We start from the raw sequence: 55,049 nt of genomic DNA on the forward strand, positions 1-55,049 counted from the left end.
CTGGCCGAACTGTTCATCGAGCTGGTCGACTCGGAACCCGTACTGCAGGGCGGCGCGAACCCGATCTTCACGTTCAACGCCTTCGCCTACAGCGAGGTGGACGATCCGGATCCCCTCGGCATCTCGGACCGGATCATCATGGGTGACGGCATCATGCAGGGCATGACCGAGGTGGGTCTGGGCGATGTCGCGCCTCGGGCCATCGTGGGCCACGAGTTCGGTCACCACGTGCAGTACCAGAACAACCTCTTCGAGAGCGACCTGGCGGGCCCGGAGGCCACCCGCCGTACCGAGCTCATGGCCGACGCGTTCGGCACGTACTACCTGACCCACGCGCGCGGCGAGGCGCTGAACGCCGCCCGCCTCCTCAAGTCCGAGAAGTCGTTCTACCAGGTCGGCGACTGCAGCTTCACCAGCTCGGGCCACCACGGCACGCCGAACCAGCGGCTCGCCTCCTCCAGTTGGGCGGCGGGCGTGGCCAACGACGCGCCGAACCAGGGGCACATCCTGCCCTCGCTCAAGCTGGACGAGCTGTTCGAGGCCAAGCTCCCCGACCTGGTCAAGCCGGACGCCGGCTGACGACTGCGGTCCCACGGAGCGGCGTTGACCGCCTGAGCGGCTGAAGCCCCGCGCGGGGCGGGCAGGATCGGACACCGGCCCGCCCCGCGCGCCACGTGCACGGCTCCGACAGGGGGCGTGGTTCACAGCCAGCCGCGGCGGCTGGCCTGGACACCGAGCTGGAACCGGGTCTTGGCGCCGAGCATCTCCTGGAGGCGGGCGATGCGCCGGGCGACGGTCCGCTCACTCACCCCCAGCTCACGGGCGATCGACTCGTCGGTCAGCCCGGCACTGAGGTAACTCAGGAGCTGGCGGCTCTCGTTCATCGGACTGGCCTCGCTCCCGACGACCTCACCGGCCGGCGGGAGTGGAACGGCTATCCGCCAGTACGACTCGAAGACGCCGGTCAACCCGTCCAGCAGACCCGACGGCTGGACGACGACGCTGTGGTGTCCGGTGCGGTCCGGCGCGGTGACGGACACCACGGCGAAGCGGTCGTCGCAGACCAGGAGGTTCAGTGCGACGTCGGGGAAGACCCGTGCCTGCTCCCCGTGGTCGACACATGTGTGCGCCACCTCCATTGCCTTGGGGTCCTGGAGGATGTTGGCGCTGTACACCACCCGGTAGGCGATCCCGCGGTCCAGTGCGTCCAACGTTCCGGGTCCGACCTCGGGCACCCGATCGCCTCCGCCCACCGGCCCTATCGACAGGGCGCGCACCTCCGCCAACGCCTCGCTGTGAACCCGCTGTTGAACCGCCTCGGGTCTGCCGGAGGTGTCGACGACCTCGACATAGCTCGAACCCGCGGTGTGGTCGAGCCAGAACCGCGACAGCACCGTCGCGCTGTCGTAGGCGATCCGGGCCTCGCGGGCGCGTCGCTCGGCGACGGCCTCCAGCATCGCGCGAGGCGGCTGGGCGGTCAGCCTGTCGCGCGTGCGCGAGACCAGACCGATGTCGCCGAGTTCGGCCACCGCGTACTGGAGGCTTTCGAGAGGCGACCCGACCAGCGGCGGCCGCTCGGTGAGCTCGATCAAGTTCTGCGGACCCTGTTCCACGAGCACGAGATAGACGGCCTCCGCCGTCGCGGAGAGCCCCAGAGCCTGCAACGGACGCAGTTCGCGCATGTGTCCCCCAACCCCGGCGGCGCTGAACGCACCGCCCACTGACTCCATTCGTACGGTGACTGTCCGATTACAGAAGATCGCCAGACTAGCAGCACGTGATCATGCGGATACCGGTCGTCCTGTCCGTCGTTTCCGGCCCGGCCGGCTCACCCCTGGAGCGTCGCGGAGACACCGCCGACCGGCGACGACCCGCTCGACGCGCTGATCGTCCGGCCGGCCGCCGCGTACGAGGAGCCGTGGCCGCTGAAGTTCCACCTCGACCAGGGACGCGTCGCTGGTCGGCGCCGGACGGCGGGCTCCGAGCGACGCGGAGAAGCCCGAACCGGGCCAACTGGCCGCGGGACTGACGCTCGTCCTCGGGTGGCGGCATGGGATTACCGGCGAGGGGGATCGTCTGTATGGTCGGGGCCATGGCCGCCGATGACGACGCTCTTCTCGCCGAACAGATGGCCTATTACAGGGCCGGTGCGGCCCAGTACGACAGGCCCTACGTGGAACGCGAGGAACTGCGGGAGTTGCTGTCCGCCGCCGATGGGCTTCCGGTTGCCGGAGACGTGCTGGAACTGGCGTGCGGAACGGGCCAGTGGACCTCGGTGCTCGCAGCACGGGCGCGGTCGGTGACGGCTGTCGACGCGGCGGCCGAGGTACTGGCCGTCGCCCGGACGCGAGCCGCGTCCGACAACATCCGGTTCGTTCGGGCCGATCTGTTCGAATGGCGGCCGCTGCGACGCTACGACACGGTGTTCTTCGCCTTCTGGTTGTCCCATGTCCCGCCGACGCGGTTGCCCGACTTCTGGAACTTCGTCGCGGCCGCGCTCGCGCCGGGCGGCAGAGCGATCTTCATCGACGACGGCCCGGCTGGGGCTGCCGAGGAGGAGGTCCTCACGGATCACTCGGTCCCCGCGGCGACGCGCCGGCTCGACGACGGCAGCAGGTACCGCGTCGTGAAGGTGTTCCACGACGCCCGAACCCTCGAGAACGACCTCATCGCGCTGGGCTGGTCGGTTCGCATCCGGACCGTCGCCGCGAATTTCATCGGGATCGCGGAACCGCCGGCCGTCAAGCCGTCGTAACCAAACGGTCCCACGCGGGGCTTTCGTGACGTGCTCGGCCAACTGGCCCTGCGAGAAGGGACCTTCAGCCCAACTGTCGTGGCCTTTCGGCATCCGGCGGTGCGCGGCGTCCGCGACAAGAGTGAGGAGCGTAAGGACAAGGACCGGACACTCGCGAAGGGATCACCACCATGGCCGTGGACGAGCAGTCGCACCGGAGCCCGGGCATCCATCTGCCGGCCTTCCGCCGCAACCGGACCGCCTCCGCGTCCGCCGCGTCGGCACAGCTCGACACGCATACCGCCGCTCAGGCGTACACCCTCGCATCCCTGCGCATCCTGACCGGTTTCGTCTTCCTGTGGGCGTTCCTCGACAAGGTCTTCGGCCTCGGTTACGCGACCGCGTCCGGCAAGGGCTGGATCGACGGCGGATCGCCGACGAAGGGGTTCCTCAGCTCCGTCGCCGTCGGGCCGATGGAGTCGACGTTCCACTCGTGGGCCGGCCAGACGTGGGCGGACTGGCTGTTCATGCTGGGCCTGCTCGCCATCGGCGTGGCCGTCATGACCGGTGTGGCGCTGCGGCCGGCTGCCGTGGCGGGCACGGCGATGATGGCGCTGATGTGGATCGCCGAGTGGCCACCGGCGAGGCATCTGTCGAACGGAGCCCCGAGCATGTCGACGAACCCGTTCGCCGACTACCACCTGATCTACGCCGTCGCCCTGGTCGCCGTGGCGGCAGCGGGCGCGGGCGCGACCTGGGGCCTGGGCCGTCTGTGGGCGCGGCTGCTGATCGTCCGCGATCACACCTGGCTGCGCTGAAATACCCACGGCGCGACCGCACCACAACGCGACCACCCCACACCGCGACGGTCCCGCAACGCGGGGGCCGTCGCGCCAGGCCCCGCACGGATCTGAGGCTCCGCTGAAGGACCGCGGCCCCCTGCCTCGCAGAACTCCCTGAACACGACACTGGAAGGTGGAGATCATGCCCCGCACCATCACCGTGGGTCTCGACGGCTCGCCCGAGAGCCGCGCCGCCGCCGAGTGGGCGGCCCGTGAGGCGCGACTGCGCGGACTGCCGGTGAAGCTCCTCCAGGTCTGGGAGCCGGTGCCGGAGCCCATGGCCCTGGCGCAACTGCTGGGCGCCGACACCCACCGGCACTGGACCGAGAGGGTGCTGCGCGAGGCCGCCGAAGAACTCCGGTCGCGCCATCCCGGCGTCGAGGTGACCACGGCACACGTCACAGGAAAGCCCGCCGAGGCACTCGCCCGCGCGGCGCGGGACGCCGAACTGCTCGTCCTCGGCTCGCGCGGCCTGGGCGGGGTCCGCGGCTTCCTGGTCGGCTCGGTCGGGCTCGCCGCGGTGGCGTCCACCGAGCGGCCCGTCGTCCTGGTCCGCGCCGGCGAGCGGACCACTACCGAGCCCGACTCGGACGAGGCAGGCAAGCCGTCCACCGCGGCCGCCGCCCGCCCCGTCGTCCTCGGGCTCGACGCCGCCGGCCCCGACGAGGCGCTGCTCGCGTTCGCCTTCGACGCCGCCGCGCGCCGGAACGTGCCGCTGCGCGTCGTGCACGGCTGGAACCCGCCGCCCTACTACGCCTACGGCATGGGCCTGGAACCCGCGGTCGAGCGGGAGATGGCGAAGGCCGACGCCGCCGCCGTGACCGAGGTGCTGCGCCCCTGGCGGCAGAAGTTCCCCGGTGTGGAGGTCGTCGAGCAGCCCCACTTCGGCAGCCCGTCGCTCCTCCTGATCGAGGCCTCCCACGAGGCATCCCTGGTCGTCGTCGGCCGGCGCATCCGCCGGGCCACCTTCGGCACCCGCCTCGGCCCCGTGACTCACGCGGTCCTGCACCACGCCGCCGCCCCCGTCGCCGTGGTCGCCCACGACTGACGCCCACCCTCGTCGGCGTGGTCAGACGCTTCCGGGTGCCTGCGGCATGCGAAGCACGCCCCGGGCGGCAATGGCCGCCCGGAGGCGCGCGGCCGTTTCGGCCGCCTCCTGCGGGGACACGGGCAGGACCCCGTTCTCGGTCATCAGGGCGTGGAACTGCTGCCGCTCGTAGGGGACACCGGCCGGCAGGGCGGCGATGTGCCAGTGGAGGTGGGCGTTGCCCTTCTGACTGCCGAGGGAGTACAGGTACGTCCGCTCGGACCGGAAGACGCCCTCGACGGCCAGGGCGACCTCGCGGACGACCCGCATGAGCCGAAGGTAGGCCGCCTCGTCCAGGTCGCGGACGACGTGCTCGATGTGCGCCTTCGGCGCGACGAGCACCTTCCCCGGCACGGTGGGCCACCGGTCGAGGAACGCCACGTGGTCCCGGTCCTCGAAGACCGTCTCGTGCCCGTAGCCCGGATCCCCGGCCAGGAACGAGCAGACGAAGCACGGCCCGCTTCGCGCGCGGGTCGTGTAGGCCTCAAGGTTCATGGACTGACGGTCAGTTGACACCTGAACTCCTCTGTGTCGCGATATTCGTTCGCGGTGCATTGCGCTCATGACTAGCGTCTCGTGCGTGGACGCCACAGATCCCAAGGACATCGTCCGGCGCGGGTACGACGTTGTGTCTTTGCGTTACGACGAGGCGTACGGCGCCGAGACGAAGTACCACTCACTGCTCGTTGACCTCTGCGGACGGGTGCCGACCGGTGGAACGGTGCTGGACGTGGGCTGCGGAAGCGGGGTGCCGGTCGCACGCACACTGGCTGCCGCCGGCTACCGGGTTACCGGAATCGACATCAGCGAGGTGCAGATCCGGCGGGCCCGGGAGCAGGTACCCCAGGCGGAGTTCATCCGTGCCGATGCCACGACTGCGTCCTTTGACGCCGCGTCCTTCGACGCCGTCGTCTCCTTCTTCGCCCTGATCCACGTTCCGCTGACCGAGCAGCCACCCCTGCTTCGGAAGATCGCTGAGTGGCTGCGCCCGGGAGGTTGCTTCGTGGCCACCATGGGACACGGCGAATGGACCGGAACCGAGGAGAACTGGCTCGGGGGTGGTGCTCCGATGTGGTGGAGCCACGTGGATGCTGCCACCAACCGTGAGTGGATCACGCAGGCCGGTCTGGTGGTCGAACACGAGGAGTTCATCCCGGAGGGCGATGGGGGGCACGCGTTGTTCCGGGCATACCGTCCCTGGCAGTCAAAGGTGACCTAGCCACGGCCTGTCTGCGCCGCTGCCGATCACCTTCAGGCCGCTGAGGTGACAGCGTCTTCCCGTGTTGGACGTATCGGTAGTCTGCGTCGTCATGACGCGCGCGTGGATTCTGCCGATGTTGTCCTTGCTCTGCGGCTCAGTCGTTGCGACTGAGCTGACCCTCCAGGGGCGTCCTGGCGCAGCCGCAGCACTCCTGTTGGTGTTTGTGCTGCTCGCAGGGGTGAACTCGCCTCTGATCTTCCCACGGTCGATCGGTGCTCTGGAGGCACAGCAGCGCAGCGCGGTCGACGGTCGGCCGATCGTCTTCTGGCGGTCGGGTTGCACGTACTGTCTGCGCCTGCGCCTTCGGTTGGGCCGCAGCGCCCACCAGTTGTACTGGGTCGACATCTGGCGTGACCCGGCCGGAGCGGCAGCGGTGAGAGCGGCCAACGACGGCAATGAGACCGTGCCGACTGTCGTCGTGGCGGGCCGGCCGCACACCAATCCCGATCCTGAATGGGTGCGCCAACAGCTCTCCGCTTCCGCGTGACCGGGCGCGACGATCTCACGGCACGACGGCGACCGGGCACAGGCTCTCGCACAGCAGGGCCTGTACGGCGTCCGGGCTCATACCGGCGCCGCGTCCCACGACGACCAGCGCGGCGCCCTCAGTGATGGGCCAAGGCCTCGGTGGGGCTGAGCGGCAGGACGTCCTCGAGCACCGGTACCCGGGGGTACTTCAGCCGCCATGGCCGCAGCGTGTGGGCCAGGAGTCGTACTCGTGGTCCTCCCAGATGGCGCGGTCCTCCTCGGGAACGGTGAAGGGCAACTCGGCGGCACAGGCGGGCAGTTCCCAGGCATGCACGGCGTGCAGCCGCACATCCCGTAGCCGGGCGGCGTCGAAGGCGAAGCCGACGGCCCGCTCCACCGGGTGACGGGCGTTCAGCCCAAGGGCGACGTGGGAGGGGTGGTGCACCGGAACCGCGAGGGGGTGCGATCGTCCGGAACCAGCACCACCGGGCAGGCGGAGGTCGCCACAAGCGCGATCTGTGCCGGGCCGGCGGTGTCGTCCTGCTCCGTGGACAGGCCCAGCACGAGCACCGCCGCGGCGCTCAGGCCGTCGGGCGGTGAGCCGTACACCACCTCGAGCGGCAGACCGCGCAGCGACGCCTCGCGCGTCGCCCAGCCGACGGCCGCACGACCGCGGCCCGTCCCGTTCGCGCGGGCGACGATGACACGGTTCATGGCGATCCGCCTCTCGGGGGCAGGAGCAACCCGGCCTCACGCCACCCATCATGGCGCCCCCTTCAGGTCCGGCTCAGGGGCCGAATGGGCCTGCGGGAGTCCTTGCAGCCCATATCCACCGAGTGATCGTGGGAAGACACTGACAGTAACGAGCAGACCGAGCAGACCGAGTTCAGGAGGTGCGCACCATGCTGTCGCCCGTCATCGTCGGAGTGGACGGATCTGCCGAGAGTCTGGCCGCCGTCGAGTGGGCCGCCCGTGAGGCGGTGCGTCGCGACCGACCGCTGCGAATGGTGCATGCCAGGAACTGGACCCGTAGGCAGACGGAGAGCGAACCCGCGAACGCCGCGCAGCGGCAACTGGCGCGTCGCACCTTGCGGCAGGCCGAGGAGCACATCCGTGGCTCCGTACCCGACGTGCGCCTCACCGACGAGCAGGTCGAAGGCCCGGCGACCGCGGCCTTGCTGAAGGCCACCGAGCAGGCCGAACTGCTGGTGCTGGGCTCACGAGGCCTCAGCGGCTTCACGGGAGTCCTCGTCGGCTCGGTCGCCCAGGGGGTGGTCGCCATGGCCCCGCGCCCCGTGGTGCTCGTACGGGCGGGGGAGGAGGCCGAGGACGAGCACTTCCCGGCCGACGACGGCAGCCCGTCCACCGGCACCGGCTTCCGCGACGTGGTGCTCGGCATCGACCTCGCCGATGCCTGCGACGAGGTGATCGAGTTCGCGTTCGAGGCGGCCCGCCTCCGGCACGCCCGGCTGCGTGTCGTGTACGCCTGGCAGCCGCCTTCCGCGATCAGCCTCGGCCCTGGGGACATCGGTCTGATCAACGATCCCGCGCAGGCCGAGGAATGGCGGGACTTCCTGTCCGCGCTGCTGAGGGTGTGGCGTGACAAGTACCGCGACACCGAGGTCCTGGAGACCGTTGTGGAGGGCAAGGCCTCCACGGTGCTGGTGCGGGCCGCCTCCGCGGCCAGCCTCCTCGTCGTCGGCCGCCGCCTGTCCGAGCGGCCGACGGTTCCGCGCATCGGCCCCGTCACCCACGCCGCCGTCCATCACGTCCGTTGCCCGCTGGCCGTCGTACCCCACGAGTGAGAACTGCCGCTGCCGGCGGTGGCCGATCACCTTCGCCGGGCGTGTGCCGCCCGGCGGCGGCGCGGGAGGCGCAGCCCGCCGGGGTGAAGATCGCCGCAGGTGTCGCAGTCCTCGGCAGGCTCGGCGCGCTGATCGCCGTCGCCGTCATCAAGTGACTCTGACCGGCCGACGGGCCAGGCCCCGCGGGCGACGCTCCCGACCGGCCGGCTAGCAAGACGCTCCCGACCAGCCGGGCGGTCCGCCCCGGGCCCTGCCCCGCTTCCTCGACACCCGCGACCGGCGCCGTCACGACGTCGACGCGCTCCGTGACCACCGGTGGCCCCCAGCAGCCTTGCCGCCCTTTCGTCGTCTACAGTGCGGTAGACCGTCTACGAGGTTGTAGTCGGCCGTGGCGCGTGCCAGGCCGACCACGAGGAAAAGGGCACCGGAGAACGGAGGAGCATGCGCCGCAAGATCCTGGTCGTCGAAGACGACCACGCCCTGCGCGACGTCCTGCGCCGCAGCCTGTCCGACGAGGACTTCGACCCCGTCTGCGCCGCCGACGGCGCCACCGCCCTGCGCCTGGTCTCGGAGGATGTCTGCGCCGCCGTCCTCGACATCGGGCTGCCCGACGCGGACGGCCGGGACGTGTGCCAGGCGATGCGCGCCAACGGGTTCCGCGCCCCGATCGTCTTCCTCACCGCCCGCCACCAGCTCACCGACCGGCTGGCCGGGTTCTCCGCCGGAGGCGACGACTACCTGCCCAAACCGTTCCACCTCGCCGAGCTGGTCGCCCGCCTGCGCGCGGCCCTCAAACGCGCCGGGCCGCCGCCTCCCGCCACGGCCGGAGAGCTGGTCCTGGACGCGGTCGAGCACAGCGTGACCGTGCGCGGCGCCGACGTCGCCATGTCCCCGACCGAGTTCCGCCTGCTGGCCGCCCTGGTCGCCGCGGGCGGAAGCATCGTCCGCCGTCGTGACCTGGTCCGGGCGGCCTGGCCGGCGGGCGCACAGGTCAGCGACAACACCCTGGACCAGTACCTGACCCGGTTGCGGCGCAAGCTGCGGACGGCCGGCAGCGGCCTGACCATCGGTACGGCCCGCGGGATCGGACACCGGCTGTCATGAAACGGCTGCTGGGCCGTCTGGCTCCGCGCACGCTGCGCGGCCGGCTCTCGCTCGTGGCCCTGACCACCGCCGCGCTCCTGATGACCGTCTTGACCGTGGCCTTCAACGCCGCGACGAGCCGGCACCTCCAGCACCAGGCGGACGACGAGCTGCGGACCCGGGCCGCCGCAGTCGCCACGACCGTCGACACCAGTGGCCCCCGGGTACGCGTCGTGGAAACCGCCAACGACCAGCTGCTCGACACGAACGTGTGGATCTACGCCGGGACACGGCTGCTCGAACAGCCGCCCGCCACCACGGCCCACAGCACCCTGACCAGAGCCGCCGTACACCTCGCGGCCGTGGGAAGGCGCGCCTGCGCGACCGTCCCCGCCGAGAACGTCCGGCTGTGCTCCCAGCCCGTACCCGGCCGCCACGCCGCCGCCATTGTGGTCACCGCACTGAACCTCGCCCCCTACCGAAGTTCGGCCGACACCCTGCTACTGGCGTCACTGACCCTGGACGCCGTCATGCTCGCGTGCACCTACGCGCTGACGCGCCTGGCCGTCGGCAGAGCGCTGCGTCCGGTGCGTACGATGACCGACCAGGCCACCCAGTGGAGCGCCGTGGCCTCCGACGACCGCTTCGGCGTCGTGGAGCGGCCCGCCGAACTCGCCCGGCTCGGTGCCTCGCTGGACGCGCTGCTGGACCGCATACGGGCGGTGCTGCGCCACGAGCGACAGCTCACCGCAGAGCTGTCCCACGAACTGCGCACCCCGCTCAGCCGCATCATCATCGAGCTCGACTGGTGGCGGTCCCGGCCGCGCTCGGCCGCCGAGACCCGAGCCACCCATGAGGTGATGGACGAGGCTGCGCAGTCCATGCGCACCATCTGCGACACCCTGCTGAACGAGGCCCGCGAAAACGCCATGGATCCCTCGGAGGTCCCCGGCACCGTGGACGTCGTGTCCGTTCTGCGCGGCCTGATCCAGCAGCTCGGAACGCCGGCGGGCGTGAGGGCCACCGTCGAGTCGGCCGATCCGGACCCGACGGCGGGGATCGCACCCGCCCTGCTGGAGCGGATCGTCAGTCCGCTGCTGGCCAATGCCGCTCGGTACGCGCACTCCAGCGTGACCGTCGTCGTGCGTCGCGGACCCGCGGCCGTACGCATCGACGTCATCGACGACGGCGCCGGCGTACCCGCCGCCTTCGTGGCCGAGCTCTTCCAGCCCGGACGGCGCGCCGACCGTGCCGACGGGCACGACGGCGCGGGACTGGGACTGCCGCTGGCCCGGCGCCTCGCGCGTGCCGTCGGCGGCGAGGTGTCCCACGACCCCGAACACGTGCCCGGGGCGCGGTTCACGGTCAGCGTGCCGACCGGCTGACCGTTTCCGCCCCGGTCGCCGAGGCGGTGGTCCTGCGCTCGCGCACCTGGGCGCAGGCCATCAGGCCGAACAGGATCGCCAGCAGCACCGCCGACGAACCCGCCGTGCCCAGGTCCAGACCGCCCTTGGCGACCGGCTTGGTGAGGAAGTCCCCCGCGGTGGCGCCCAGCGGGCGGGTGAGGACGAACGCGATCCAGAACAGAAGCACGTTCGGCACCGCGGGCACCTTCATCAGCGCCACCAGGACGGCCAGGGCGCCGGTGACGAGCAGCGCGCCACCGGCGTAGCCGAGCCCGGAGCTGTCCGAGAGGAAGTCGCCCATCGAGGTGCCGAGCGTGTTGGAGACGAGGATCGCCGACCAGAACAACGCCTCACCCCGAAAGGTGACGATGTCGCGGATCTGGAACGTCATTCCGGACAGCTTCCAGACGGCGAAGATGACCAGCAGGAGGGAGATGAGGATCGCCGCGCCCGCCGGGTATCCGAGTCCGAGGCCCTGCGGCCCCCAGCCGAGCGACGTGGCACCGCCCGAAAGGTACTTCGCGCTGGCGTCGCGGTTCATGAAGTCGGACATCGTGGTGCCGGCCATGCTGGTCGACAGGATCACGGTCCAGTAGAAGAACGGGTTGTAGCGGCGTGATCCCAGCTGGACGACCAGGGTCACCACGAAGACCAGGAACAGGGCGATCGTGGTGAGGAAGTAGCCCAGCTTCAGGGTCTGCGCGAAGAGGTCCCCGGCCGTCTCCCCCAGGGTGGTCGCCGCGATCTTCATGATCCAGAACGCGAGGGTGACCTCGGGCAGTTTCTTCATCACCGACTTCGCCGTACCGGCCGCCGGGCGGTGCGTGCCCGCGACGTCGAGGTCGGTGAGGACTTCGGGTCGCTCCATCGTCCGTGCTCCTGTCCGTCCCACAGCGGGGCGCCCGTGCCGGAGGGACGAGCGCCTTGTCAGGGTGAGCCGGCCGCGAGGAAACGGCCGGCTCACCCACGATGGCAGGAACATCATGAAAACAACCTGAACGCCCCGCTCTGCCGCTTTCAGGACGTCATCTGTCGCGCATTCCGCTCCGGATCGATCACGTCCCTGCGCGTCGCCGACAGGTAGACCACCAGACCGAGGATCACCATCAGGAAGAGCGCGCTGGTCACGACGGTGCCCAGCCCGAGACCGCCGTCCGCGCTCGGCTGGGAGAGATAGTCGCCGATCGAGGCACCCAGCGGACGGGTCAGGATGTAGGCGATCCAGAAACTCCACACGGCGTTCAGGCCGAGCGCGAAGTGAGCCACGGCAACCGCGGCGATCGCGAGGGCGAACAGCGCGGCGGAGAGCCAGTAGCCGAGGTTCATCCGCTCCGAGACGAGGTCGCCGGCGGCGGTGCCGAGGGCGAAGGTGAAGAGCACGGCCAGCCAGTAGAAGGACTCACGGCTCATGGTGTCGACGTGGTGGATGGACAGCGTCCGCTCACGTCGGTACCAGACGGCGAACACGACCGCGAGGGCGACGGCGAACACCGTGGTGCTCGTCGCCAGCGGCACTCCCATGTTGTCGGTGAGGTTGTCGCTGATCAACGTGCCGACGACGCTGATCAGGGCCACGGCGAGCCAGTACACGCCCGCGCGGTAGGCGCGGGTGCGGAACTGCGCCACGAGCACCACGGCCAGCAGGGCGCTCATCAGAACCGACACTCCGGTGAGACCGAGGCCGGCCTTCTCGTTCAGCAGGTCCGCCGCGGTCTCACCGACCGTCGTGCACAGCACCTTGATGATCCAGAAGTAGACGGTGACTTCGGGCACCTTGTTCCAGCGTATCCGGTGGCCGAGGCCGACCGCCGGTGCCGCAGTGGTTTCGGAGGCTTCGTAGGTCATGTGGCCAGACCGTGCCACCGATTCCCTGAACGCTTCCTTTACGCGTCGCCCGGGGCTTTCGGGCGTGGCCTGTTTCACCGCCGACCACGCGCGATCTCGTTACCGAGCGCCCTGGTCCCCCGACCCGTTACCGGGCGCCTCGTCCCCCGACCCCAACGATCCTGCCGTGTGGCCGAATTGGCGCAGGCACCGGACCGCGAGGTCGGCGGGGGAGCCGGGTCCCTCGACTCCGGCCTCCGTGCCCGCCCATGTCTCCAGGGCGATCCGGATCGCGTCGGTGGCGGCGGCCGCGGTGAGCCGTACCTCCAAGTCCTCGGCGTGCCCGCCCGAGAGCCGCGCGATCACCGGGACGAGCCGCTCCTCGGATTCCTGGTTGACCCGGTACCAGACCGCTCGCAGCGCGGGGTCCTCGGCCGCGGCCCGCAGGAGCCCGCGTGTGCGCAGCAGTGCCTGGGTGGCCTCCTCGTCCGGCGGGAGCAGCGCCTGCTCGACGGCGGACCTCAGCGCACGGGGGAGTGGCGTCCCCGGCTCCGTGGCCTCGAGGAGCGCCCGCCAGCGGTCGCCTCCGTTCGCGAGCAGCGGGCTCACGGCGTCTTCCTTGGAGCGGAAATACCGGTAGAAGGTCCGCAGCGCGATCCCCGCGCGCCGAGCGATCTCCTCGGCCGTCGTGCCCTGCGGGCCTCGCGTGGCGAACAGCTCCATCGCCGCGTGCGCGATCTCGAGCTGCGTGGCGGCCTTGCGGCGCTCGGTCAAGGAGGGGGAGGCATGAGTGCTCACCGCACAAGGATACGGTCCGCGGCATGTTTTTGGCATGCATTGACGTAGTGGCAAAACGTGCCACCTAGGCGTAACGTGTAAGGCGATCGAGGACGCCGAAGGCGAGCAGGAGCCGGCGTCACAGGGCCCCGGCCGGACACCCGCGGGGCCGGTTTGGAGAACAGATGAACCGCTACGAAGGCCGTCGAGTCCTGATCACCGGTGGTGGCTCGGGCATCGGTCAGGCCACCGTGCTGCGCATCCTCGCGGAGGGCGGCGCCGTCGTGGCCGCGGACGTCAGCGAGCGAGGTCTGAACGACACCGTCGAGAAGGCCGGCGCCCACGCGGACCGCCTCACGACGCTCGTCATCGACATATCCGACGAGGCCTCGGTACGTGCCGGGGTCGCCGCCGCCGTCACCGCGCTCGGCGGTCTGGACGTGCTGGTCAACGCGGCCGGGATCCTGCGCTCCTCGCACACCCACGAGACGAGCCTGGAGGACTTCACCCGCATCCTCCAGGTCAACCTCGTCGGCACCTTCCTCATGATCCGCGAGTCCATCCCGGCGCTGCTGGAGGGCCGGGGCGCGGCGGTCGTCAACTTCAGTTCGACCTCCGCCATGTTCGCGCACCCCTACATGGCCGCGTATGCGGCGAGCAAGGGTGGCATCCAGTCCATGACGCACGCGCTGGCCAGCGAGTACGCGAAGCAGGGCATCCGCTTCACCGCCGTCCAGCCCGGTTCCATCTCCTCCGGTATGACCGACGGCAGCGGCGCCAGCAAGCAGAGCACGGGTCCGGGGCTGCCCGAGGATGCCGACATGAGCCTGTTCATGAAGCTCTCCCCGGCGCTCGGCCAGGGTTTCGCCGGTCCGGAGACGGTGGCGTCCGTGGTCGCGATGCTCGGCTCCGACGACGGCAGCTTCATCACCGGCACCGAGGTCCGCATCGACGGCGGCACCCACTTCTGAGGACGGCCCGGCGGCGGCTCGGGGCCGCGACCAAGGACGTACGGCTGCGGGCCGGGGCCGCGACCGAGGACGTACGGCTGCGGCACCCGAGGACGGCGCCGTCCGCCGCCGATCCCGGGTGCCGCGGCCCCTTCCGCCGCGGCCCCTTTCACCGACGCCCACACCGCACGGATGACAACAACGAAGGAGCGCACCATGAACGACCTGGCCGGCAAGAGCGTGATCATCACCGGCGGAGCCCGCGGCCTCGGGGCCGAAGCGGCCCGTCAGGCGATCGCGGCCGGAGCCAATGTGGTGATCACCGATGTGCTGGACGACGAAGGCAGGGCCACCGCCGCCGAACTCGGTGCCAACGCCCGCTTCCTGCACCACGACGTCACCTCCGAGGAGGGCTGGCAGCAGGTCGCCGACTTCACGGTCGCCGAGTTCGGCGGGATCCACGGCCTCGTCAACAACGCCGGAATCTCGACCGGACAGCTCCTCGAGGCCGAGTCCGTGGAGCACTTCCGCAAGGTGCTCGACATCAACCTCACCGGTGTCTTCATCGGCATGAAGACCGTGATCCCCGCGATGAAGGAGAACGGCGGCGGTTCGATCGTCAACATCTCCTCCGCCGCGGGTCTCATGGGCCTCGCGCTGACGGCCGGCTACGGCGCCTCCAAGTGGGGGGTGCGGGGACTGACGAAGATCGGCGCGGTGGAACTGGGCACGGCCCGCATCCGGGTGAACTCGGTGCACCCCGGCATGACCTACACCCCGATGACCGCATCCGTCGGCATCGAGCCGGGTGAGGGCAAGTACCCGAACACGCCCATGGGCCGGGTCGGCGAGCCGTCCGAGATCGCGGGCGCCGTGGTGTTCCTGCTCTCGGACGCCGCGTCCTACGTCACGGGCGCGGAGCTGGCGGTGGACGGCGGCTGGACCACCGGACCGACCGTCAAGTACGTCATGGGGCAGTGAGGACCACTGCCGGCGAGGCGTAACACTCCATGGTGCGGCCGCCGCCCGTGGTACGGGAGATCCGTCACGCGGGTTCGACGGGCAGCCACAGCTCGCAGGTCGCGGTGCTGAAGTCGTCCGCGCGCTCGAGGACCGTGACGATCGAGGGACCTGGCCGCAGACGCCACGGGTTGGAGGGAAACCACTCGGTCGCGGTCGCGGCCCAGGTCGTCTGGAGCGTCCGCGGATACGGTCCGGAGCTGCGGAAGATCGCCCACCTGCCGGCCGGTACCTCGATGGCGTCGAGGTCGTCGGGGGCCGGCGTGTCCCGGGAGACGGCGACCCCGTGCAGGTAGGTCAGTTCGCTGCCCTCCGCGCCGTCGGGGGCCATATCGTCGCAGACTTGGAGCAGGCCCTCCGGTTCGGTCCCGCTGAGGGCCTTCAGCCGGAGATGCTCCTGCGGCGGCAGTGCGGTGATGTGCTGCTGGATGTGCGGGTTGACGCCCCGGTGGATGAGCGGGACCCGGGCGGCGTGTCCGACCAGCCGGAACGCGGGGCGGTCGACGAGGCGGGTGTCCATGGGGATGTTCCCTTCGACGGTCAGGCGGAACCTGAGTTGCGGTTGAGCGCGCAGGGGGCCTCCTTCGCGGCGCACGTCACGGGGGGTGGCGCCGTGGACCGCCCGGAACGCGCGTCCGAACGCCTCGGTCGATCCGTATCCGTGCCGGACGGCGATGCTCAGCAGATCGTCCTCGCCCCGGACGACGTCGGCGGCGGCGACGGTCATACGGCGCCGGCGCACGTACTCCGACAGCGGCATGCCGGCCAACGACGAGAACATCCGGCGCAGGTGGTACTCGGTCGTGCCGAGTGTCCTGGCCAGTCCGTGGACGTCGAGCTCCTCGGCGAGGTGCTCCTCGACGAGATCGGCAAGCCGGTTCAGTGCTGAGATCACGGGACCTCCTTTCGACATCAACCCTGGCAGAGGCACCCCGGCCGCATCCGACCGCTGCGATCCGGTCCGATCGGGCGCCGGGACCGGAGCGAGGCTGACGCACACTCATGCCGCCGGGCGGGCACGGCCGTCCCGGGCACGTCACAGTTTCCGGTCCTCGGGCGTCACATGGGTGGGCTCCGGCCCGTCAGACATCCGAGGCACCCGTGGGGAGAGAGTGACCCGATGCACGAACACGATTGGCTGGCCGCCCGATTCGAGACCGACCGCTCCCGCCTGCGCGCGGTGGCGTACCGGATGCTCGGCTCGTCGGCCGAGGCGGACGACGCCGTCCAGGAGACCTGGCTCCGGGCCAGCCGCTCGGACGCGACCGCGGTGGAGAACATGAGCGGCTGGCTGACCACCATCGTGGCCCGCGTGTCGTTGAACATGCTCCAGTCCCGCAAGTCGCGCCGCGAGGAACTGGTGGACGCCCCCGAGACCGGCGGCTCGCCCCGCCCGGACACCCCGGTCGACCCGGAACGGGAGGCGCTGCTCGCCGAGTCGGTCGGCACCGCCATGCTCCTCATCCTCGACACGCTCACGCCCGCCGAGCGGCTGGCGTTCGTGCTGCACGACATGTTCGCGGTGCCCTTCGAGGAGATCGCGCCGATCGTGGACCGTACCCCGGCCGCCGCCCGCCAACTGGCCAGCCGTGCCCGCCGCCGCATCCAGCGGCAGGGCGTCGACCCGGGCACAACGGGCACAGGCCCGAAGGCCGGGCCGGCACAGGACGAGAACGCCGGCACCTACCAGTCCGGCAAGGCCGATCTCATCCGCGCCTTCCTCACCGCCTCCCGCGAGGGCGACTTCGAGGCGCTGCTGGCCATGCTCGCCCCGGACATCGTGGTCCGCTCCGACCGGACGGTCGTACGGATGGGCGCGGCCACGGGGCGGGACGCGGCAGCGGAGATCCGCGGCTCCGACGCCGTCGCCCGCGCCTTCGCCAAGCTCTCCTGGGACCCGGTGCCCGCCCTCGTCGACGGCTCCGCCGCACTGGCCTACGCCCCGGACGGCGTGCCGCGGGCCGTGTACCGCTTCGGCGTCGCCGACGACCTGATCACCGGCATCGACGTCCGGGCCGACCTCACCGGCCTCGACATCGTTCTGTGCTGAACCGCCGAGGTCCGTCACATCCGGCGGCCGCGGCCTGTCATACGGACTGAGCCTGAATTCCTCCCCATGCGAGTAGGAGACACCTCATGTCCACACCCAGCGCCGTGCCTGCGGCCGGGGACTCACGGCGGTGGATGGTCCTCGCCGTCATCTGCACCGCCTACCTCATGCTGCCCCTCGACGCCACGGTGATGAACCTGGCGCTGCCGTCGGCGCAGACCTCGCTGCACTTCTCGGACGCGGACAAGCAGTGGGTCGTGACGGCGTACGCGCTGAGCTACGGCAGTCTGCTGCTGTTCAGCGGCCGGCTGGCCGACCTCATCGGGCGCAAGGAGACGTTCGTCGCCGGCCTGGCCGGCTTCGCGGCCGCCTCCGCGGTCGGCGGCGCCGCCGGCAGTTTCGGCATGCTGGTGGCCGCCCGCGCCTGCCAGGGCGTCTTCGCCGCGTTGCTGGCGCCCACCGCCCTGTCGCTGCTGGCCACCACGTTCACCGACCCCAAGGAGCGCGGCAAGGCGTTCGGTGTCTTCAGCGCGGTCGCGGCCAGCGGCGGCGGCCTGGGCCTGCTCATCGGCGGCGCGCTGACCTCCGCCCTGAACTGGCGCTGGTGCATGTACGTCAACCTGGTCTTCGCCGCCTTCTCGCTGATCGTCGGCTCCTCGCTGCTCACCCGGCAGCCGCGCACGGGCACCCGGATGGACGTCCCCGGCGTCGTCGTGGTGTCCGGCGGCATGCTCTGCCTGGTCTACGGCTTCTCCAACGCGGCGACGCACAGCTGGCACACCCCCTCGACCTGGGGCTTCCTCGTGGCCGGCGGTGTGCTGGTGATGCTGTTCTCCTTCTGGCAGCGCCGCGCCCAGCACCCGCTGCTGCCCCCGCGGGTCGTGCTCGACCGCAACCGCGGCGGCTCCTACATCGCCGCACTGGTCATCGGAGCCGGCATGTTCGGCGTGCTGCTCTTCCTCATCTACTACATGCAGTCCGACCTGGGATACTCGGCGATCAAGTCGGGTCTCGCCCTGCTGCCGATGGTGGCCGTCACGGCCGTGGCGAGCAATGTGGGCAACATCCGGCTGATGCCGCGCTTCGGCCCGCGGCCGCTGGTCTCCACCGGCATGCTGATCAACGCCGGCGGTATGGCCTGGCTGACCCGTATCGGGCCGGACTCCCACTACGTCCCGACGCTCCTCGGGCCGACCATGGTGATCGGGCTCGCCATGGGCATGATCTTCGCCGCCGTGCTGCGCACCGGCACCTCCGGGGTGCTGCCGCAGGACGCGGGCATCGCCTCGGCCGCCATCAACACCGGCCAGCAACTCGGCGGAGCCATCGGCACCGCGCTGCTCAACACGATCGCGGCCGGCGCCACCACCGACTACCTGACCGGTCATGCCCGGGGGAAGCCGGGGCCGGCGCTGCTCCACCTGGCGACGATCCACGGCTACACCCGCGTGTTCTGGTGGTGCGCCGGCATCTTCGCCTTCGGCGCCGTCCTCAGCGGCGCGTTGCTGCGCAGCGGCCCACTGCCGGTGCCCGGACCACCCACCAGCCCCAAGCCGACCAGCGAGCCGGAGAAGGTGCGCTCCTGACGTTCCCCGACGGGCACTCCTGACGCACGCCCCGACGCGCCTTCCGGCCGCGGCGCGCCGACGGAACAACCGAGGAGGAGGGCCGGGCCGCCCGGTCCTCCTCCCACATCACCGGAGGCACGGGCGGCCGTCCGGGAGCCGGAAATAGTCCACCCATCCTGCGTTCGTCGACGAAATCGGTAGCCTGCCGCCATGGTTACGGGTGAGGGGGCCGAGCCCAGCGGTGCCGATCTTGACGACCAGGACTGGGGTGCGACGCGCGCCTGGGTGGAGAAGGGGCTGTCCGAGGCCGAACGCATCGAAGGAGTCACGCGGTTGCGTGGCGGCTGGACGTCGCGGATGCGCCGTCTCGACATCTGTGGGCCGGGTGGTCGGCGCTCGCTGGTGCTGCGGTCGTTCGTCAGGCCCTTCTTCGTTCGGCACGCGGAGGGCCTGCTGACCCGCGAGGCGGCCGTTCTGCGCCTGCTCGGCGGCACGGATGTGCCCGCGGCCAGGCCGGTGGCCGTCGACGCGACAGCGCGGTACTGCGATCACCCCTCCTTGCTGATGACCCTGTTGCCCGGGACCGTACGCCTGGCCGACGAGGGGGCCGATCGGCGTGCCGAATTGCTGGCCCGCCAGTTGCTGCGCATCCACCGGCTGCCGGTGACCGCCGAGGCACGGCCTCGCACCTATCAGGCGTGGACCGCTCCCGAGAGAGTGAGCCCGCCCGAAGGCACCGATCGGCCTGAACTCTGGCAACGGGCCGTGGACGTGATCCGCCGAGAGCCCCCGGCGTACCGGGCCTGCTTCCTGCACCGGGACTTCCACCCCGGCAACGTCCTCTTCACGGGCGACGGCGACGGTCTGCGGATCAGTGGCGTCGTCGACTGGGTGGAGACCTCCTGGGGGCCGGCCGACCTGGACGTGGCCCACTGCTCGACGGCCCTCGCTCTGCTGCACGGGGTGGCCGCGGGCATGGACTTCGCCGACCGCTACCTTGCGGCGGGCGGGACACCGGCCGAAGACCGCGCCGCCCATCTCTACTGGCGGATGCTGGACGCCCTGGCCTTCGCCCCGGACGCCGAGAAGGTCGCCGTCCCCTGGCGGGAGACGGGCCGTGCCGATCTGACGCCCGCCCTGCTGACCAGGCGGCTGGAGGAATATCTCCAGGCCCTTTTCGACCGCTATACGTGAAGCCGGAAGACGTCTCCCAGGAGACTTCACACTCCTGGCGCAGGCCGTACGGCGATCCCGTTCCGCTCCAGCAGCGCCGCCGTGACCCCGTCTCCAGGCATCAACTCCCCGGTGAACGAACCGTCGTAGACCACACCGCGTCCGCACGAGGGACTGCGCGGCATCAACAGAGCCTCGGTGCAGCCGGCGCTGCGCGCCGCCGCCAGGGCGCGTCGTGCTCCGTGCACGAATTCCGCCGTCACGTCACGCCCGGTGTCGTCGACGACCCGAGCCGTCCCGTCGAGCACGTCGTACCCGTCGCCGCCCACCAGTTCCGCTGGCCGCCGCGGGGTCACGAGCCCGCCCGCGACCTCCGGGCAGAAGGAGACGACCTCGCGCCCGGTCACTGCCGCCTCGACCTCCGAGGACCCCTTGTGACGCCCGTCGAACCGGCACGGCACCCCACGCAGGCACGCGCTGACCAGGATTGCTTCCACGCGGCCAGGCTAACCGCGAGCGGCCCCCGAAGCCCGAGCGCTGGGCCACTCGGAGGGCTTCGATCGCTCCGATTCGGCAAGGAGGGCGGCGAGGCCCGCGGCAGTGAGGCAGGCGCCGGTCAGGGCGATGCTGTGGAGGCCGGGGGCGGCCTCCAGGAGGTGTCCTCCGAGGAGGGCGCCGCCGGCGATGCCGGCGTTGATGGTGGCGGAGCCCGCCGCGGAAGCGACCTCGACACTGCGGGGAGCCATACGCAGGATGCGGCTCTGCAGGGCGGTGAGCAGGGCTGCCAGAGCCAGGCCGAGCACGGCGACCGCCGTCACCGCGGCCCACGGACGGCTGCCCGCGCCCGCGAGGACCGTCAGGGCCGCGGCCAGGAGCACGACCGTGCCGGTCATCGTGGCCCTGGCGTTGCGGTCGGACAGCGCACCCGACACGCAGGTTCCGGCCAGGCCCGCCAGACCGTTCAGCAGGAGCACCACGCTGATGGTGCCCGGGGACAGGCCGGTGGCCCGGGTGAGGAAGACGGCGACGTACGTGTAGAAGGTGAAGACGCCCGCGACGACCAGCCCGGTGGCCGCCATCAGCAGGACGAAGCGCGAGCGGCTGCGCCGTGGGGCGATGGACACCGGGTCCTGCCCGGCCGGGGCCGAGGGCAGCAGGAGCGCGACAGCCACCCCGGCCACCAGGCCGAGGGCGCTCATGACCAGGAACGGGACCCGCCATTCGGTCCGCTGTCCCAGCCAGGTCCCCGCCGGGACACCGACCGCGCTCGCCAGCGGGATTCCGCTGAACAGTGCCCCGACCACCTTGGCGCGCACCGCTTCGCGGAACATGCTCGTGGCGGTCGGCGCGAGCACCGACAAGAACACCGCATGGGTCAGCGCGATCAGGATCTGCGCCGCCAGCAGGACGCCGTAGCCGGGTGCCAGGGCGGACAGCGAGGTGGCCGCGGCGAAGAGGATCAGCAGGGCGGTGAGCAGGCGGCGACGCGGGAGGCGCCGGGTCGCCCCGGTCAGGGGTACGGCGGTGACGGTGACCACCAGCCCGTAGCCGGTCACCAGCAGTCCGACCGACGATTCCGGCACGTTCAGCCCGGAGGCGATCTGCGGCAGCAGTCCGATCGGCAGGCTCTGCACGCTGCTGTATACGAACAGCGCCAACGTGAGCGCCACCACCGCGGTCACCGCTCGGCGGCGGCCGACCGGCCCGGTCGTCTCGGAGGGGATCACATGGGGACGGTCCTGCATGGGGACACGCCTTTCCAGCATGCCCACCCACCCGGAAGCCGAACTCCCCACGATCCACCGTCACTTGGACGGCGGCTGACGTGCCGAACTGTACGGCCCCCGCCAGGGCAACTCAACGGACCCGCACTGCGGAGGAGAGGCGGAGGCGAACGATGCGACATCCGGCCGTCGCGCCGCATCGGTATCCGCCGCGCGGCGGTCAGTGCTCCTGGGCCGTCGGGCGCACCATGATCTCGTTGACCGCGGCGTGCGCGGGCTGAGTGATCATGAACGTGATGGCGCGGGCGACGTCCTCGGCACGCAGCCAGGATTCCTCCGGCAGGTCACGCGCGGCGAGGCGCCCGCCGCCGGTCGCCATCTCGGTCACGGTCAAACCCGGTTCGATCAGCCCTACCCGCACACCCCTTCCGGTCACTTCCTGGCGCATGGCCTCGCTGAACGCGCACACCGCGTGCTTCGTCGCCGAGTACACGGCGTTGTTCCTTCGCGCCACCCTGCCCGCGACCGAGCTGACGTTCACGAGATCGGCGGTCCCACGCGGCCCGTCCGCCGCCGCCCGCAGCAGATGCGGCAACGCCGACCGTGACATCTGCAGGACGGCGTTGAGGTTGAGGTCGACCATCCGCTCCCACTCCGCCGGGTCACCCTCCTCGACGGGACCCATGGCCACGTAACCGGCGTTGTTCACCAGCACGTCCAACCGCGCGAAGCGGCCGACGGCGTCCTCGACGGCCTGACGTGCCTGCCCCGGATCGCCCAGGTCGGCGGTGAGAACGGCGCACGAGCCGCCCTGGTCACGGATGCTCGTGGCCAGTTCCTCCAGCCGCCCGGTGCGTCGGGCGACGACCGCCACGGCCGCGCCCTGCCGGGCCAGTTGCCAGGCGGTCGCCGCACCGATGCCGCTGGACGCACCGGTCACCAGAGCCGCGCATCCCGACAACGGGGCTTCGGCGTCGGCGCCCGGCAACGTGTCGCTCCGATCCGGAGCCCTCATCGGCCCGCTCTTCGGATCCCTCACGCTCATCACCGCCCTTCAGGGATCGCATCCACCGCCGCGTCCCACCGTGCCCGGCGAGGTGCTGCCTCCTCTCGCAGCTTGCACCAGGCGGTCCGAGACCGCCTCCCGCCGCAGCCGGCCGCGCGTGGGCGATCGGCCTCCCGGCTCCGACTGCGGTCGGCTGTGGCGAAGCGATCACTGACCGTGGTCTCCGGGCCCCTCGGACAGTGCCGCGTCGCGCAGGTGTTCGGTGAGCGCCGCGGTGGCCGCCGACGAGGCGCGGCCCTTGACGCCCCAGGCCAGCAGAAGCTGGCGGCGGGCCCAGGGATCCTGCAGTTCGCACACGGTGAGCGGCCGGCCGGGGTCGATGGCGCGGCGCGGTACGACGGCGAGCCCGACGCCTGCGGCGGCGAGGGCGACGAGGACGCCGAGGTCGGCGACGGTGGTGCGGTAGCGCGCCACCGGAGCGTGCGGCCCGAGGTGCTTCTCGATCCAGCGGCGCAGCGAGGAGCCGGCGTCGAGCCCGACGAGCGGGTGCTCGGCGACCTCGCTGTAGGTCAGCGAGGTCCGGCCGGCAATGATGCCTCCGGCCTGGCCGATCACCACGAGGGAGTCGTCACCGAGGGGCTCCATGCGCAGGCCGCAGTCACGGGCCTCGTCGTCGACGACGACCCCCAGGTCCGCCTCGCCGTCGGCGAGCAGCCGCACCGTTTGCGGCGTGCGGCTCTCGCACACCGTGACGTCGACGTCCGGGTGCGCGCGGAGGAACGAGACCAGGGCCTGGGGAACGAGCCGGTGCATCGCGGATCCGCCCGCCAACAGGGTCAGGGGAGCGGCCGGTGACCGGGTGTAGCTGGCGACGGCGCTTTCGAGCCGCGCGGTCTGGTCCAGCACGTCGCGTGCATGGCGTGCCAGCGTCGTCCCCGCCGGAGTGGGCCGTACGCCTCGTCGCCCGCGGATCAGCAAGGCCACGCCGGCGTGGTGCTCCAGCGAGCGCACCCTGGCGCTGGCCGAAGGAAGGCTCAGGTGCATCCGTTCGGCTCCCGCCGTGATCGACCCCTCGGTCACGATGTGAAGAAAGAGCCGCAGATCGTCCAGGTCATAGCGCACTGCCCCAGCCTAAAGCTCAGCCTTAGGCTCAGCCTAAGGCCCAGGCTTAGGCCGGCTGTGCCGATTACGCATTGTGCACGCACCGGTCGCGCGGCGATGCTCGGCGGGTGTCGGAGTTGTTTCCTGTCCTGCTCGCCGGTGCCGCCGCGGGAGTGCTGAACGCCATGGGTGGTGGGGGCACGTTCGTGGCGCTGCCCGCTCTGGTGGCGCTGGGCCTGCCGCCGGTGACGGCGAACGCGTTGTCGCGGGTCGCCCTCGTACCGGGTGCCGTGGTCAGTGCATGGGTCTACCAGGGCGAACTCACCCCGATCGGGGCGACGTCGACCAAGGCGCTGACAGTGGTCAGCGCGGCCGGCGGCGCAGTCGGTGCCGGTCTGCTGCTGGCGCTGCCTGCCTCGTCGTTCGACGCCGCGGTGCCGTGGCTGCTCGCCCTGGCCACGGTCGTCCTCGCCTTTGGACGCCGCATCTCCCGGGTGGTGAGCACAGTGCGGGGAAGCTCGGCCGGCATGAGTGCCCGGGCCGTCCTGATCGGACAGTTCTTCCTCTCCGTGTACGGCGGATACTTCGGCGGTGCCGTAGGCATCATGATGCTGGCCCTGTGGAGCATCGGCCTCGGTCTCGACGCCGCGGACAGCAACCCGATGCGGATCGTGCAGCTCGCGGCCGTCTGTCTCGGCGCGGCGGCGCTGTTCCTCGTGGCCTCGGACGCACTGAGCGCTCCGCTTGTCCTCACCGTCACCGTGGTCGGGACGGTGATCGGCGGCTTCGCCGGCGCCCACTTGGCACGCCGTCTGTCCGCCCGGCTGCTGCGCGGTGTCATCCTCACCACCGCCGTCGTCATGACCGTTCTGTACTTCCTGCGCGATGTCCTGCGCGGCTGATCACGTGGGGGAGCCTGCGATGACCGTCCCCGATCGGTGGGAGCCGAGGGCGACCGACATGAGCGAGGGCGGCATGGGAGGCGCCGCGCCGTACACGGATGCGGCGCGAGCGAGGCTGGTGATGGCCTACGACGCCTGCGTACTGGCCGACCTCGCACGGGCGGCGGTTCCCATCGGCGAGCACGAGCTGAACACCGACGGGACCACCCGCTCGCCGGGTGCCGTACTGGCCGACGCCGCCCGGGTGCTCGCGGCGGCGCGGCGGTTCTTCGAGACCGCCGCGGTGTTCGAGCGCGTGGCCGGCGCCGACTGGCAGCTCGTCGGCGACGTCCTGGGTGTGCCTCCGCAAGCCGCCCGGGCGCGCTTCGCCGTGGCCGAGACCGGCTTCCGGGAGGAACTCCTCCCCGGGGGAACCGGACCCACCGAAGCCGGCGAGACGAGCCGCCTGCGCGCCCACATGGTCGGAGAACCGCTGGAAACGGCCCTCGATCTCGACGACTGGGTCCTGCGCCATCAGGACGGTGACGACGCTCTCGGCCCCACACCGGTCTCCGGCGGCTTGACCCGGACCGATCCTCCACGCCACGCCGAGAAGCACCCCTGACCAGACGCTCCGGGGGCCGTTGGCGGGAACGGCCCCCAGGGCGTCTCCGGGTCTCAGGCGCCGATGTCTCGGCCGTCGGTGCGCCACACCGAGACCACGGCCGGGCGGACGATCTTGCCGGGGCCGTCGGGCCAGGTGCTGGCCGGCTTCTCCACGGACGCGCCGTCGATCTCGCCCGGGTGCTGCACGGCCACCACCACGCGCCGGTCCTGGACGATCGGCCCGCAGGTCTCGGCGCCGGCGGGCACCGTCAGGAACTGCTTGAGCTCACCGCGCCGGTCGCCGCGCGTGGCGACGCCGAAGAGGCCGTCGTGGGAGCCGAGTTGGGCGCCGTCGGTGGCGATCCACAGGTTGCCGTGCGGGTCGAAGGCCACGTTGTCCGGGCAGGAGATGGGGCTGACCTTGTCCTTGGGGAACCCGGCGAAGTAGGTGGACGGGTCGGCGGGGTCGCCGGCGACGAGGAAGACCGACCAGGCGAACGTGGTGCTCTCGGGCCGGTCGCGGCCCTCGGTGAGCTCCAGGATGTGCCCGTGCTTGTTGGCGTTGCGGGGGTTGGCCTCGTCGGCGGGCGCCTCGCCGCTCTTGCCGCGGTTGGTGTTGTTGGTGAGGACGACGTAGACCTTCCCGGTGTGCGGGGAGGGCTCGATGTCCTCGGGGCGGTCCATCTTGGTGGCGCCGACCTTGTCGCCCGCCAGCCGCGTGAACACGAACACCTCTTCGGCGGTCATGCCCGCGACGTGGGAGACGCCACCGTGCGCGGTGGCGGTGGCGAGCGGAATCCAGGTGCCGGAGCCGTCGAACTCGCCGTCGCTCGGCAGCTTGCCGCTGCCGTCGATCTCGAAGGCGGGGGAGTCGCCGGTGAGCTTGGCGACATAGAGGGTGCCCTCGTCGAGCAGCGTCAGGTTGTGCTCACGCGCCCCGCGGCTGTTCCCGTGCCGCATCTGCTTGCTGCCGACGAACTTGTAGAAGTAGTCGAACCGCTCGTCGTCGCCGGAGTAGACGACGGGCCGCCCGTCCGCGGTGAGCCGCACGGTGGCGGCCTCGTGCTTGAAGCGGCCGAGGGCGGTGCGCTTGCGGGGTGTGGAGGTGGGGTCGTACGGGTCGAACTCGACGACGTAGCCGAAGCGGTGGACCTCGTTGGGTTCCTGGGCGATGTCGAACCGCTTGTCGAACCGTTCCCACTTCCGCTCGGTGGCACCGGTCCCGATGCCGTACCGCTTGTCGGTGCCCCGGCCGCCGTTGGCGAAGTACTGGTTGAAGTTCTCCTCGCCGTGGAGGGTGGTGCCCCACGGGGTGACGCCGCCGGAGCAGTTGTTGAGGGTGCCGAGGACCTTGCGGCCGCTCGGGTCCGCGGAGGTCTTCAGGAGGGCGGACCCGGCGACCGGCCCGGTGAGACGGAACTCGCTGGTGGCGGTCACACGGCGGTTGAGGGGGTGGCGGGGGACGGCGGTGAGGCGTCCGGAGCGCTTGTCGTTCTGGACCACGACGGCGGCCAGACCGTGAGCGGCCCAGGCGACCTCGACCTGCTGCCGGGTGGGGTTCGCGGGGTCGTACCCCCGGAACATGATCACCTCGTCGGTGTACTCGTGGTTGGCGACGAGGAGCTGGAGGTCGTGCTCGCCCTGGATCGGCAGCAGGGCGAGGAAGTCGTTGTTGTAACCGAACTGGCCTGCCTGGGCGGCGGCGGTCTGGTTCTCGGGGTCGAAGGCGGGCGCGCCGCGGAGGATGGGGTCGCCCCAGCGGATGACCACGTTCTGGTCGTAACCGGCCGGGACGGTGACGGCGTCGGCGGTGTTGGGCGCGACGGGGGTGAAGCGCAGGCCGCGGGCGGCGTCACCGCTGCCCCCGGCGGCTCCCTGCCCCTTCGCGGGGGAGGCCTGGGCCTCGGGCGCCGCGGCTGTGAGGGCGGCCGTGCCGGTGGCGGCGGCCACCGTCACGACGGCGGCGGCGCGCAGCGCGGAACGGCGGCTGAGGGCACCGGCGATGACGTCGCCGACGTACTCGCCCGAGCTGGTGTTGGGCACCTCGTGGAAACACGCGTCGCCGCAGCGGTAGCGGCAGGTCAGGGCGGACCGCCCGCCGGGATGCGAACCGGACGGCGTTCCGATCAGCGGCAGCAGCTTGCGCACTTTACTCTCCCTATACGAATTCTTGGTAGAGCGTGACGCTAGGAGGGCCGAGTGTGCGGCAGCCATGCCGGTGAGTGAACGGCCGGTGAACGAGATGCAGCCGTATGGGGGTTGGGTGCGGCCTGCTGGGGTGCCACGCGGGGCCCGCGGCCCTCACCGCTTCCCGGCACGCGCCATGAGCAGCGGCTGGAAGAAGCCCGTCTGCTGCGGCATCCGCCACACCGGGTCCGCGAATCCCGCGTCGGTCACGAGGGAGGTCAGCCGGTCGCGGCCGAGCGCCCAGTAGACGGCCCGGCGGACCGCGACCCGCCACTCCCCTCCTTCCGGCAGGAGTTGGAAGTGCTCCAGGTCGTAGTGCTCGCCGTCCTCGTGCCACTGCCACAGCTGGAAGCCGATGGTTGGTTCCGCGCCGTCTTGGGACCGGTGGACCTGCGGAGGTGTCGAAGTGGGGCGGGTGCGCAGCAGGTCGTCGTAGGGGCGCGTGCTGACCAGCAGCAGGCCGCCGGGACGCAGGACGCGGCGCATCTCCGCCAGGGCGGTGCGGACGTCCTGCTCCGTCAGCAGATGGGGCAGGGAGTTGTCGGCGCAGACGACGACGTCGAACCGGGCGTCGGGGAACGGGAGGTGCCGCATGTCGGCGGCGGCCGTGGGCAGCGTCAGATTCCGGTGGGCTGCCTCGCGCGCGGCGCGGGCCGCGGCGCGGGGGCTGAGGTCCGTCCCGGTGACGCGGTGCCCGAGCAGGGCCAGGCCGATGGCCTGCGTGCCGATGCCGCAGGAGCAGTCGAGCACCGCCGCTCGCTCCTCGCCCATGAGGGCGTCCAGGGCCTGGCCCTGCCGGCGCATGCCGGCGTCCCAGTCCGCGTAGATCAGGTGGTAGTCGTCGGCCAGTTCGTCGTAGAAGCGTGTCACCGAGGTCTCGGGCATGGCCCGAGGTTAGTCTCCCGGCCCCTCCGCGGACACGGGCCGTGCCGGGTCGCCCGGTCGGGTACGTCCACGCCTGGCTCAACACGACGGTGAATACGGGAAGTTGATCGCGACGTGGTCAGCCGTTGGTCTCGGGGGCGAAGGGGCCGCCGGTGCCGAACGCGAGCCGTGCGAAGTTCTCGGCGATGCGGCGGTGACCCGCGGGGTCGGGGTGGACCTCGTCGGGCAGCGGGAGTTCGGCGTAGTCCGTCTCGCCGTACAGTTCGCGGCCGTCGAGGTGGTGCAGGTTCGGGTCGTCGGCCGCCCGCTGCCCGACGATCCGGGCGAGTTCGTGGCGGATGACGTTGAGCGTCAGGCGCCCGGCGGCGCGTTCGGCGGGATCGCCCGTCGCCCTGAACCGCAGGGTCCCGTCCTGGAAGTCGGGCGCGAGGGGGCCGGGAGTGTCCTCCTGGACCGGACAGAGGATGGAGGACACGACCAGCAACGGCGTCGTCGCATGCCCCTCGCGGATGGTGTCGAGGAAGCCGTGGACGGCGGGGACGAAGGCGCGCAGACGCATCGCGTCGGTGTTGACGACATTGATGCCGATCTTGACGCTGATCAGGTCCGCGGGGGTGTCCCGCATCGCCCGGGCGGTGAACGGGTCGAGCAGCGCGCTGCCGCCGAATCCCAGGTTGACCAGGTCCACTCCGCTCCGGGCCGCGGCCAGGGCCGGCCAGATGGCGGTCGGGTGGGCGGCGTTCGAGCCGTGGCTGATGGAACTGCCGTGGTGCAGCCACACCCTGCGGCCCCAGTCCGGCGCCGGCTCGACCGGGGCGTCGGTGCGCAGCGCGATCAACTCGGTGATCTCCGTGTGAGGGAGCCAGATCTCGACGTCCTTGTCCCGCGCGGGCAGATCGGTGAACCGGGCGGTGCCGGGAGGTCCTTCGAGCAGTTCGGCGGACTGGGTGGCCATGTCGATGGTGCGGACGTTGCCACCGGTCACCGTGTCCTGGCCCGCGAGGCGTCCGTCGACCAGCAGGTCGTACACGCCGTCCGCCGGGGCCGGGAGACCGCGGTAGGCCCTCTTGGTGGGCAGGGTGACCAGTTCGATGGCGGTCGCCCTGGTGCGCAGGGCCAGCCGTACGCCGGACGGCTGGGCCTCGGCCATGGCCAGTTGCTCGTCGGGGATCTGCGGGCGCGCCCCAGCGGGCAGCCGGTGCGGCAGCAGTCCGTGCGCCGTGCGCTCCACGTCGAGGGCGCCGCGCAGGAGGTCCGCGGTGACGGGTGTGGTGATCCAGTCGTGCTCGGTGTTCATCGCCTCAGCCTGTTGATCAAGAGTTCCGGGTTGTTCACGGGTGCGGGTGCGCGTGCGGGTACGCGGCGCTGCCTACCGAGAGCACCCACGATCCGATATCTATTATGCAGCTTCCTAAAGGCTATAGGCAAAATCGAGATCGGGGCAGGCCAAGGCCGCATCCGGCGGGATGCTCAGGTGGTGGGGGCGACGAGGTCCCGGGTGCCGAGGACGGTGAGGAGGGCGAGGCGTTCGGCGTCCTCGGTGCCGGGTTCGGCCGTGTAGACCATGATCCGCAGGTCGCTGCCCGCCACGGTGAGGACGTCGCAGTCCAGCGTGACGGGCCCCACCCGCGGGTGGTCGATCGTCTTGCGGGAGGCCTCGTGGCGGCCGACGGCGCTCGCGTCCCACAGCTCGGCGAACCGCTCGCTGCCGCCGCGCAGTTCGGCGATCAGCCGTTGCAGCCTCCGGTCGGCCGGGTAGCGTTCGGCGGCCGCGCGCAGGTCGGCGACGAGCGCGGCCTCGTGATCGCGCTGCGCCTGCGGTGCGCGCCGGGTCCCGGTCCCCGGGCCGAGGAAGTGGCGCCACACGCCGTTGCGCTCGTTGCCGCGCCGGCCGGACGGGTCGCCCAACAGGGCCGCGTACGGCGCGTTGGCCATGAGCAGGGTCCAGGACGCGTCGAAGACCGCCACGGGCGTCCCCGTCAGCCGGTCCAGCAGCCGCTGGACGCTCGGGGTGATGTACGCCGGCACCGTCTCGGGGCCCGGCGGCGCGAGCCCGGCCAGCCGGAACAGGTGCGCGCGCTCCTCCTCCGACAGCCGCAGCGCCCGGGCCAGAGCCTCGACGACCTGGGACGAGGGGTTGGTGGCACGGCCCTGCTCGAGCCGGGTGACGTAGTCGGCGGAGATCCCGGCCAGCATCGCCAGCTCCTCGCGCCGCAGCCCCGCCGCGCGCCGCTGCCCGCCGGCCGGCAGCCCCGCGGCCTCGGGCCGGACCCGGTCGCGCCAGCGGCGCACCGCTTTGCCGAACTCCGCCGTCGCCATGCGGCCAAGTGTGCCCCGGCCGGCCGCGAGCCTGCCTGGTACCGCTGGTCCCAGGAAGACGGGACGCCTGGCCGCGCGGGCGGGCGGGGCGGATCGTGGAGGCATGACGACAACACTGATCACCGGAGCGAACAAGGGCCTCGGCTACGAGACCGCCCGCCGCCTGATCGCCGCGGGCCACACCGTCTACGTCGGGAGCAGGGACGCGGCCCGGGGCCGCCGCGCCGCCGAGCAACTGGGTGACGGAGCCCGGGCCGTACAGCTCGACGTCACCGACGACGCGTCCGTCGCCGCCGCGGTGAAGACGATCGAGGCCGAGGGAGGCCTCGACGTGCTGGTCAACAACGCAGGCGTCGAGGCGCGCGGCCCGAACAACGAGGTGGCCGGCGCGGCGGACGTCACCGCCGACATGATGCGGGAGGTCTTCGAGACCAATGTCTTCGGCACGGTACGCGTCACCCACGCGTTCCTGCCGTTGCTACGGCGGTCCGCGTCGCCGGTCGTGGTCAACGTCAGCAGCGGCCTTGCCTCGTTCGCGCACGTGGCCGACCCGGGCCACCCGGCCGCTGCCTACCCGGGGGTGGCGTATCCGGCTTCGAAGGCCGCAGTCAACATGATCACCGTGCAGTACGCGAAGGCGTTCCCGGCCATGCGGATCAACGCGGTGGAGCCCGGCTTCACCAAGACGGACCTGAACGGGAACACCGGGATCCAGACGGTCGAGGAGGGCGCCGAAATCATCGTCCGCATGGCAATGCCGGCCCCGGACGGCCCCACCGGCGGGTACTTCGACGTGACGGGGCCGCTGCCCTGGTGACCGGCGCCGCGGCACTCCGGTCGGGAAACGGCTGACCGGGCGGCTCGGCGTCCCGTGGCGAGGAGCCGGGACGCGTCGGTGACGCGGGTGGGTATTCCGGCCGGGGCCGGCGTGCCGCAGATCTCGAGGATCGACAGGCCCGCGTGGATCATGGAAGTCGGGCACGCGGAGCAGAGCCCACGAGCGCACGCCGCGCAGCGCTTGCAAGAGCGCCGGCAGGTCGCGGCGACCCGCCCGGCCGACATCGAGTCCGGTGATCTCCGAGCCGAACTCCTCCACGATGCCGGCCGCTTCGTGACCGCGGACCGTGGGACGCGGGTCGGGGAACTCGTCCAGTAGCAGGCCGCTGTGGCCCATCGACCCCACTGGGGGACCGGCCGAGGCCAAGCGGAGAACTCGGGCGTGCCGGAAGCCCCCGCGTGAAGGTCGGGTACGCGGGCGGCGTGGATTCGGGCGAGTGGTCGTGAGTGCGCGGGCTCGGCTGTTCATGGCCGGGAGGGCGGCTCCTCGAACAGCACTCTCAGCGCGACCTTCCGGTAGTGCTGGATGTGCCGCAGTGACAGGTCCGCGGCGCGTTCCGCGTCTCCGGCCGCGATCGCCTCGTACAGCCCTCGGTGGTCGTCCCACAGCGGGTGGGGATCGTCGATCTGCTGGAAGAGCCAGCGCAGTCGTCCTTCGAGCGAGCCGAGCGTGGTGCTGAGGAGGTCGTTGCCGGCGAGTTCCATGATCTGGTGGTGGAAGGCGGTGTTGGCGCGCGAGATGCGCTCGGGCGTGCCGGACATGGTGGCCCGCCGCGCCGCCTGCAACAGCTTGGCCAGGTGCTGAAGCTGGTCCGCCGTCGCGCGCTCGGTGGCGCGGCGCGCCGCCAGGACCTCCAGGGCCTCGCGCATGTCGAAGAGGTTCTCGACGTCCTCGCGGGTCATACCGCGCACGACGATGCGACGGGGCGAGAGCGCCTGGAGGAACCCCTCGGACAGCAGGATGCGGATCGCCTCGCGCACCGGCACGCGTGACACCCCGAACTCGTCCGCCACCTCGCGCTCCATGAGGCGGTCTCCCGGTCTCAGGCGGCCCGTGATGATGCGGTCGCGCAGGCCTTCGCAGACCTGGTCGCGCAGCCACATCGAACCGGTGGCCGAGGAGGCGCCGGACTGCTGTGCCGCCGGGGCGGCGCCGGCCGCCGCGGTCTTCTTCGGGTTCACAAGGCCTCCGGGCATGTCGAGGAAATTAAGGTATACCAAAACCTTGACGGGGGAGTTCTCGCACCTTCATTTTAGGTATACCAAGCCGACGAACGGCCTGGCTGTGACGTTGCTGCAGCTGTCCTGGTCCCACCTGGACCCCGTCCTGCCCAGGCGCCGGACCATGCCCTTCTCACCTCCTTTCCCATGCTGAAACGAGGGTTCACCATGAGTGCCTCAGCAAGACAGCCCACCTCAGGGACCGCCCCGGGGAGCGCCCGGGAGGCGGATGCCGAAACCGCGCCCGGTTCCGCCTCCCCCGCGGGCGCCCGGCCCAGCCGGGTGCGCTGGACCATGTTCGTGCTGCTCCTCGGTGTCGTCGCGCTCAACTACATCGACCGCAGCTCCGTCTCGGTGGCCCTGCCACTGATCACGAAGGACCTCGGCCTCTCCAAGGAGACCACCGGCTTCGTCCTGAGCGCGTTCTTCTGGACGTACGCGCTGATGCAACTGCCCAGCGGCTGGCTGATCGACCGCTTCGGCGCCCGGTTCATGGCGTCCGGCTCCTGTATCGGCTGGGGCGTCGTCCAAGCGCTCACCGCCGGCGCGACGAGTGCGGGCTCCCTGCTCGGACTGCGACTCGCGCTCGGCGCCGTCGAAGCCCCCGTGATGCCGGCCGGCGGCAAGCTCAACGCCCAGTGGCTGCCCGCAAGGGAGCGCGGCAGGGGCGCGGTGCTGCTGGACGGCGGCGCCCCGCTCGGCGCGGCGCTCGGCGGCGTCATCATCTCCGGTCTGATCACCTGGACCGGCAGCTGGCGCGTCAGCTTCGTCGTCGCCGGTGTGCTGACCTCCGTCGTCGGGCTCTACGCGGCCTGGTACATCCGCAACACCCCGCGCGAGCATCCCCGGGTCAACGAAGCCGAGGCCACGTACATCGAACGGGCCCACGCGGAGGAGGACGCGCAAGGGGAGAAGGGCGGCCGCGCCGGGCTGCTGCCCTACCTCAGGCACCGTTCCTTCTGGGCGATGTGCCTGGGCTGGATGGGCTTCAACGGCGTCTTCTACGGGCTGCTCACGTGGGGGCCCCTCTACCTCTCCGAGGCCAAGGGCTTCGACATCTCGACGCTCGGCTGGTCCACTCTCGCCATCTTCGGCGCCGGCTTCGTCGGGGAACTCGCCGGCGGATGGCTGTCCGACCGCTGGCAGGCCAAGGGCGCCCCGGTGAACACGGTCATGCGCACCCTGCTGGGTGCGGCCGGTGCCGTCGTCGTCGCCGGACTGCTCGGCGTCGTGCTGGTGCCGGACGCCGTCACGGCCGTCGTCCTGCTCTCCACCGTGCTGTTCTTCCTGCGCTGGGCGGGCCTGTACTGGTCGCTGCCGTCCATCCTCGCGGGCCGCGCCAACGCCGGGATCGTCGGCGGCGCCATGAACCTCTCCGGGAACATCGCCGGCATCGTCACGCCGATCGTCGTGGGCTTCATCGTCGGCGGCACGGGCTCCTACACCTGGGCCCTTCTGTACTTCGTCGGCGCGGGTGTGCTCTTCACCGCGTCGTCCCTCGCCCTCGACTGCAGCAGGAGGCTCACGACCCGATGACGACGCCCCCGACCATGACGACGACGCTCACGCGCGCGAAGCCCGACGGGCGGCCCCATCGGCTGGGCATGCTCACCCCGTCCTCCAACACCTGCCTGGAACCGGTGACATACCGGCTGCTGGGAACCACCGGCGCCGACGCCCGCGTGACGGCGCACTTCGCCCGCGTGCCCGTCACCCGCATCGCGCTGGACGACGGCTGCGACGCCCAGTTCGACACCGCGCCGATGCTCGCCGCCGCCCGGCAACTCGCCGACGCCAAGGTCGACGTGATCGCCTGGAACGGCACCTCCGGCTCCTGGCTAGGCGTCGATCGCGACCGCGCATTGTGCGCCGCGATCACCGAGGCCACCGGCGTGCCCGCCACCACCTCCACCCTCGCGCTGCTCGACGCCTGCGCCGCCTACGGCGTCACCCGGCTGGGGCTCGCCCTGCCCTACACCCGCGACGTGGCCGAGCGGATCGCGGCGACGTACGCCAAGGAGGGCGTCGTCTGCACCCTGGCCGCCGAGCCGTTCGGGATCAGCGACAACGAGGCCTTCGCCCGCGTCCCGGAGGGCGAGGTCGCCCGCCAGGTCCGCGGCGCCGCGCGCGGGGACGCCCACGCGGTCGCCGTCGTCTGCACCAACGTGCACGGCGCCGGGGTCGCCGAGCAACTCGAACAGGAGCTGAAAGTCCCGGTGTTCGACAGTGTCACCGGGACCCTGTGGAAGTCGCTGGACCTGTCCGGCGCCGCCCCCGCGCTCCCCGGCCACGGCGACCTGCTGCGCACCGGCAGCCTGCGCGCCCGCTTCCAGGAGGTGCTGGCGGACCTGCTCGCCGCGACCGGCGCCGACCGCACCACCTTCCGTGTCGACCTGCCCGAGCACGGGCTGCACGTCGACCTCACGGCGGGCGAGGCACACCGCGAGGGCGTCCGCTCCATCCGCCGTGACGCCTCGCTCGACCAGCGGCGGCTGAACACCGTCGAGTGGCTGGAGCGCAACCGGACCCCTCTCGTCCAGCCGCACTTCGAGGCGATCCCGCACCCGCCGCAGGCGCTGATCGACGTCTACGGAGTACACGCGCAGATGCTCGGCCCCGTCGAACGCGACGGAGCCCTCGCGGGCTGGCTCTCCGTGCACAGCATGGAGGAACGCGACTGGTCCGACGCCGACACCGCCGCGCTGTCCGCCGCCACGGCCCGCATCCACAGCGCCCTCGACCACCGACTCTGACCTCTTCGCACGAAAGGCAATACGCACTGTGACGCAGGAAAGCACCATCCAGGCCACGACAACCGGCCCCACGGCCACCAAGGACATCAAGATCGCCCTCGGTGTCGATGTGGACGCCGTCGCGGGCTGGCTCGGCTCCTACGGTGGCGAGGACTCCCCGAACGACATCCAGCGCGGCGTCTTCGCGGGCGAGGTCGGCACCCCGCGCCTGCTGAAGCTGTTCGAGCGGTACGGCATACGCACCAGCTGGTTCATTCCGGGCCACTCCATCGAGACCTTCCCCGAGCAGACCCGGATGGTCGTGGAGGCGGGCCATGAGATCGGCGCCCACGGCTACTCGCACGAGAACCCGATCGCGATGACCCCGCAGCAGGAGGAGGACGTCCTCGCCAAGTGCGTGGAGCTCATCGAGCAGTACACCGGACGCAAGCCGCGCGGCTATGTCGCGCCCTGGTGGGAGATGTCGCCGTACACCGCGGAACTCCTGCACAAGTACGGCTTCTCCTACGACCACTCGCAGAACTACCGCGACTTCACCCCCTTCTACGCCCGCGTGGGCGACCAATGGACCAAGATCGACTACACCGCCGAGGCCAAGGACTGGATGAAGCCCCTGATCCACGGCCACGAGGTCGATCTCGTCGAGTTCTGCGGCAACTGGTACGTCGACGACCTGCCGCCGATGATGTTCAACAAGCACGCCCACAACAGCCACGGTTACGTCAGCCCGCGGGTCCTGGAGCAGGACTGGAAGGACCAGTTCGACTGGGTCTACCGGGAGTTGGACTACGCGGTCCTGCCGATCACGCTGCACCCCGACGTGAGCGGCCGACCCCAGGTGCTGCTCATGCTGGAACGCTTCATCGACTACGTCTCCGGGCATGACGGGGTCGGCTTCTGCACGCTGGAGGACGCGGCGGACGACTTCCGCCGCCGCTTCCCCTTCGACGGGCCCGCCCGGCCGGCCGACATGCGCTGAGCCAGCCCGAGGCGGGCGGCGTAGGGGATCGCCTGGAAACCCATCGCGTACGGGTCGCCGACCTGTACGCGATGGCCCTGGCCGGTGGGGGCCACCGCGGCGTCGCTCACACGGGGGCCACCGGATGCAGTCTCGCCTGCCAGTCCCGGGCCGGGTGCGCGATTTCGGGGCGCTTGTGGCAGGCCCGGCCACACGCCCGTCCGCCCGTCCGCCCGTCCCGCCCGTCCGTCCGTCCGCGCCGGACGACGAACCGGCGATCCACTGCCGTCCGCGCAGGTCCGCGCCCCAGCCGGCGCGCCGTCGGCACGGCCGGACACAGGTCCCGCTCCGTGAGTGTTTCCGGCGCCAATGGGGGCGATTCGCTGTCCGGCGCGCGAGACGGCGGCCGCCCGAAACGGCGGCGCCGACGTCAGCAGCGCGAGATCGATGCTGCCCGCCCGCAGGGCGTGGCCCGCTGCACCGTCGACCCGGCGGGCGCACGACGCCTGTGGACGCTCTCGGAGGAGATGCTCGCGGACGCCGACTGAGAGGGAGCGGAATATCCTGTTCACGCAGAGAGCGACGGTGATCAGAAATGGCACACCAACGCCACGTTCCACGCCCACGCCTTCGTGATGCCACCCGGCTCGTACTGGTCGGCGCCCTCGCGGCGGTTCTGACGCTGGGCGCCGGTCCCGCCCGGGCGGCCTCCGGGGGCCGCGTTTCGACGATCGACGCGGCGACCCACCGGATGACCGTCACGGATCACGGCCGCACGGTGATGACCTTCACCGTCGGCTTCGGAAAGTCCGGCTTCCGGACGCCGTCCGGAACGTTCCACGTACTGGGCAAGGACGCCGTCATCAAGATGACCTCGTGCAGCGCGAACATCACCTGTGATCCGGGCAACCCCAACTACTACGTCCTCACGGTCCACTGGGCCGTGCGCCTGACCAGCTCGGGAGTGTTCGTCCACGCGGCACCGTGGGACCACGTCATCGGCCGGACCGACACCTCCCACGGCTGCATCCACCTGAGCACGGCGGACGCCCACCGCTACTACGATTTCAGCCGGACCGGCGACACGGTGATCGTCAAGAACACCGGAAGCCTCGCCGAGCACCAGAGCGGCCCGTGACTCCGGCGCCTCGACTGCTCATGTCACGGTCTGCGCGGGAGTCACGTCAGACCCGGTCCAGGGGCCGGTGCGGACCGCTGGGCAGTTCCGCTTCGATCGTGTCGCCGGGACGCGCCACGCCGCCTTCTCTCACGATGGTCATGATTCCGGCTCTGCGCACGATGTTCCCCGCCTCGTCGCGGCCGACCACCTGCTTCAGCAAGCCGTCCTGAAAGGTGTCGATCTGCCGGCAGGGGTTGCGCAGGCCGGTGACCTCCAAGACCGCGGTGTCGCCGACACGCAGCAGGGTGCCGACCGGCAGACCGAGCAGGTCGATGCCGCGTGTGGTGATGTTCTCGCCGAGTTCGCCGGGTGCCACCGTGAACCCTTCTTCGCCGACCTCGTCGAAGAGCTCTTCGTGGATGAGGTGGACCTGGCGCAGATTCGGTTGCGTGGGATCCTGCGCGACGCGCGACCGGTGCTTGACCGTCATACCGGCGTGCACGTCCCCCTCCACACCGAGCCCGGCGAGCAGTGTGATGCTGTCCCTGTTCGGCTTGGTGAACGAGTACTCCCCGTTGCTGCTGACCGCCGTCACTGTCCCGCTCATGTTCTGGACCCCCTCTGCCGTAACCATGGTCAACCATGAGCCTAGGGCCTCTCCCGACGCTCGCCGTCCGGATTACATGGCCGTCCCTCAGCGCATCCGCCCCAGTACCTCCCGCGCCCGTCGGGCGTTCCGGAGCCGCTGCTCGTACGTCGCGCCCAGCACCAGCAGCAGCAGCCCGGCGAACGCGGGAGGCAGCCAGCGGGGGAGTACGCCAGCCAACTGCACCAGGTAGGGGGCGAGTTCGTGCAGCGCGTCCAGCACGAGCACGCTCCCGCCGAGGACGAGCGGCGCCTGGAGCCGGTGGCGGGCGCCCAGCAGGCTGAGGGCGAGGGCCGCCGTGCCGAGCAGCAGGGGGCGCGGCCAGTCCGCGTCGGCCCACGCCGCGAGCAGGCTCGGTACGAGCGTCGCCGACAGCCCGGGACCGTACGCCGTCCACGACGAGGCCTCCGGGTCCCGACGGCGCCGGACGAAGCCCACGACCAGCGCCGGGACGGTCACCGGCAGGGTGTACGCCTCCGGGGCGCCCACGGCCCACGACCCGAGCCGCACCCAGGTGGCCAGCACGAACAGCGCGGCGGCGACGTACCCCACCTGACGGCGGTCGGCACGCACGGCGGTGCCCGCCGCGATCACCCCGCACAGGGCCAGTACGAGGGCCAGCACGGGCGCGTCGGTGCCGGCCAGCCCGACGGCCAGCAGCCCCGCGACGGCGCCCGTGACCTCGACCGGCACCCCGGTCCGCGGGACCCGCGCCGCGAGCAGGGCCGCTGCGGCCGGGACGACCAGGACCAGCAGCGCCGTCTGCGCGGGCGGCCGGCCCGCTGCGGCACCCATCGCGCAGGCGAGACCCGCCGCACCGGCCAGGGATGCGCTCGCGCAGACGGCGGTCAGGCGCGGGTGTGCTGCGGCCACCGCGAAGACCGCCGTCAGCGCGGCGAGCACGGCCAGGGTGGCGCCCTGGGAGGCGAGCGAGAGGAGAGCGACGCCGGCCGCGGTGAACAGGGAGAGGAGGACGGCGGTACGGGACGTCGGCGTCCGAGGCGCGTACGCCGCCACGGCCAGCGCCGTCACGACCGTCAGCCCCTGCGTGAACAGGCCGACCACATAAGGGAGTTGCAGGGCGGCCGGGAAGACGAGCGCGGTCGCCCAGACCAGGACCACGGCACCGGCCGAGGCCGGGTCGCGCCGGGTCGTGGTGACGCGGGCCGCCCCGGCCAGAACCGCCGCGACGACCGCGAGCACCAGGGGCGCGGCCGCCGCGTCCGCCGGCCAGGGCGCCCAGACCGTCACCGCGGCGCGCAGATCCGACGGCGCCCCCGACCAGATCCGTCCCGTCCAGCCGACCGGACCCCACAGCGCCTCGACGACCAGGGGCAGCGCCCACAGCACTGCCAGGGACTGGACGGCGGCCGACGCCCGGACGGCACCGCGCCGCACGGGTTCCGGGAGCGGAGCGCGGACGGCCGCCAGCAGCACGGCACCGCAGGCCAGATAGCCGGGCACCGTCCACACCCCGGGCAGCGACGCGCGCGGGATGCCGCCGAGCGCCGCGACCAGGAGCAGGCCGCCGGTCACCGCGGCGCCGACGGCAAGACCCTGCCGTGGAGCGCGCCACGCGGCGTACAGCGCGATCGCCGCGGCGAGGGCGAGGAGCGCCGCCGCACGGGCTGCGGCGCCCGGTCCCGAGGCCTCCCAGGAGAGCGCACCGGCCGCCACCACGCCCCAACCGCCCGTCCCGCACGAGCCGATGGCGGCGGAGACACGCAGGGACCTCGTTGACGTCCGGAGTGCGACGGCCGTGTCGAACGCGGCCGTCAGCAACAGCGCGGCCGTGATCGCGTACGGATCCGGGCCGGCCGCCACCGCCCACAGCAGCAGCGGAAACTGGGCGGCGGCCAGCGCCGCGGGGAAGGGGACGCGCAGGGAACCGAGTCCCTTGCCGTACCCGCACCACGCCCCGGCCAGGACCGCCGCCGCGACGGCCGCGTACCCCATGCCGTCGGTGGCCGTCAGCGCGACCTCGTGCAACGCGTACGCGTCGAGCACTGTCAGCGCCAGACCGAGGCCCGCCAGCGCCTCCGCCGTCGAGTCCAGCCCGCGCTTCAGCAGCAGCACGGGAGCGCCGAGCGCCGCCACGGTCACCGTGGCGAGCACCGCAGACCGGCCGGCGATCCCCAGATGCCCCCAGCTGACCAGGGTGAACGCGATCGCGGCGACGGTGAGCAGGACGCCGCCGAGGACGAGGAGCACGTTCTGCACCCGGGGCGCGGTGGTCTCGGGCCGCGGCGCCCCGGGCGGAGCGGGCGGGAGGGCCGGCTGGAGAAGACCGATCAGGTAGGCGCGACGGGCCAGCAACTGGGCCCGGCGGGCGTCGAGTTGCCACAACTCCGCGTCGAGGATCCGCAACTCCTCGGCCGGTGGCGGTAGGTGGGTCATGCCGAGGAGTGTGGCGCGCGCCATGCCGCGGAGCATGAGCGCGCGTACTCAGGTCCGTACTCAGACGGAGGTCGCCAGGCTGCGGCCTTTTGGGGTGTGACCCAGATACGCGTCAAAGGGGCAATGAGTTGATCTTGAAGCCTTGAGCGCCCGGCCCGTCACCCGTTCGGCGCAGCGTTGTTGGTGGTGGTGTTGACCATCATCTTGGGGCCTGGGGTGGGTTGTGACCTCGATCGAGCGGACCGCGTATCCGCGGTTCAAGCGGCTGATCACCGCGCATGAGCTGTATCTGTTCTTCTCGTTGACTCGCGATGAGCTGGAGTGGGCGGCCGGGGCTACAGACAGCGAGGAGCATCTGCTGGCCCTGTTGCTGATGCTGAAGTCGTATCAGCGTATGAGGTGTTTCCCGGCGCTGGAGGATGTGCCGGAGCAGGTGGTGGAGTTCGTGCGGCGGCAGGTGGAGCTGCCGGAGGGCACGCTGCCGGTGTACCGGGCGGCCCGGACCCCGCTGCGCGAGCAGGACCCGACCGCCGCCAGCTTCACCGCGGCCGCCTGATCCCACCCTGGGCGAGGGCGTTGTCATGCCTGCTGGAGGGGGCGCTTGGGCTGCACCCCCGCCTTGCCTGCCGCATCGACAGTCCCAGACGGCCCGGCCCAGGAGACTCCACGCCCCGGACGCACCGCGGCCCGGGTACGCGGGGTGCGTGCCCGGGCCGCGCGGTGGGTGACCCTGGAGTGTCAGGCGGAGAGGGTCTTGTGGAGGGCGTCGAGGCCGTCGGCGTAGATGCCGGTGAACAGGTCGACGACTTCCTGCTCGGTGGCGCCCTTGGGGTAGAAGCGGCCGGACCACTGGACCTCGGCGACGTCGTCACGGCCGGGGACGGTGTGGACGCGGATGGTGGAGACGTACCCGTCGTCCACCGGGAACGGGGCCTGGAGGATGGCGTAGCTGTAGTGGCGCTCGGTCTCGTTGAAGTCCACGAGGCGCTCGATGATCACTTCGCCCTCGGGGTTCTTCAGCCGGCGCACCCGGCCGCCTTCGACAGCGACGCTCTCGGGGATGTAGGGGAGCCAGTCGGGCAGGGCGTCGAAGCCGCCGATGAGGCTCCACACCTTCTCGGGCGAGGCGGGCACGATGCGGCTGACGGAAGTGGAGGCCATGGTCTTTCTCCTGGATTCTGGTGCTGGGCGGGGGGCGGGGTGGGTGGGGTCAGGCGCCGTTGGGGAGGGGGGCGGCGGGGCTGACCAGGCCCGCGGCGCGCAGGTCGTGCCAGAACGCGGCCGGGATCTTCTCGCCGAGGGCGGCGATGTCCTCGGCGATGCGGCTGGGCTTGGTGGCGCCGGGGACGACGGCGTCGGCCACCGGGTGGGCCAGGGAGAACTGCAGCGCGGCGGCCTTGATGGAGATGCCGTGCTTGGCGGTGAGCTCCTTGAGGCGGTTGACCTTCGCGATGATCTCCGGCGGGGCCTGCTGGTACTCGAAGTGGGCACCGCCGGCGAGGATGCCGGAGCTGTAGGGGCCGCCGACGACCATGCCGACGTTCTGCTCCTGGGCCATGGGCAGCAGGCGCTGAAGGGCGTGCTCGTGGTCGAGGAGGGTGTAGCGGCCGGCGAGGAGGAAGCCGTCGGGCTGCGGCTCGTCGAGCGCGAGGGTCATCTCGATCGGCTCGGTCTTGTTGACGCCCAGGCCCCACGCCCTGATGACACCCTCGTCCCGCAGGCGGGACAGGACGCGGAAGGCGCCGGTGCGGGCCTCCTCGAACTTCTGCACCCACAGGTCGCCGTGGAAGTCCTGGGCGATGTCGTGGACCCAGACGATGTCGAGCCGGTCGACGCCGAGGCGCCTGAGGCTGCTCTCGATGGAACGCTCGGTGGCCTCGGCGGTCCACTCGTGCACGACCCTGTTGGGGTTGCCGTACTCGAAGATCCCGCCCTTCTCGCCGAAGTCGGGGACCTCGGTCTCGTGCTCGTCGAGGATGACGCGGCCGACCTTGGTCGACAGGACGTACTCGTCGCGGGGCTTGGTGGAGAGGACCTGACCCAGGCGCTGCTCGGAGAGGCCGGCGCCGTAGAAGGGGGCGGTGTCGTAGTAGCGGATTCCCTGGTCCCAGGCGGCCTCGACGGTGGCGCGGGCCTCCTCGTCGGGGATCGCGCGGAACATGTTGCCGAGCGGGGCGGTGCCGAAGCCGAGACGGCCGGGAAGGATGTTCTTGAGGGTCATGATGGTGCCTTTTTCGATCGGTGTCTCCGTGCCGGGGGCGTCCCTGACACGGGAGGGGGGAGACACGGGATTGATCGGGTGCCTCTGTGGGGGCCGCCCTGCCGACGGGGCCGTGGCACCGGGATGCACGGCGGTCCTCCGTCAGGGTCGGGGCGCCGCTGCAATTAATGCGCAAGCGCCTTACATGCGTAGACAATAGTTGCAGACGCGGTGCAATGCAAGGGGGTCCAGCCAGACGATCCGGCCGATGCGAGTGCAGCGGGCACGTGGGGCCATTGAGGAGTCGCTTCCATCCCCGCTTGCGGTACGGACGGGCCCGCAAGCCGAAGGCGTCTGTGCGGTGACCGTCTCGGCCCCATGCCGGGCGCCCGCCTCAGGGGAGGATCGTGGGGACGAGGCCGCCGTCGACACCGAGCGCCCTGCCCGTGGTCGCCGAGGCCTGCTCCGACGCCACGTACGTGACCATGGCGGCCACCTCGTGGGGACGGATCAGGCGCTTGAGCAGGGAGCCGGCCGCCCGGTTCTCGGCCAGATAGCGCCGCTCCTGCTCATCGGGGTTGAGACCGGGATAGAGCTCGTCGAACATGGCCAGCACACCGTCACTCATCGTCGGCCCCGGCAGCACGCAGTTCACCGTGACCCCGGTACCGGCGACCGCCTGGGCCATGCCGCGGGACACGGCCAGCTGCGCCGTCTTGGTCATCCCGTAGTGGGTCATGTCCGTCGGCGTCTGCACACCCGCCTCACTGCTGACGAAAATCACGCGGCCCCACCCCCGCCCGGCCATCCGCGGTGCGTAGTGGCGCGCCAGCCGCACACCAGAGAGCGCATTGACCTCGAAGAGGCGCAGCCAGTCCGCGTCAGGGATCTCGAACACCGGCCTGGTCTCGAAGATGCCGGTGCTGTTGACCAGGATGTCAACATCGGGCAACTGCCGGATCAGCTCGGCCGTCCCCCCGGCCGTCCCGACATCGGCCGCGACACCGCGCCCGCCGATCCGCTCCGCCGTCTCGGCGACACGGTCGGCGTTGCGGCCGTTGACCACGACATCGGCCCCGGCGGAGGCCAGAGCCTGCGCGGCCGCCTCGCCGATACCTGCCGTCGAACCGGTGACCAGCGCGGTACGTCCACTGAGATCGATCCGCATCGGGGGAACACCTCTCCAGAAGTGGCGGCGACCCATCGGTGGCGGGCCGTGTCCGATTGGTGCCGGCGCCGCACCGGCGCCCGTCCGGACCTGGGGGCGACCAGGGCCGATCCGTGGTGAGTGGAAGTCGCCTGGAGCGGTGGAAGCGGCCATCACGAGGAACCAGGCATAAAACGATTCTTCGGCAGGTCGGCGGAGCCCGCACCTCGCCGGTACCCCACTCGGCTCCGGTCCCCTATGTTTGCGTACGCCGAATAACGGCCCTAGCTGATATTTTCGAGAAGGACATATCCTGGACTTCGGCCGCATCTGGAAGGAGACCCGGGCCCATGACCACCACAGACCCCGCACTGACCGCCCTCGCCAACGGATGGGCGGCCCTCTACCTCCTGTACGGCAGGATCGAGGCGCACATCGAGCGCGCCCTGCAGGCCGGGCACGGCCTGAGCGTGCGGGAGTACTCGCTGCTCGACGTGCTCAGCCGCCAGCACGACGGCGAGGGCGGGCACCTGCAGATGAAGCAGGTCGCCGACACGGTCGTCCTCAGCCAGAGCGCCACCACCCGCCTCGTCGCCCGCCTGGAGGACCGCGGCCTGCTCTCCCGCTACCTGTGCCCGACCGACCGCCGCGGCATCTACACCGACGTCAGCGACGCCGGCCTGAAGCTCCTGCAAGAGGCCCGGCCGACCAACGACACCGCCCTCAGGGAGGCGCTCGACGAAGCCGCGAGGAACCCCGAACTGGCCCCCCTGGTCACGGCAGTCGAGGCGAACCCAGCGCCTCGGCACCCCGCCCCCCTTCCGGCACGGTGAGAAGAAGCGTTTGCCCTGCCTTCTCGGAGGAGGAAGAAGGAGATGCGGGCCGCCGGCCCGGTGATGCAGCCCCTCGCCCCCTTCGCATTCCGTGAAGCGCCATGCGGCCGAGGCTGACGGCGCTTGCGGTGGGCCACTCGCAGAAATGAGTAGTTCTGAGAGGACATGAATGCCCTCTGAGAGACCGGAGCCCACCGCCGGAACGTGTCCGCTTTGCCCCCTGATCCTCGTTCTCACAACCTCTCGCAAAACGGCTTTCGCACAATGCCCCTCGCGATAGGTTCTGCGACATGCCGGAGCCCACCGAACCGGCAGCCGCCGTCGAACAGTTCGACTGTCCGACCTGTGCGGTGCCTGCCGGAAGCGCCTGCCGCACCCGCGGCGGCAAGGTCGCCCCGAAGTACCACACCCCACGCTTCATGCTCGTCCGCCAGCTCCGCGCCGAGCTCGAAGTCCGCAGCCCCGCCGACCGCGGGCCCGGCCACGCGTGGGAGATGGGCACGGCCATCGAGGCCGCCGTCCCGGAAGCCGCGACGCAGCGCACGAGGGTGGGGTATGCCCGTTGCAGCACCGCCCAGCAAGAGCTCCAGAGCCAGCTCGACGCGCTGGCGGAAGCCGGGTGTGATCCGGTGTTCCCGGAGAAGATCAGCACCCGGGTCAAGGTCAGGCCGGAGTTCGTCAAGGCGATGGACTTCGCCCGCACCATCAAGAAGGCCGTCCCCCACCAGCGGGTCATCCTCACCGTGCACGAGATGAAGCGCCTCGGACGCGGCGCCGCCGAACTCCTGGCCATCGCCGAGGACCTGCGCCATCACGACATCGAACTCGAACTCCTCACCGGCCCCCTCCAAGGCGTCCTACGACCCGTCCGGACACGGCGCCGCCCTGTTCGCGTTCTTCGCCGGCATGGCCGAGCCCGAGCGCGAATACATCCGGGAGAAGTCCCTCGAAGGTCAGGCATCCGCCCGCGAACGTGGCCGACACGGCGGCAGGCCCAAGGTCGTCGACGACGACATGGCCGCCTACGCCCGGTCCTTGCGGACCAACGGCGTCCCCGTCCCGCAGATCGCGCAGAAGCTCGTCATCGCCTCGGGCAGGAACAAGGGCGAACACCCGTCGGTCGCCACCGTCTACCGCATCCTCACCGAGGACGCCAACAGCACCGAGTGAGCCCGCTTTTCGCTCGCACAGCCTGGCGACCGGATCGAAGGTCACGCCCGGCGGGCGGTCGCGCTCCTGGTGGTCAGGATGCGATGGACCAGCCGGGCGCCGGCCCGCGCCGTGCGGTGGTCGGCGTCGAGGTCCGGATTCAGCTCGGCGACGTCGCAGACGGCCAGCTTCCCGCTCGCCGCCACCGCGGCGCAGACGTGCTCGACGACCTCCATCCGCACCCCGTAGGCGGCGGGGGCGCTCACACCCGGAGCCGTACCGGCGGGGAGCACGTCGAGGTCGATGCTCAGGTGCACGACGTCGCAGGTCGCGAGGAACTCATCGATGAACGCGTCGACGCGCTGGAGGTCGGGCAGGCCGCACTCGGTGTCGAGCAGGTACCGCACCCCGAGCCTGTCCGCGGTGCGGAAGAGACGGGTGGTGTTGCTCGGCTGGCTCACTCCGAGCACCCAGTAGTTCAGCCGCTGTCCGCGCTGCTCCTCCCCGTGTGCCATCTGGAGGAACGGTGTGCCGGAGCTGGGCCGGACGTCGTCGCGCAGGTCGAAGTGCGCGTCGAGGTTCAGCACCCCGAGACGAGCGCCCTCGTGCAGGGCGCGGGTGCCGGCCAGCCCCAGGTAGCTGCCGTAGGCGACTTCGTGGCCGCCGCCGAGCACCACCACGGGGTGGCCGCGGTCGACGAGCGAGGTGAGTACCCGGCCCAGGCGGCGCTGCCCGTTCTCCAGGTCGCCGTCGGCCACCTCGATGTCGCCGGCGTCCAGCGCCCGCACCGGCGCCGGCAGCGCCATGGACGCGAGGGCGCCGCGCAGCGCGCGCGGGCCGTCCGCCGCACCCTGACGGCCCTTGTTCCGCCGGACTCCCTCGTCGCTGCGGAAGCCGACGAACGCGACGTCCCCCGGTTCGGCGTCATGGGGTTCGAGGCCGACCACGTGGTGCCAGCGCAGGTTGTCGGCCCCGGGCCCGTCGTCCCGGCCCGTCCAGGGCGTCGGCGCCACATCCGCCGTCACCGTCGCGGTGACGGCGGGCATCGCGGTGTGGTCGGTGCTCATTCCGTGCCGCTCTCGGCCATCGGGACGCGCACGCCGCGCTGCTGGGCCACCGAGGTGGCGTGCTCGTAGCCGGCGTCCACGTGGCGGATGACGCCCATGCCGGGGTCGTTGGTCAGCACGCGGGAGAGCTTCTGGGCCGCGAGGTCGGTGCCGTCGGCGATGCAGACCTGGCCGGCGTGGATGGAGCGGCCCATGCCGACGCCTCCGCCGTGGTGGATGGATACCCAGGAGGCGCCGGAGGAGGTGTTCACCAGGGCGTTGAGCAGCGGCCAGTCGGCGATGGCGTCGGATCCGTCGAGCATCGACTCGGTCTCGCGGTACGGCGAGGCGACGGAGCCGGAGTCCAGGTGGTCACGGCCGATGGCGATCGGGGCGGACAGTTCGCCGGAGGCGACCATCTCGTTGAACTTCAGGCCGGCGCGGTGGCGCTCGCCGTAGCCGAGCCAGCAGATGCGGGCGGGCAGGCCCTCGAAGGCCACGCGCTCACCGGCCATCTTGATCCAGCGGTGCAGGTGCTCGTTCTCCGGGAACAGCTCCATGATGGCCTTGTCCGTGGCCTCGATGTCCTTGGGGTCGCCGGACAGGGCGGCCCAGCGGAACGGGCCGAGGCCCTCCTCGAACAGCGGGCGGATGTGCGCCGGGACGAAGCCGGGGAAGTCGAACGCGCGCTGGTAGCCGGCCTTGCGGGCCTCGTCGCGGATGGAGTTGCCGTAGTCGAAGACCTCGGCACCCTTGTCGAGGAAGCCGACCATCGCCTCGACGTGCTGGGCCATGGACTTGCGGGAGCGCTCGGTGAAGTCGGCCGGGTCCTTGCGGGCCTGCTCGTGCCACTCCTCGACGCTCACGCCGACGGGGAGGTAGGACAGCGGGTCGTGCGCCGAGGTCTGGTCGGTCACGATGTCGATGGGCGCGCCCATCTCCAGCAGCTTCGGGAAGATCTCCGCGGCGTTGCCGGTGAGGCCGATGGACAGCGGCTTGCGGGCGTCCCGGGCCTCGATGGCGAGCTGGAGCGCGTGGTCCAGGCTGTCCGCCGCGACGTCGAGGTAGCGGTGGGCGATGCGGCGCTCGATGCGGGTGCGGTCGACGTCGACGCAGATGGCAACGCCGTCGTTCATCGTCACGGCGAGCGGCTGGGCGCCACCCATGCCGCCGACGCCGGCGGTGAGCGTGATGGTGCCGGCGAGCGTGCCGTTGAACTTCTTCCGGGCGACGGCGCCGAAGGTCTCGTAGGTGCCCTGGAGGATGCCCTGGCTGCCGATGTAGATCCAGGAACCGGCCGTCATCTGGCCGTACATGGTCAGGCCCTGCGCCTCCAGGGACCGGAACTCCTCCCAGTTGGCCCAGTCGCCGACCAGGTTGGAGTTGGCGAGGAGCACCCGCGGTGCCCACTCGTGGGTGCGCATGACACCGACCGGCTTGCCGGACTGCACGAGCAGGGTCTCGTCGCTCTTCAGCGTCTTGAGGGTGCGGACGATGGCGTCGTAGGCGGCCCAGTTGCGGGCGGCCTTGCCGGTGCCGCCGTAGACGACCAGCTCCTCCGGGTGCTCGGCGACCTCGGGGTCGAGATTGTTCATGAGCATCCGCAGGGCGCCTTCCTGCTGCCAGCCGAGGCAGTTCAGTTCGGAGCCGCGGGGGGCGCGGATGCTGCGGGCCTCTGGGGAATCGGCGGCCATGCTGTCTCCTGGGTGTGATGTCGAACCTTGTTCCGTGCCCCCATGACACGTGAGGGGCACACCGGCGGCCAGGCGTGTCGCCCGGATTTCTCGGATCCGAGAAGCCGGCTCGGCGGACGGGGACGGATCGGCTCGGCGGACGGGGCGGATCGGCTCGGCGTGCGGGGACGGATCGGCTCGGCGCACGGGGACGGATCGGCTCGGCGTGCGGGGCGGATCGGCTCGGCGGGCAGGCGCGGGTCAACTCGACGGTTGGGGACGAAGACGCTTCCCCTAGAATTTTTCCGACAGCCCGCCGGCCGGGCGTCAGGGGGGACCAAGGGTGACGAGGATGGTGAACGGCGTGGCCGTGGAGGGTGCGGACCTCGCCCGTCTGTACGGGGAACAGGCGCCGGGCTCGGCTCCCGCGTACCAGCGGGTGAAGGACCTCGTGACCGAGCAGATCACCAGCGGTCGCTGGCGCGAGGGCGACGCCTTGCCGTCGGAGAGCCAGTTCGTCGAGTCACTCGGCCTGTCCCGTATGACGATCAACCGCGCGCTGCGCGAGCTGACCGCGCAGGGCCTGCTCCGGCGGGTCATGGGGGTGGGTACCTTCGTGGCACTGAACAAGGGCAGTTCCGCCCTGGTCGAGGTGCACAACATCGCCGACGAGGTCCGCCGCCGCGGCCACCGCTACCACGCCCGGGTGCTGTCCTTGCGCGAGGAGGAAGCAGGGAAGATCAGCGCTCAGTTCGGCCTCGGCGAGCGGCACACGGTCTTCCGGTCGCGAGTGGTGCACTTCGAGGGCGACGTGGCCATCCAGCTGGAGGACCGCTACGTCAACCCGGACTTCGCCCCCGGCTACCTGGAGCAGGACTTCACCCGGCGTACGCCGTTCACGTTCCTCTCCGAGGTCGCGCCGCTGGGCAAGGGGGAACACATCGTGGAGGCGGTCCTGCCGTCCGCGGAGGAGTGCGCGATCCTGGGCGTCGAGGAGTCGGAGCCGTGCTTGCTGATTCAGCGCCGCACCTGGTCGCAGGGCGCGCTCGTCAGCGTCGCGCGGCTGCTGCATCCCGGTTCCCGGTATCGCCTCGAGGGCACGTTCGACACGCACTGACCGCCGAGCCGCGCACCGGTCATGCCGCGTCCGCGGAGCGCCGCTGCCCCGGGGACGGATCCTGCGCCCCGCCGCCGGTCGCCGGCCCCGAGGGAGCACGGCCGGACACCGCGGCCGTCAGCCGTGCCGCCCCCTGTTGCAGGACGTGCCGCACATGGTCCGCGTCATGACGGCTGTAGTGCCGGCTCCATGTGCTGCTGAGGGCCGCCACGGGCCGCTCGTTGTGGTCGAACGCCGCCACCCCCACCGAGCGGAGCCCCTCGGAGACCAGCTCGATCTCCTCCGACCAGCCGCGCTCACGGTCGCGCGCCAGCAGGCTCCGCAGCTCGGACAGTGAGCGCGGGCCCTTGCCGGTGCGGGTGACGAGGCTCCCCGGTCGCGGGAAGAGGGCGCGCAGCTGCGCCTCGCCGCAGTGGGCGAGGATCGACCGGCCGTTGGCCGTCAGGTGCGCAGGGAGCCGGACACCGATGTCGGTGACGAGGGCGACGTCGACGTCGCCGCCCTGCCCCGCGGGCGGCCGCTCCTTGAGCAGGTAGACCGACTCCGCGCCGTAGAGGATGCCCAGGTGCACGGTCTGGCCCAGGCGATGGGCCAGGCTGCGCAGGATCGGGCGCGCGAGGCGCTCCAGTGGTTCGTGCCGCAGATAGGCGGAGCCGATCTCGAAGGACGCGACGCCCAGACCGTAGGCCTGCTCCTTCGGGACGTAGGTGACGAATCCGCGATCGACCAGCACCGAGAGGATGTGGTAGACGGACGAGCGCGGGATGCCCAGGTCCCGGGCCAGCGCGCCGGCCTGCGCGGGGCCCGAGCGGCTGGCGAGGTGCAGCAGGATGTCCAGCGCCCGCCCGACCGCGGGCGAGGTGCTGCTCGATTTCGTCTCGATGATCTCGTGTCCGCTCACTGGTTCACCTATTGACGCGCCTGTCTATACAGGAATATACAAGGCCTTCGTTCGTTCTGTGGGCGCGGCGGCAGTCGCCGCCGGGGGCACTCCCTACCCACTTCTCACCCATCCGGGACCTCCCGTCCCCAAGGAGCACTACGTTGACCAAGGACACGGCGACGACCTTGACCAGGGGACTCAAGTCCCGCCACATCCGCTTCCTTGCGCTGGGCTCAGCGATCGGGACGGGGCTCTTCTACGGATCATCCGAATCCATCAAGGCTGCCGGTCCCGCGGTCCTCCTGGCCTATCTGATCGGCGGAGCAGCCGTCTTCCTGGTCCTGCGGTCCCTCGGCGAGATGGCGGTGAGCGACCCGTGCGCGGGATCGTTCGGTGAGTACGCCACCAAGTATCTCGGCCCGCTGGCCGGGTTCGCGACCGGATGGACCTACGCCTTCGAGTTGGTCATCGTCTGTCTGGCCGATGTCACCGCGTTCGGCGTGTACATGGGCTTCTGGTTCCCCGGCGTACCGCGCTGGATCTGGGTGCTGGCGGTCGTCGGCGTCGTCGGCGTGATGAACCTGTTCAGCGTCAAGGTCTTCGGTGAGCTGGAGTTCTGGCTCTCCCTTGTAAAGATCGTCGCCATCATCGCGATGATCATCGCCGGTGTGGCGATCCTCGTCTTCGGCATCCACACCGGCAGCGCCCACGTAGGGGTGTCGAACCTCTGGAACAACGGCGGGTTCTTCGCGCACGGAGTCCACGGCGTCATCATGTCCCTGGCCGTGGTGATGTTCGCCTTCGGCGGCACCGAGATCATCGGCGTCACCGCCGGAGAGGCCCAGGACCCGGAGAGGACGATCCCGAGCGCGGTCAACACGATCCCCCTGCGCATCGTGCTGTTCTACGTGCTGACCATCGCGGTGATCATGTCGCTCAACCCCTGGCAGAACGTCGACTCCTCGGGCAGCCCGTTCGTCCAGATCTTCGTCGGCCTCGGCATCAAGTCCGCAGCGACCGTGCTGAACCTGGTGGTCATCACCGCGGCCCTGTCCGCGATCAACAGCGACATCTTCGCCGCCGGCCGCATCATGTACGGCATGGCCGAGCGCGGGCAGGCTCCCACGGTCCTGCGCCGGGTCTCCCGCAACGGGGCGCCGTGGCTGACCGTGGTCATCATGATGGGCGCGCTGCTGCTCGGCGTCCTGCTGAACTACCTGATGCCCGAGAACGTCTTCGTCGTCATCGCCTCGATCGCGACGTTCGCCACCGTCTGGGTCTGGCTGATGATCCTGGTGGCGCAGGTCGCCGCCCGCCGCAGGATGTCTCCGCAGGAGCAGGCCGCACTCAAGTACCCGGCACCGTTCTGGCCCTACGGCCAGATCATCACGATCGCCTTCATGATCGGCGTGCTCGGGCTCCTCGCCTTCTCCGACAGCACCCGTGTCGCGCTGATCGTCGGCGCCGTCTGGCTGGCACTCCTGTCGGGCGTGTACTTCCTGTGGGCCCGTCCGCGCGGTGCCCGCGCAGACCTCTCCGAGGCTTCCGAGCAGGCGGCGGAGGAACCCGTCTCCGCAGCTCAGGGTTAGTTGCAGGGGTAACCGCACACCACCCTCGAACGCCGATGGGGTCCGTCCGGCCGGACGGACCCCATCGGCGTTCTCGCACCGCCCGGAGCACAATGTCTGGGATCCCGGACAATGAGTGCCGTCAGCGCCTCGCGAAGCTGCTCTGACATGGGACTTCATAGGTTTATGACTGTTGTTGTGAATGTCGGCCCCCTTTCCGCCGACGACGTTGTTTCCGTCGCCCGCCACGGTGCGCCCGTGGTCCTCGCGGAGGAGGCCCTCAAGGAGATCGCTCGCAGTCGCGAAGTGATCGAGGGTCTGGCCGACGACGTGGTGCCGCACTACGGCGTCTCCACCGGCTTCGGCGCCCTGGCCACGCGCCACATCCCCACCGAACTGCGCACCCAGCTCCAGCGCAGCCTGGTGCGCTCCCACGCCGCGGGCTCCGGCCCCGAGGTCGAGCGTGAGGTCGTCCGCGCTCTCATGCTGCTGCGTCTGTCGACCCTCGCCACCGGACGTACCGGCGTTCGCAGGGAGACCGCCGAGGCCTACGCCGCGCTGCTCAACGCCGGGATCACCCCGGTGGTGCGCGAGTACGGTTCCCTCGGTTGCTCCGGCGACCTCGCCCCCCTCGCCCACTGCGCACTGGCGATCATGGGCGAGGGCGAGGTCCGGGACGCCCAGGGGGTGCTCAAGCCGGCCGCCGAGGCGCTCGCCGCCGCCTGTATCACCCCGGTCGTCCTCCAGGAGAAGGAGGGCCTTGCGCTCATCAACGGCACCGACGGCATGCTCGGCATGCTGGTCCTGGCCTGCCACGATCTGCGGCTGCTGCTGCGCACCGCCGACATCACCGCGGCGATGAGCGTCGAGGGGCAGCTCGGCACCGACGCCGTCTTCGCCGCCGACCTCCAGGCGCTGCGCCCGCACCCGGGCCAGGCCGACAGCGCCGCCAACCTGCGGGCGCTGCTCGCCGGTTCGGCGATCACGGCCAGCCACCGCGGTCCGGAGTGCACCCGCGTCCAGGACGCCTACTCGCTGCGCTGCTCCCCGCAGGTCCACGGTGCGGCCCGCGACACCCTCACGCACGCCGAACTGGTGGCCTCCCGCGAACTGGCCAGCGCGGTGGACAACCCGGTGGTCACGCTCGACGGAAGGGTCGAGTCCAACGGCAACTTCCACGGCGCGCCCGTCGCCTGCGTCCTGGACTTCCTGGCCATCTCGGTGGCCGACCTCGCCTCGGTCGCCGAGCGCCGCACGGACCGGTTCCTCGACGTGTCGCGGAACCACGGCCTGAACGCGTTCCTCGCCGAGGACCCGGGCGTCGACTCCGGACACATGATCGCCCAGTACACCCAGGCGGCGATCGTCTCCGAGCTCAAGCGCCTGGCCGGGCCTGCCTCCGTCGACTCCATCCCCTCCAGCGCCATGCAGGAGGACCACGTCTCGATGGGCTGGGCCGCCGCCCGCAAGCTGCGCCGCGCGCTTGACGGGCTCGCCCGCGTCCTCGCCGTGGAGCTCTACACCGCCGCTCGTGCCCTGGATCTGCGCGCCCCGCTGACTCCGGCACCGGGCACCGCCGCGGTACGTGACGGTCTGCGCGAGGTGGTCGAGGGTCCCGGCGCCGACCGCTGGCTCGCCCCCGAGATCGAGGAGGCCGTCCAGTACGTGGCTTCCGGTCGGGCCCTCGCCGCGGCCGAGGCCGAGGTCGGCCTCCTCTGCTGACGGTCTCCCTCCACTGACGGTCTCCCTCTCCGAGGCGGCCCGTATCCAGGAGCCCGTATCCAGGAGCCGGCGGCCCCGGCGCGCCCATCGCGGTGCGCCGGGGCCGCGGCCGTCTCGCCGTGAGAGGCCGCGAGAGGCCGTGAAAGCCGTGAGAGGCGGTGAGAGGCGTGAGAGACATGACGAAGCCGCACGAGCCCTCGCGGGCCTACGATCTCGTACGAGTTCCTACGCCGAGAGAGCCGGTTCTCCCGGACGGCGTGGCGCGTCGGTGACTCCGCCGACGCGGCGGCTCAGCTCACGGGCGGTCCGGGCCACCTCCGTGGCGAACCGTTGCCGGCGCTCCGGATCCGCTTCCCCGGCCGGGAAGGTGACCGCCACACCCGCGATCGGATGGGCGCTGTGATCGAGAACGGGGGCGGCGACGGAGGAGAAACCGGTCGTCACCTCTCCGTCCTCCGTCGCGTATCCGCGGCGCCGTACCTCCACGAGGAGGTTGCGCAGAGCGGACAGCGAGGTGGGTCCGAGCCCGTTGCGCAGGACGAACGCGGAGGGGTCGGGGAACAGGGCGCGGACCTGGGCCTGCGCCAGACGCGCCAGCACGGCCCGGCCGCTGGCGGTGAGGTGCGCCGGCAGCCGTACGCCGACCTCGGTGACCAGCGGCGCGCGTCCCGGGGCTCGCTCCTCGATGACGTAGATCACCTCGCGGCCGTGCAACACGGCCAGATGCGCGTTGTGCCCGGTACGGTCGACGAGCTGTGCCAGCGGGACCCGCGCCAGGCGCTGGAACGGTGCCTGGCGGCTGTATCCGGAGCCGAGTTCGAAGGCACTGACCCCCAGGCCGTAGCGACGCTCTTCGGGCAGGTGCACCACGAAGCCGTCGCGTGCCAGGGTGTCGAGCAGGTGATAGGTCGTCGACCGGGGCAGCCCCACGTCGCGGCTGATGGCCGCGGCCGGCACCGGACCGGCCTGGGCCGCGAGGTAGCGGAGGACGGCGAGCACCTGGGCTGCGGCAGGGACCGTGG

At 71.3% G+C, this 55,049-nt stretch carries 53 protein-coding genes and 3 pseudogenes (2 of these 56 cut by a window edge); 29 read left to right on the forward strand and 27 right to left on the reverse strand.

Translation table 11 applies throughout. The features are described 5' to 3' along the window. A protein-coding gene (locus tag ACWC91_RS25585; RefSeq protein WP_450640479.1) for a hypothetical protein crosses the window boundary here: on the forward strand, positions 1 to 579 show its 3' end. The gene continues 642 nt to the left of window position 1, outside the view; 579 of the gene's 1,221 nt are visible here — the last part of the coding sequence; its start codon lies off the left edge, out of view; it ends in the stop codon at positions 577 to 579. 122 nt (positions 580 to 701) lie between these two features. On the opposite strand, the gene ACWC91_RS25590 is transcribed toward ACWC91_RS25585, so the two are convergent. Then, complete coding sequence (locus ACWC91_RS25590) at positions 702 to 1,682, reverse strand: helix-turn-helix transcriptional regulator (RefSeq protein ID WP_225077157.1); 981 nt, start codon at positions 1,680 to 1,682, stop codon at positions 702 to 704. Between the two features lie 153 nt (positions 1,683 to 1,835). Here ACWC91_RS25590 and ACWC91_RS25595 point away from each other — a divergent pair. The 4 genes and pseudogenes from ACWC91_RS25595 to ACWC91_RS25610 form a co-directional block, all read left to right on the forward strand. Continuing rightward, positions 1,836 to 1,964, forward strand: a pseudogene (locus tag ACWC91_RS25595) (maleylpyruvate isomerase N-terminal domain-containing protein); the annotation flags it as partial. Positions 1,965 to 2,092: 128 nt separating this feature from the next. Further along, the gene (locus tag ACWC91_RS25600) at positions 2,093 to 2,755 is read left to right on the forward strand and encodes a class I SAM-dependent methyltransferase (RefSeq protein ID WP_450640477.1); all 663 of its coding nucleotides are present in this window, start codon (positions 2,093 to 2,095) and stop codon (positions 2,753 to 2,755) included. A 170-nt stretch (positions 2,756 to 2,925) separates the two neighbouring features. Next, positions 2,926 to 3,552, forward strand: a complete 627-nt coding sequence (locus ACWC91_RS25605) for a hypothetical protein (RefSeq protein ID WP_450640475.1) — start codon at positions 2,926 to 2,928, stop codon at positions 3,550 to 3,552. A gap of 166 nt (positions 3,553 to 3,718) precedes the next feature. Next, on the forward strand, positions 3,719 to 4,624 hold the full coding sequence (locus ACWC91_RS25610; RefSeq protein ID WP_225077154.1) for a universal stress protein: 906 nt from the start codon (positions 3,719 to 3,721) through the stop codon (positions 4,622 to 4,624). A 21-nt stretch (positions 4,625 to 4,645) separates the two neighbouring features. On the opposite strand, the gene ACWC91_RS25615 is transcribed toward ACWC91_RS25610, so the two are convergent. Continuing rightward, positions 4,646 to 5,158 (reverse strand): HIT family protein, encoded by a 513-nt coding sequence (locus ACWC91_RS25615; RefSeq protein ID WP_225077153.1) that lies wholly within the window; start codon positions 5,156 to 5,158, stop codon positions 4,646 to 4,648. Positions 5,159 to 5,243: 85 nt separating this feature from the next. Between ACWC91_RS25615 and ACWC91_RS25620 the strand changes: the two genes are divergently transcribed. Beyond that, positions 5,244 to 5,882, forward strand: coding sequence for a class I SAM-dependent methyltransferase (locus ACWC91_RS25620; protein ID WP_450640473.1), 639 nt, complete (start codon positions 5,244 to 5,246; stop codon positions 5,880 to 5,882). A gap of 91 nt (positions 5,883 to 5,973) precedes the next feature. Further along, positions 5,974 to 6,411, forward strand: coding sequence for a glutaredoxin domain-containing protein (locus ACWC91_RS25625; RefSeq protein ID WP_141367476.1), 438 nt, complete (start codon positions 5,974 to 5,976; stop codon positions 6,409 to 6,411). A gap of 189 nt (positions 6,412 to 6,600) precedes the next feature. Here ACWC91_RS25625 and ACWC91_RS25630 read toward each other — a convergent pair whose 3' ends face one another. Next, the gene (locus tag ACWC91_RS25630) at positions 6,601 to 6,837 is read right to left on the reverse strand and encodes a hypothetical protein (protein WP_450726054.1); all 237 of its coding nucleotides are present in this window, start codon (positions 6,835 to 6,837) and stop codon (positions 6,601 to 6,603) included. Then, positions 6,804 to 7,106, reverse strand: coding sequence for a hypothetical protein (locus ACWC91_RS25635; protein ID WP_450640469.1), 303 nt, complete (start codon positions 7,104 to 7,106; stop codon positions 6,804 to 6,806). The genes ACWC91_RS25630 and ACWC91_RS25635 overlap by 34 nt, the downstream gene beginning before the upstream one ends. A gap of 188 nt (positions 7,107 to 7,294) precedes the next feature. On the opposite strand from ACWC91_RS25635, the gene ACWC91_RS25640 reads away from it, so the two are divergent. The 3 genes from ACWC91_RS25640 (at position 7,295) to ACWC91_RS25650 (ending at position 10,665) form a co-directional block, all read left to right on the forward strand. After that, on the forward strand, positions 7,295 to 8,197 hold the full coding sequence (locus ACWC91_RS25640) for a universal stress protein (RefSeq protein ID WP_450640468.1): 903 nt from the start codon (positions 7,295 to 7,297) through the stop codon (positions 8,195 to 8,197). A gap of 441 nt (positions 8,198 to 8,638) precedes the next feature. Next, positions 8,639 to 9,301, forward strand: coding sequence for a response regulator transcription factor (locus tag ACWC91_RS25645; RefSeq protein ID WP_141367480.1), 663 nt, complete (start codon positions 8,639 to 8,641; stop codon positions 9,299 to 9,301). Beyond that, positions 9,298 to 10,665 (forward strand): sensor histidine kinase, encoded by a 1,368-nt coding sequence (locus ACWC91_RS25650; RefSeq protein WP_225077148.1) that lies wholly within the window; start codon positions 9,298 to 9,300, stop codon positions 10,663 to 10,665. Before ACWC91_RS25645 ends, ACWC91_RS25650 begins: the two co-directional genes overlap by 4 nt. Here the strand turns inward: ACWC91_RS25650 and ACWC91_RS25655 are convergent. The 3 genes from ACWC91_RS25655 to ACWC91_RS25665 form a co-directional block, all read right to left on the reverse strand. After that, positions 10,646 to 11,554: a COG4705 family protein gene (locus ACWC91_RS25655; RefSeq protein ID WP_225077147.1), complete on the reverse strand. Its 909-nt coding sequence runs from the start codon at positions 11,552 to 11,554 to the stop codon at positions 10,646 to 10,648. The two genes, ACWC91_RS25650 and ACWC91_RS25655, sit on opposite strands and share 20 nt — an antisense overlap. Positions 11,555 to 11,703: 149 nt before the next feature. Further along, positions 11,704 to 12,531, reverse strand: a complete 828-nt coding sequence (locus ACWC91_RS25660) for a COG4705 family protein (protein ID WP_225077146.1) — start codon at positions 12,529 to 12,531, stop codon at positions 11,704 to 11,706. A gap of 99 nt (positions 12,532 to 12,630) precedes the next feature. After that, on the reverse strand, positions 12,631 to 13,344 hold the full coding sequence (locus tag ACWC91_RS25665) for a TetR family transcriptional regulator (RefSeq protein WP_374113961.1): 714 nt from the start codon (positions 13,342 to 13,344) through the stop codon (positions 12,631 to 12,633). Positions 13,345 to 13,472: 128 nt separating this feature from the next. On the opposite strand from ACWC91_RS25665, the gene ACWC91_RS25670 reads away from it, so the two are divergent. Next, entirely contained in the window at positions 13,473 to 14,258 is a 786-nt protein-coding gene (locus ACWC91_RS25670; protein WP_281154846.1) for an SDR family NAD(P)-dependent oxidoreductase, read from the forward strand. 195 nt (positions 14,259 to 14,453) lie between these two features. Next, a complete protein-coding gene (locus ACWC91_RS25675; protein WP_225077143.1) occupies positions 14,454 to 15,218 on the forward strand; it encodes a glucose 1-dehydrogenase in 765 nt (254 codons plus the stop codon). Positions 15,219 to 15,282: 64 nt separating this feature from the next. On the opposite strand, the gene ACWC91_RS25680 is transcribed toward ACWC91_RS25675, so the two are convergent. Continuing rightward, positions 15,283 to 16,152: an AraC family transcriptional regulator gene (locus ACWC91_RS25680; RefSeq protein WP_225077142.1), complete on the reverse strand. Its 870-nt coding sequence runs from the start codon at positions 16,150 to 16,152 to the stop codon at positions 15,283 to 15,285. Positions 16,153 to 16,377: 225 nt separating this feature from the next. Between ACWC91_RS25680 and ACWC91_RS25685 the strand changes: the two genes are divergently transcribed. From ACWC91_RS25685 to ACWC91_RS25695, 3 genes are all read left to right on the forward strand, one after another. Next, positions 16,378 to 17,307 carry a sigma-70 family RNA polymerase sigma factor gene (locus ACWC91_RS25685; RefSeq protein ID WP_450640465.1) on the forward strand — a complete coding sequence of 310 codons (930 nt, stop codon included), beginning with the start codon at positions 16,378 to 16,380 and terminating at the stop codon, positions 17,305 to 17,307. A gap of 86 nt (positions 17,308 to 17,393) precedes the next feature. Further along, positions 17,394 to 18,893, forward strand: a complete 1,500-nt coding sequence (locus ACWC91_RS25690) for an MFS transporter (protein ID WP_450640464.1) — start codon at positions 17,394 to 17,396, stop codon at positions 18,891 to 18,893. 192 nt (positions 18,894 to 19,085) lie between these two features. Further along, positions 19,086 to 20,069 carry a phosphotransferase family protein gene (locus ACWC91_RS25695; RefSeq protein WP_225077139.1) on the forward strand — a complete coding sequence of 328 codons (984 nt, stop codon included), beginning with the start codon at positions 19,086 to 19,088 and terminating at the stop codon, positions 20,067 to 20,069. A gap of 26 nt (positions 20,070 to 20,095) precedes the next feature. On the opposite strand, the gene ACWC91_RS25700 is transcribed toward ACWC91_RS25695, so the two are convergent. From ACWC91_RS25700 to ACWC91_RS25715, 4 genes are all read right to left on the reverse strand, one after another. After that, positions 20,096 to 20,545: a DUF523 domain-containing protein gene (locus ACWC91_RS25700; RefSeq protein ID WP_225077138.1), complete on the reverse strand. Its 450-nt coding sequence runs from the start codon at positions 20,543 to 20,545 to the stop codon at positions 20,096 to 20,098. 9 nt (positions 20,546 to 20,554) lie between these two features. Beyond that, entirely contained in the window at positions 20,555 to 21,793 is a 1,239-nt protein-coding gene (locus ACWC91_RS25705) for an MFS transporter (RefSeq protein WP_450640462.1), read from the reverse strand. 199 nt (positions 21,794 to 21,992) lie between these two features. Continuing rightward, complete coding sequence (locus tag ACWC91_RS25710) at positions 21,993 to 22,787, reverse strand: SDR family oxidoreductase (protein WP_225077136.1); 795 nt, start codon at positions 22,785 to 22,787, stop codon at positions 21,993 to 21,995. A 198-nt stretch (positions 22,788 to 22,985) separates the two neighbouring features. After that, entirely contained in the window at positions 22,986 to 23,900 is a 915-nt protein-coding gene (locus ACWC91_RS25715) for a LysR family transcriptional regulator (RefSeq protein ID WP_225077135.1), read from the reverse strand. A 107-nt stretch (positions 23,901 to 24,007) separates the two neighbouring features. Here ACWC91_RS25715 and ACWC91_RS25720 point away from each other — a divergent pair, with 107 nt between their 5' ends. Then, the gene (locus ACWC91_RS25720) at positions 24,008 to 24,781 is read left to right on the forward strand and encodes a sulfite exporter TauE/SafE family protein (protein WP_225077134.1); all 774 of its coding nucleotides are present in this window, start codon (positions 24,008 to 24,010) and stop codon (positions 24,779 to 24,781) included. A 19-nt stretch (positions 24,782 to 24,800) separates the two neighbouring features. Further along, on the forward strand, positions 24,801 to 25,385 hold the full coding sequence (locus tag ACWC91_RS25725) for a hypothetical protein (protein ID WP_225077133.1): 585 nt from the start codon (positions 24,801 to 24,803) through the stop codon (positions 25,383 to 25,385). A gap of 53 nt (positions 25,386 to 25,438) precedes the next feature. Here ACWC91_RS25725 and ACWC91_RS25730 read toward each other — a convergent pair whose 3' ends face one another. The 4 genes from ACWC91_RS25730 to ACWC91_RS25745 form a co-directional block, all read right to left on the reverse strand. After that, a complete protein-coding gene (locus ACWC91_RS25730; protein WP_225077132.1) occupies positions 25,439 to 27,514 on the reverse strand; it encodes a PhoX family protein in 2,076 nt (691 codons plus the stop codon). Between the two features lie 153 nt (positions 27,515 to 27,667). Further along, positions 27,668 to 28,438 carry a class I SAM-dependent methyltransferase gene (locus ACWC91_RS25735; RefSeq protein ID WP_225077131.1) on the reverse strand — a complete coding sequence of 257 codons (771 nt, stop codon included), beginning with the start codon at positions 28,436 to 28,438 and terminating at the stop codon, positions 27,668 to 27,670. A gap of 118 nt (positions 28,439 to 28,556) precedes the next feature. Further along, a complete protein-coding gene (locus ACWC91_RS25740; protein WP_281154839.1) occupies positions 28,557 to 29,735 on the reverse strand; it encodes a GDSL-type esterase/lipase family protein in 1,179 nt (392 codons plus the stop codon). A 173-nt stretch (positions 29,736 to 29,908) separates the two neighbouring features. Then, positions 29,909 to 30,757 carry a helix-turn-helix transcriptional regulator gene (locus ACWC91_RS25745; protein ID WP_450640460.1) on the reverse strand — a complete coding sequence of 283 codons (849 nt, stop codon included), beginning with the start codon at positions 30,755 to 30,757 and terminating at the stop codon, positions 29,909 to 29,911. Between the two features lie 103 nt (positions 30,758 to 30,860). On the opposite strand from ACWC91_RS25745, the gene ACWC91_RS25750 reads away from it, so the two are divergent. After that, entirely contained in the window at positions 30,861 to 31,574 is a 714-nt protein-coding gene (locus ACWC91_RS25750) for an SDR family NAD(P)-dependent oxidoreductase (RefSeq protein WP_450640458.1), read from the forward strand. 485 nt (positions 31,575 to 32,059) lie between these two features. Here the strand turns inward: ACWC91_RS25750 and ACWC91_RS25755 are convergent, their stop codons facing one another. Continuing rightward, on the reverse strand, positions 32,060 to 32,791 hold the full coding sequence (locus ACWC91_RS25755) for a GntR family transcriptional regulator (protein WP_281154836.1): 732 nt from the start codon (positions 32,789 to 32,791) through the stop codon (positions 32,060 to 32,062). Positions 32,792 to 32,983: 192 nt separating this feature from the next. Between ACWC91_RS25755 and ACWC91_RS25760 the strand changes: the two genes are divergently transcribed. From ACWC91_RS25760 to ACWC91_RS25770, 3 genes are read left to right on the forward strand one after another with little or no spacing between them, the layout of a single operon-like run. Then, positions 32,984 to 34,351, forward strand: a complete 1,368-nt coding sequence (locus ACWC91_RS25760; protein ID WP_225077126.1) for an MFS transporter — start codon at positions 32,984 to 32,986, stop codon at positions 34,349 to 34,351. Further along, positions 34,348 to 35,568 (forward strand): maleate cis-trans isomerase family protein, encoded by a 1,221-nt coding sequence (locus tag ACWC91_RS25765; protein ID WP_450640455.1) that lies wholly within the window; start codon positions 34,348 to 34,350, stop codon positions 35,566 to 35,568. Before ACWC91_RS25760 ends, ACWC91_RS25765 begins: the two co-directional genes overlap by 4 nt. A 28-nt stretch (positions 35,569 to 35,596) precedes the next feature. After that, the gene (locus ACWC91_RS25770; protein ID WP_225077124.1) at positions 35,597 to 36,547 is read left to right on the forward strand and encodes a polysaccharide deacetylase family protein; all 951 of its coding nucleotides are present in this window, start codon (positions 35,597 to 35,599) and stop codon (positions 36,545 to 36,547) included. A gap of 115 nt (positions 36,548 to 36,662) precedes the next feature. Here ACWC91_RS25770 and ACWC91_RS25775 read toward each other — a convergent pair. Further along, a pseudogene (locus tag ACWC91_RS25775) lies at positions 36,663 to 36,993 on the reverse strand (hypothetical protein); the annotation flags it as partial. Positions 36,994 to 37,121: 128 nt separating this feature from the next. Between ACWC91_RS25775 and ACWC91_RS25780 the strand changes: the two are divergent. Further along, complete coding sequence (locus ACWC91_RS25780) at positions 37,122 to 37,664, forward strand: L,D-transpeptidase (protein WP_225077122.1); 543 nt, start codon at positions 37,122 to 37,124, stop codon at positions 37,662 to 37,664. A 46-nt stretch (positions 37,665 to 37,710) separates the two neighbouring features. On the opposite strand, the gene ACWC91_RS25785 is transcribed toward ACWC91_RS25780, so the two are convergent. Next, the gene (locus ACWC91_RS25785) at positions 37,711 to 38,253 is read right to left on the reverse strand and encodes an MOSC domain-containing protein (protein ID WP_450640453.1); all 543 of its coding nucleotides are present in this window, start codon (positions 38,251 to 38,253) and stop codon (positions 37,711 to 37,713) included. An 87-nt stretch (positions 38,254 to 38,340) separates the two neighbouring features. Continuing rightward, positions 38,341 to 40,713, reverse strand: coding sequence for an SCO7613 C-terminal domain-containing membrane protein (locus ACWC91_RS25790; protein WP_450640452.1), 2,373 nt, complete (start codon positions 40,711 to 40,713; stop codon positions 38,341 to 38,343). 199 nt (positions 40,714 to 40,912) lie between these two features. Between ACWC91_RS25790 and ACWC91_RS25795 the strand changes: the two genes are divergently transcribed. Then, positions 40,913 to 41,245 (forward strand): DUF4158 domain-containing protein, encoded by a 333-nt coding sequence (locus ACWC91_RS25795; RefSeq protein ID WP_450640451.1) that lies wholly within the window; start codon positions 40,913 to 40,915, stop codon positions 41,243 to 41,245. 182 nt (positions 41,246 to 41,427) lie between these two features. On the opposite strand, the gene ACWC91_RS25800 is transcribed toward ACWC91_RS25795, so the two are convergent. The 3 genes from ACWC91_RS25800 to ACWC91_RS25810 all read right to left on the reverse strand — a co-directional run bounded on the left by ACWC91_RS25800 (position 41,428) and on the right by ACWC91_RS25810 (position 44,057). Next, a complete protein-coding gene (locus ACWC91_RS25800; protein ID WP_390878454.1) occupies positions 41,428 to 41,850 on the reverse strand; it encodes an SRPBCC family protein in 423 nt (140 codons plus the stop codon). A gap of 49 nt (positions 41,851 to 41,899) precedes the next feature. Next, entirely contained in the window at positions 41,900 to 42,910 is a 1,011-nt protein-coding gene (locus tag ACWC91_RS25805; protein WP_450640450.1) for an aldo/keto reductase, read from the reverse strand. Between the two features lie 373 nt (positions 42,911 to 43,283). After that, entirely contained in the window at positions 43,284 to 44,057 is a 774-nt protein-coding gene (locus tag ACWC91_RS25810; RefSeq protein ID WP_450640448.1) for an SDR family NAD(P)-dependent oxidoreductase, read from the reverse strand. 329 nt (positions 44,058 to 44,386) lie between these two features. Here ACWC91_RS25810 and ACWC91_RS25815 point away from each other — a divergent pair, with 329 nt between their 5' ends. From ACWC91_RS25815 to ACWC91_RS25825, 3 genes and pseudogenes are all read left to right on the forward strand, one after another. Continuing rightward, positions 44,387 to 44,869 (forward strand): MarR family winged helix-turn-helix transcriptional regulator, encoded by a 483-nt coding sequence (locus tag ACWC91_RS25815; RefSeq protein WP_225077116.1) that lies wholly within the window; start codon positions 44,387 to 44,389, stop codon positions 44,867 to 44,869. A gap of 290 nt (positions 44,870 to 45,159) precedes the next feature. Beyond that, positions 45,160 to 45,648: pseudogene (locus tag ACWC91_RS25820) on the forward strand (recombinase family protein); the annotation flags it as partial. A 127-nt stretch (positions 45,649 to 45,775) separates the two neighbouring features. Beyond that, positions 45,776 to 46,039: a hypothetical protein gene (locus ACWC91_RS25825; protein WP_450640446.1), complete on the forward strand. Its 264-nt coding sequence runs from the start codon at positions 45,776 to 45,778 to the stop codon at positions 46,037 to 46,039. A 41-nt stretch (positions 46,040 to 46,080) separates the two neighbouring features. Here the strand turns inward: ACWC91_RS25825 and hutG are convergent, their stop codons facing one another. Then, positions 46,081 to 47,085, reverse strand: a complete 1,005-nt coding sequence (hutG, locus tag ACWC91_RS25830) for a formimidoylglutamase (RefSeq protein WP_225077114.1) — start codon at positions 47,083 to 47,085, stop codon at positions 46,081 to 46,083. Beyond that, positions 47,082 to 48,758 carry a urocanate hydratase gene (gene hutU / locus ACWC91_RS25835; RefSeq protein ID WP_225077113.1) on the reverse strand — a complete coding sequence of 559 codons (1,677 nt, stop codon included), beginning with the start codon at positions 48,756 to 48,758 and terminating at the stop codon, positions 47,082 to 47,084. The genes hutG and hutU overlap by 4 nt, the downstream gene beginning before the upstream one ends. Before the next feature lie 331 nt (positions 48,759 to 49,089). Here hutU and hutC point away from each other — a divergent pair, with 331 nt between their 5' ends. Continuing rightward, entirely contained in the window at positions 49,090 to 49,854 is a 765-nt protein-coding gene (gene hutC, locus ACWC91_RS25840) for a histidine utilization repressor (protein WP_225077112.1), read from the forward strand. A gap of 19 nt (positions 49,855 to 49,873) precedes the next feature. On the opposite strand, the gene ACWC91_RS25845 is transcribed toward hutC, so the two are convergent. Continuing rightward, complete coding sequence (locus tag ACWC91_RS25845) at positions 49,874 to 50,755, reverse strand: IclR family transcriptional regulator (RefSeq protein WP_225077111.1); 882 nt, start codon at positions 50,753 to 50,755, stop codon at positions 49,874 to 49,876. Between the two features lie 143 nt (positions 50,756 to 50,898). On the opposite strand from ACWC91_RS25845, the gene ACWC91_RS25850 reads away from it, so the two are divergent. Further along, positions 50,899 to 52,326: an amino acid permease gene (locus ACWC91_RS25850; protein ID WP_225077110.1), complete on the forward strand. Its 1,428-nt coding sequence runs from the start codon at positions 50,899 to 50,901 to the stop codon at positions 52,324 to 52,326. A gap of 147 nt (positions 52,327 to 52,473) precedes the next feature. Further along, the gene (gene hutH / locus ACWC91_RS25855; protein WP_450643632.1) at positions 52,474 to 54,027 is read left to right on the forward strand and encodes a histidine ammonia-lyase; all 1,554 of its coding nucleotides are present in this window, start codon (positions 52,474 to 52,476) and stop codon (positions 54,025 to 54,027) included. A gap of 225 nt (positions 54,028 to 54,252) precedes the next feature. Here hutH and ACWC91_RS25860 read toward each other — a convergent pair whose 3' ends face one another. Next, on the reverse strand, positions 54,253 to 55,049 hold the 3' portion of the coding sequence (locus ACWC91_RS25860) for an IclR family transcriptional regulator (RefSeq protein ID WP_450643633.1). It continues 4 nt past the right edge of the window; only the last 797 of its 801 coding nucleotides appear in the window; the start codon falls outside the window, past its right edge; it ends in the stop codon at positions 54,253 to 54,255.

It is taken from the genome of Streptomyces sp. NPDC001204 (assembly GCF_053598035.1).

Excerpts from the sequence above, each read along its gene's own strand:
- ACWC91_RS25710 (WP_225077136.1), bottom strand. The coding sequence starts at position 22,787 with ATGAGGGCTCCGGATCGGAGCGACACGTTGCCGGGCGCCGACGCCGAA.
- ACWC91_RS25635 (WP_450640469.1), bottom strand. The coding sequence starts at position 7,106 with ATGAACCGTGTCATCGTCGCCCGCGCGAACGGGACGGGCCGCGGTCGT.
- ACWC91_RS25640 (WP_450640468.1), top strand. The coding sequence starts at position 7,295 with ATGCTGTCGCCCGTCATCGTCGGAGTGGACGGATCTGCCGAGAGTCTG.
- ACWC91_RS25740 (WP_281154839.1), bottom strand. The coding sequence starts at position 29,735 with ATGAACACCGAGCACGACTGGATCACCACACCCGTCACCGCGGACCTC.
- ACWC91_RS25780 (WP_225077122.1), top strand. The coding sequence starts at position 37,122 with ATGGCACACCAACGCCACGTTCCACGCCCACGCCTTCGTGATGCCACC.
- ACWC91_RS25645 (WP_141367480.1), top strand. The coding sequence starts at position 8,639 with ATGCGCCGCAAGATCCTGGTCGTCGAAGACGACCACGCCCTGCGCGAC.
- ACWC91_RS25665 (WP_374113961.1), bottom strand. The coding sequence starts at position 13,344 with ATGCCAAAAACATGCCGCGGACCGTATCCTTGTGCGGTGAGCACTCAT.
- ACWC91_RS25765 (WP_450640455.1), top strand. The coding sequence starts at position 34,348 with ATGACGACGCCCCCGACCATGACGACGACGCTCACGCGCGCGAAGCCC.
- ACWC91_RS25750 (WP_450640458.1), top strand. The coding sequence starts at position 30,861 with ATGACGACAACACTGATCACCGGAGCGAACAAGGGCCTCGGCTACGAG.
- hutU (WP_225077113.1), bottom strand. The coding sequence starts at position 48,758 with ATGGCCGCCGATTCCCCAGAGGCCCGCAGCATCCGCGCCCCCCGCGGC.
- ACWC91_RS25705 (WP_450640462.1), bottom strand. The coding sequence starts at position 21,793 with ATGCAGGACCGTCCCCATGTGATCCCCTCCGAGACGACCGGGCCGGTC.
- hutG (WP_225077114.1), bottom strand. The coding sequence starts at position 47,085 with ATGAGCACCGACCACACCGCGATGCCCGCCGTCACCGCGACGGTGACG.
- ACWC91_RS25785 (WP_450640453.1), bottom strand. The coding sequence starts at position 38,253 with ATGAGCGGGACAGTGACGGCGGTCAGCAGCAACGGGGAGTACTCGTTC.
- ACWC91_RS25815 (WP_225077116.1), top strand. The coding sequence starts at position 44,387 with ATGACCACCACAGACCCCGCACTGACCGCCCTCGCCAACGGATGGGCG.
- ACWC91_RS25650 (WP_225077148.1), top strand. The coding sequence starts at position 9,298 with ATGAAACGGCTGCTGGGCCGTCTGGCTCCGCGCACGCTGCGCGGCCGG.
- ACWC91_RS25725 (WP_225077133.1), top strand. The coding sequence starts at position 24,801 with ATGACCGTCCCCGATCGGTGGGAGCCGAGGGCGACCGACATGAGCGAG.
- ACWC91_RS25745 (WP_450640460.1), bottom strand. The coding sequence starts at position 30,757 with ATGGCGACGGCGGAGTTCGGCAAAGCGGTGCGCCGCTGGCGCGACCGG.
- ACWC91_RS25695 (WP_225077139.1), top strand. The coding sequence starts at position 19,086 with ATGGTTACGGGTGAGGGGGCCGAGCCCAGCGGTGCCGATCTTGACGAC.
- ACWC91_RS25615 (WP_225077153.1), bottom strand. The coding sequence starts at position 5,158 with ATGAACCTTGAGGCCTACACGACCCGCGCGCGAAGCGGGCCGTGCTTC.
- ACWC91_RS25690 (WP_450640464.1), top strand. The coding sequence starts at position 17,394 with ATGTCCACACCCAGCGCCGTGCCTGCGGCCGGGGACTCACGGCGGTGG.
- ACWC91_RS25610 (WP_225077154.1), top strand. The coding sequence starts at position 3,719 with ATGCCCCGCACCATCACCGTGGGTCTCGACGGCTCGCCCGAGAGCCGC.
- ACWC91_RS25605 (WP_450640475.1), top strand. The coding sequence starts at position 2,926 with ATGGCCGTGGACGAGCAGTCGCACCGGAGCCCGGGCATCCATCTGCCG.
- ACWC91_RS25590 (WP_225077157.1), bottom strand. The coding sequence starts at position 1,682 with ATGCGCGAACTGCGTCCGTTGCAGGCTCTGGGGCTCTCCGCGACGGCG.
- ACWC91_RS25675 (WP_225077143.1), top strand. The coding sequence starts at position 14,454 with ATGAACGACCTGGCCGGCAAGAGCGTGATCATCACCGGCGGAGCCCGC.
- ACWC91_RS25790 (WP_450640452.1), bottom strand. The coding sequence starts at position 40,713 with ATGGCGCGCGCCACACTCCTCGGCATGACCCACCTACCGCCACCGGCC.
- ACWC91_RS25655 (WP_225077147.1), bottom strand. The coding sequence starts at position 11,554 with ATGGAGCGACCCGAAGTCCTCACCGACCTCGACGTCGCGGGCACGCAC.
- ACWC91_RS25670 (WP_281154846.1), top strand. The coding sequence starts at position 13,473 with ATGAACCGCTACGAAGGCCGTCGAGTCCTGATCACCGGTGGTGGCTCG.
- ACWC91_RS25625 (WP_141367476.1), top strand. The coding sequence starts at position 5,974 with ATGACGCGCGCGTGGATTCTGCCGATGTTGTCCTTGCTCTGCGGCTCA.
- ACWC91_RS25735 (WP_225077131.1), bottom strand. The coding sequence starts at position 28,438 with ATGCCCGAGACCTCGGTGACACGCTTCTACGACGAACTGGCCGACGAC.
- ACWC91_RS25660 (WP_225077146.1), bottom strand. The coding sequence starts at position 12,531 with ATGACCTACGAAGCCTCCGAAACCACTGCGGCACCGGCGGTCGGCCTC.
- ACWC91_RS25760 (WP_225077126.1), top strand. The coding sequence starts at position 32,984 with ATGAGTGCCTCAGCAAGACAGCCCACCTCAGGGACCGCCCCGGGGAGC.
- hutC (WP_225077112.1), top strand. The coding sequence starts at position 49,090 with ATGGTGAACGGCGTGGCCGTGGAGGGTGCGGACCTCGCCCGTCTGTAC.
- ACWC91_RS25825 (WP_450640446.1), top strand. The coding sequence starts at position 45,776 with ATGGCCGAGCCCGAGCGCGAATACATCCGGGAGAAGTCCCTCGAAGGT.
- ACWC91_RS25685 (WP_450640465.1), top strand. The coding sequence starts at position 16,378 with ATGCACGAACACGATTGGCTGGCCGCCCGATTCGAGACCGACCGCTCC.
- ACWC91_RS25755 (WP_281154836.1), bottom strand. The coding sequence starts at position 32,791 with ATGCCCGGAGGCCTTGTGAACCCGAAGAAGACCGCGGCGGCCGGCGCC.
- hutH (WP_450643632.1), top strand. The coding sequence starts at position 52,474 with ATGGGACTTCATAGGTTTATGACTGTTGTTGTGAATGTCGGCCCCCTT.
- ACWC91_RS25805 (WP_450640450.1), bottom strand. The coding sequence starts at position 42,910 with ATGACCCTCAAGAACATCCTTCCCGGCCGTCTCGGCTTCGGCACCGCC.
- ACWC91_RS25810 (WP_450640448.1), bottom strand. The coding sequence starts at position 44,057 with ATGCGGATCGATCTCAGTGGACGTACCGCGCTGGTCACCGGTTCGACG.
- ACWC91_RS25800 (WP_390878454.1), bottom strand. The coding sequence starts at position 41,850 with ATGGCCTCCACTTCCGTCAGCCGCATCGTGCCCGCCTCGCCCGAGAAG.
- ACWC91_RS25600 (WP_450640477.1), top strand. The coding sequence starts at position 2,093 with ATGGCCGCCGATGACGACGCTCTTCTCGCCGAACAGATGGCCTATTAC.